The sequence below is a fragment of the Chryseobacterium herbae genome, assembly GCF_025154075.1.
GTDB classification, from domain to species: Bacteria; Bacteroidota; Bacteroidia; order Flavobacteriales; family Weeksellaceae; genus Chryseobacterium; species Chryseobacterium herbae.
In genome coordinates, this window is the sequence record NZ_JAOAMU010000002.1 from 686,446 (window position 1) to 744,116 (window position 57,671).

At 38.9% G+C, this 57,671-nt stretch carries 42 protein-coding genes (2 of these 42 only partly in view); 13 read left to right on the plus strand and 29 right to left on the minus strand.

Annotated features, from left to right (window positions below):
• Positions 1-585, plus strand: the 3' portion of a protein-coding gene (locus tag N0B48_RS09155) for a patatin-like phospholipase family protein (RefSeq protein ID WP_259838424.1). 216 nt of this gene lie to the left of the window's left edge; the window shows 585 of its 801 coding nt (coding positions 217-801); the start codon falls outside the window, past its left edge; it ends in the stop codon at positions 583-585.
• Between the two features lie 220 nt (positions 586-805).
• On the opposite strand, the gene N0B48_RS09160 is transcribed toward N0B48_RS09155, so the two are convergent.
• From N0B48_RS09160 to N0B48_RS09220, 13 genes are all read right to left on the minus strand, one after another.
• Positions 806-1,555, minus strand: coding sequence for a hypothetical protein (locus N0B48_RS09160; RefSeq protein WP_259838426.1), 750 nt, complete (start codon positions 1,553-1,555; stop codon positions 806-808).
• Between the two features lie 22 nt (positions 1,556-1,577).
• Positions 1,578-2,528, minus strand: coding sequence for a hypothetical protein (locus N0B48_RS09165; RefSeq protein ID WP_259838427.1), 951 nt, complete (start codon positions 2,526-2,528; stop codon positions 1,578-1,580).
• Between the two features lies 1 nt (position 2,529).
• Entirely contained in the window at positions 2,530-5,382 is a 2,853-nt protein-coding gene (locus tag N0B48_RS09170; protein WP_259838428.1) for a hypothetical protein, read from the minus strand.
• A 10-nt stretch (positions 5,383-5,392) separates the two neighbouring features.
• On the minus strand, positions 5,393-5,860 hold the full coding sequence (locus tag N0B48_RS09175; RefSeq protein WP_047442429.1) for a DUF4280 domain-containing protein: 468 nt from the start codon (positions 5,858-5,860) through the stop codon (positions 5,393-5,395).
• A 21-nt stretch (positions 5,861-5,881) separates the two neighbouring features.
• Positions 5,882-6,874 carry a hypothetical protein gene (locus N0B48_RS09180; RefSeq protein WP_259838430.1) on the minus strand — a complete coding sequence of 331 codons (993 nt, stop codon included), beginning with the start codon at positions 6,872-6,874 and terminating at the stop codon, positions 5,882-5,884.
• A 30-nt stretch (positions 6,875-6,904) separates the two neighbouring features.
• Positions 6,905-7,576 carry a hypothetical protein gene (locus N0B48_RS09185; protein ID WP_259838431.1) on the minus strand — a complete coding sequence of 224 codons (672 nt, stop codon included), beginning with the start codon at positions 7,574-7,576 and terminating at the stop codon, positions 6,905-6,907.
• 20 nt (positions 7,577-7,596) lie between these two features.
• Positions 7,597-8,403 carry a DUF7738 domain-containing protein gene (locus tag N0B48_RS09190; protein WP_259838432.1) on the minus strand — a complete coding sequence of 269 codons (807 nt, stop codon included), beginning with the start codon at positions 8,401-8,403 and terminating at the stop codon, positions 7,597-7,599.
• 87 nt (positions 8,404-8,490) lie between these two features.
• Entirely contained in the window at positions 8,491-10,944 is a 2,454-nt protein-coding gene (locus N0B48_RS09195; protein WP_259838433.1) for an HET-C-related protein, read from the minus strand.
• 11 nt (positions 10,945-10,955) lie between these two features.
• Positions 10,956-12,887, minus strand: coding sequence for a type VI secretion system Vgr family protein (locus N0B48_RS09200; RefSeq protein WP_259838434.1), 1,932 nt, complete (start codon positions 12,885-12,887; stop codon positions 10,956-10,958).
• A 123-nt stretch (positions 12,888-13,010) separates the two neighbouring features.
• Positions 13,011-13,457 (minus strand): hypothetical protein, encoded by a 447-nt coding sequence (locus tag N0B48_RS09205; RefSeq protein ID WP_259838435.1) that lies wholly within the window; start codon positions 13,455-13,457, stop codon positions 13,011-13,013.
• 121 nt (positions 13,458-13,578) lie between these two features.
• Positions 13,579-14,616 (minus strand): ParB N-terminal domain-containing protein, encoded by a 1,038-nt coding sequence (locus N0B48_RS09210; RefSeq protein WP_259838436.1) that lies wholly within the window; start codon positions 14,614-14,616, stop codon positions 13,579-13,581.
• An 8-nt stretch (positions 14,617-14,624) separates the two neighbouring features.
• Positions 14,625-15,326 (minus strand): ABC transporter ATP-binding protein, encoded by a 702-nt coding sequence (locus N0B48_RS09215; protein ID WP_259838438.1) that lies wholly within the window; start codon positions 15,324-15,326, stop codon positions 14,625-14,627.
• A gap of 82 nt (positions 15,327-15,408) precedes the next feature.
• Positions 15,409-15,978, minus strand: coding sequence for a hypothetical protein (locus tag N0B48_RS09220; protein ID WP_259838440.1), 570 nt, complete (start codon positions 15,976-15,978; stop codon positions 15,409-15,411).
• Between the two features lie 469 nt (positions 15,979-16,447).
• Here N0B48_RS09220 and N0B48_RS09225 point away from each other — a divergent pair, with 469 nt between their 5' ends.
• The gene (locus tag N0B48_RS09225; protein WP_259838442.1) at positions 16,448-17,011 is read left to right on the plus strand and encodes a hypothetical protein; all 564 of its coding nucleotides are present in this window, start codon (positions 16,448-16,450) and stop codon (positions 17,009-17,011) included.
• A 9-nt stretch (positions 17,012-17,020) separates the two neighbouring features.
• Here the strand turns inward: N0B48_RS09225 and N0B48_RS09230 are convergent, their stop codons facing one another.
• Positions 17,021-17,503: a nuclear transport factor 2 family protein gene (locus tag N0B48_RS09230; RefSeq protein WP_259838444.1), complete on the minus strand. Its 483-nt coding sequence runs from the start codon at positions 17,501-17,503 to the stop codon at positions 17,021-17,023.
• Positions 17,504-17,700: 197 nt separating this feature from the next.
• Here N0B48_RS09230 and N0B48_RS09235 point away from each other — a divergent pair, with 197 nt between their 5' ends.
• Positions 17,701-18,201 (plus strand): GNAT family N-acetyltransferase, encoded by a 501-nt coding sequence (locus N0B48_RS09235; protein WP_259838446.1) that lies wholly within the window; start codon positions 17,701-17,703, stop codon positions 18,199-18,201.
• A gap of 134 nt (positions 18,202-18,335) precedes the next feature.
• On the opposite strand, the gene N0B48_RS09240 is transcribed toward N0B48_RS09235, so the two are convergent.
• Positions 18,336-19,034: a LytR/AlgR family response regulator transcription factor gene (locus tag N0B48_RS09240; protein WP_259838447.1), complete on the minus strand. Its 699-nt coding sequence runs from the start codon at positions 19,032-19,034 to the stop codon at positions 18,336-18,338.
• Positions 19,031-20,089: a sensor histidine kinase gene (locus N0B48_RS09245; RefSeq protein ID WP_259838448.1), complete on the minus strand. Its 1,059-nt coding sequence runs from the start codon at positions 20,087-20,089 to the stop codon at positions 19,031-19,033. The genes N0B48_RS09240 and N0B48_RS09245 overlap by 4 nt, the downstream gene beginning before the upstream one ends.
• Before the next feature lie 186 nt (positions 20,090-20,275).
• Here N0B48_RS09245 and N0B48_RS09250 point away from each other — a divergent pair, with 186 nt between their 5' ends.
• Positions 20,276-21,403 carry an acyltransferase family protein gene (locus N0B48_RS09250; protein ID WP_259838449.1) on the plus strand — a complete coding sequence of 376 codons (1,128 nt, stop codon included), beginning with the start codon at positions 20,276-20,278 and terminating at the stop codon, positions 21,401-21,403.
• 149 nt (positions 21,404-21,552) lie between these two features.
• Here N0B48_RS09250 and N0B48_RS09255 read toward each other — a convergent pair whose 3' ends face one another.
• Positions 21,553-21,975 carry a hypothetical protein gene (locus tag N0B48_RS09255; protein ID WP_259838450.1) on the minus strand — a complete coding sequence of 141 codons (423 nt, stop codon included), beginning with the start codon at positions 21,973-21,975 and terminating at the stop codon, positions 21,553-21,555.
• Positions 21,976-22,310: 335 nt separating this feature from the next.
• On the opposite strand from N0B48_RS09255, the gene N0B48_RS09260 reads away from it, so the two are divergent.
• The 4 genes from N0B48_RS09260 (at position 22,311) to N0B48_RS09275 (ending at position 26,751) form a co-directional block, all read left to right on the plus strand.
• Positions 22,311-23,441 (plus strand): alpha/beta hydrolase-fold protein, encoded by a 1,131-nt coding sequence (locus tag N0B48_RS09260; RefSeq protein ID WP_259838452.1) that lies wholly within the window; start codon positions 22,311-22,313, stop codon positions 23,439-23,441.
• 150 nt (positions 23,442-23,591) lie between these two features.
• Complete coding sequence (locus N0B48_RS09265) at positions 23,592-25,100, plus strand: amidohydrolase family protein (RefSeq protein ID WP_259838453.1); 1,509 nt, start codon at positions 23,592-23,594, stop codon at positions 25,098-25,100.
• A 19-nt stretch (positions 25,101-25,119) separates the two neighbouring features.
• A complete protein-coding gene (locus tag N0B48_RS09270) occupies positions 25,120-25,968 on the plus strand; it encodes a helix-turn-helix domain-containing protein (protein WP_259838454.1) in 849 nt (282 codons plus the stop codon).
• Between the two features lie 276 nt (positions 25,969-26,244).
• Positions 26,245-26,751 carry a hypothetical protein gene (locus N0B48_RS09275; protein ID WP_259838455.1) on the plus strand — a complete coding sequence of 169 codons (507 nt, stop codon included), beginning with the start codon at positions 26,245-26,247 and terminating at the stop codon, positions 26,749-26,751.
• A gap of 163 nt (positions 26,752-26,914) precedes the next feature.
• Here the strand turns inward: N0B48_RS09275 and N0B48_RS09280 are convergent, their stop codons facing one another.
• Genes N0B48_RS09280 through N0B48_RS09290 form a run of 3 tightly spaced genes read right to left on the minus strand, consistent with a single transcriptional unit; the run spans position 26,915 to position 28,494 of the window.
• Positions 26,915-27,259 (minus strand): helix-turn-helix domain-containing protein, encoded by a 345-nt coding sequence (locus tag N0B48_RS09280; RefSeq protein WP_259838456.1) that lies wholly within the window; start codon positions 27,257-27,259, stop codon positions 26,915-26,917.
• Positions 27,225-27,680 (minus strand): transposase, encoded by a 456-nt coding sequence (locus N0B48_RS09285; RefSeq protein WP_259838457.1) that lies wholly within the window; start codon positions 27,678-27,680, stop codon positions 27,225-27,227. The genes N0B48_RS09280 and N0B48_RS09285 overlap by 35 nt, the downstream gene beginning before the upstream one ends.
• Positions 27,681-27,735: 55 nt before the next feature.
• Positions 27,736-28,494, minus strand: coding sequence for a hypothetical protein (locus N0B48_RS09290; RefSeq protein ID WP_259838460.1), 759 nt, complete (start codon positions 28,492-28,494; stop codon positions 27,736-27,738).
• A 662-nt stretch (positions 28,495-29,156) separates the two neighbouring features.
• Here N0B48_RS09290 and N0B48_RS09295 point away from each other — a divergent pair.
• Complete coding sequence (locus N0B48_RS09295; RefSeq protein WP_259838463.1) at positions 29,157-29,900, plus strand: hypothetical protein; 744 nt, start codon at positions 29,157-29,159, stop codon at positions 29,898-29,900.
• A 424-nt stretch (positions 29,901-30,324) separates the two neighbouring features.
• Complete coding sequence (locus tag N0B48_RS09300) at positions 30,325-31,875, plus strand: helix-turn-helix domain-containing protein (RefSeq protein ID WP_259838465.1); 1,551 nt, start codon at positions 30,325-30,327, stop codon at positions 31,873-31,875.
• Between the two features lie 161 nt (positions 31,876-32,036).
• Here N0B48_RS09300 and N0B48_RS09305 read toward each other — a convergent pair whose 3' ends face one another.
• From N0B48_RS09305 to N0B48_RS09315, 3 genes are all read right to left on the minus strand, one after another.
• Complete coding sequence (locus tag N0B48_RS09305; RefSeq protein WP_259838466.1) at positions 32,037-32,522, minus strand: hypothetical protein; 486 nt, start codon at positions 32,520-32,522, stop codon at positions 32,037-32,039.
• 115 nt (positions 32,523-32,637) lie between these two features.
• Positions 32,638-33,267 carry a response regulator transcription factor gene (locus N0B48_RS09310; RefSeq protein WP_259838467.1) on the minus strand — a complete coding sequence of 210 codons (630 nt, stop codon included), beginning with the start codon at positions 33,265-33,267 and terminating at the stop codon, positions 32,638-32,640.
• A 9-nt stretch (positions 33,268-33,276) separates the two neighbouring features.
• Positions 33,277-35,514: a sensor histidine kinase gene (locus N0B48_RS09315; protein WP_259838468.1), complete on the minus strand. Its 2,238-nt coding sequence runs from the start codon at positions 35,512-35,514 to the stop codon at positions 33,277-33,279.
• A 362-nt stretch (positions 35,515-35,876) separates the two neighbouring features.
• Here N0B48_RS09315 and N0B48_RS09320 point away from each other — a divergent pair, with 362 nt between their 5' ends.
• The 3 genes from N0B48_RS09320 (at position 35,877) to N0B48_RS09330 (ending at position 39,044) form a co-directional block, all read left to right on the plus strand.
• Complete coding sequence (locus tag N0B48_RS09320) at positions 35,877-36,683, plus strand: hypothetical protein (RefSeq protein WP_259838469.1); 807 nt, start codon at positions 35,877-35,879, stop codon at positions 36,681-36,683.
• Positions 36,684-36,898: 215 nt separating this feature from the next.
• On the plus strand, positions 36,899-38,461 hold the full coding sequence (locus N0B48_RS09325) for a toxin-antitoxin system YwqK family antitoxin (RefSeq protein WP_259838471.1): 1,563 nt from the start codon (positions 36,899-36,901) through the stop codon (positions 38,459-38,461).
• 40 nt (positions 38,462-38,501) lie between these two features.
• Positions 38,502-39,044, plus strand: coding sequence for a hypothetical protein (locus N0B48_RS09330; RefSeq protein ID WP_259838472.1), 543 nt, complete (start codon positions 38,502-38,504; stop codon positions 39,042-39,044).
• Positions 39,045-39,209: 165 nt separating this feature from the next.
• Here N0B48_RS09330 and N0B48_RS09335 read toward each other — a convergent pair whose 3' ends face one another.
• The 6 genes from N0B48_RS09335 to N0B48_RS09360 all read right to left on the minus strand — a co-directional run.
• Positions 39,210-39,656, minus strand: a complete 447-nt coding sequence (locus N0B48_RS09335) for a GNAT family N-acetyltransferase (protein WP_259838473.1) — start codon at positions 39,654-39,656, stop codon at positions 39,210-39,212.
• Positions 39,657-39,824: 168 nt separating this feature from the next.
• The gene (locus tag N0B48_RS09340) at positions 39,825-40,817 is read right to left on the minus strand and encodes a hypothetical protein (protein WP_259838476.1); all 993 of its coding nucleotides are present in this window, start codon (positions 40,815-40,817) and stop codon (positions 39,825-39,827) included.
• Between the two features lie 512 nt (positions 40,818-41,329).
• The gene (locus tag N0B48_RS09345; protein ID WP_259838477.1) at positions 41,330-41,800 is read right to left on the minus strand and encodes a hypothetical protein; all 471 of its coding nucleotides are present in this window, start codon (positions 41,798-41,800) and stop codon (positions 41,330-41,332) included.
• A gap of 1,205 nt (positions 41,801-43,005) precedes the next feature.
• A complete protein-coding gene (locus N0B48_RS09350; RefSeq protein ID WP_259838478.1) occupies positions 43,006-53,889 on the minus strand; it encodes a hypothetical protein in 10,884 nt (3,627 codons plus the stop codon).
• 17 nt (positions 53,890-53,906) lie between these two features.
• Positions 53,907-55,274, minus strand: a complete 1,368-nt coding sequence (locus N0B48_RS09355; protein ID WP_259838480.1) for a hypothetical protein — start codon at positions 55,272-55,274, stop codon at positions 53,907-53,909.
• 32 nt (positions 55,275-55,306) lie between these two features.
• Positions 55,307-57,671, minus strand: the 3' portion of a protein-coding gene (locus tag N0B48_RS09360; RefSeq protein ID WP_259838482.1) for a hypothetical protein. It continues 1,289 nt past the right edge of the window; only the last 2,365 of its 3,654 coding nucleotides appear in the window; its start codon lies beyond the right edge, outside the window; its stop codon occupies positions 55,307-55,309.

A 57,671-nucleotide genomic window follows, 5' to 3' on the forward strand; every position in this document is an offset into this window, starting at 1 on the left:
CATTTTGCTTTTAATCAGCCGGGACTGGTTTCTTCCATTATTTTCAGGAATTATCTTAAACCTATTTTCCATGATATGAAACTGGGAGATCTGAATAAGGAAGTGAAAATTGTAGCCACGGAACTGGTTTCCGGAACCCAGAAAATTTTTGATGAAAATTTCCAGGTGGTGGATGCTATTATCGCATCATGTTCCATTCCCGGAGTCACGACACCTTATATCATTGGGGATGAAATGTACTGTGATGGAGGCGTGCTGAACAATTTTCCAGCAGATATTATCAGAGAAGAATGTGATAAACTGATTGGTGTTTTTGTTTCTCCACCCCATAACATTGATATCAACGACTTAAAATCAATCAAAGCCATTGTTTCGCGTTCCTATGACCTACTTTCCTACAGAATAGAAAAAGGAAAATTCGATTACTGTGACTGGTTTATTACTTCTCAGAAATTATCGAGCTACGGAGCTTTTGAGCGTAGAAAGGACCGGATGGAAGAGATTTTTAATGTTGGTTATCAGGCTGCAGAAGAAAGCTACGAGACAAGCAGTTTTCGATCTGAATTGCGCCAATCGGGAAGTTGAGTTTAATACGGACTTCGGGTTACGGGTTACGGGTTACGGGTTTGAGCGTCTGAGAGTTTTTGGGTTTGAGAGTTGGGTAGATTTGCTAGTTGCTAGTTGCTAGTTGCTAGTTGCTAGTTGCTAGTTCGAAGTTGTTGGCTTAATTAATAGATTCACCGTCTGATGTCTGAAATCTAGCATCTTGATTCTTATTTCTTATTTCTTCCAAACCAAAACGCCCCTACTTTTTCCGTAATATATTGATATAACCCATCATAAACAGTAAGCAGCCTACCGTAATGCAGCTGTGAATCCAAAACCTTTTCGAAAATTGATCTCTCGTGAAATTGTCCCAGGCAGATTTTCCGAAGAAGTAAGCCGCTCCCACAACGAGAAGTGGAATTAAAACATAAAAACTCCCGAATATCACACTGCTCTGAACCTTTTCAAGTTTTGAAGTCAGCGCATATTCAGTAATTCCGGCTAAGATAATCAGTCCAAAGAAAATAACAATCAAAGTGCCGATACCCGTCATCAATTTCAAATCAGTGACAAGTCTGGCTTGATGGGTATTTTCGTGGACTACTATTTTTACTTTTTCATGAAGTTTTGGAACATCAGAACTGCCAAAACCGGTATCGACCATGATTTTCTGTTGAAGCCCGTTATGATCCTGATACTGTACAATAGGGTAAGCAAGGGTTCCCTTCGAAGCCCTGCTTTTTTGAATTTTAAAATCGATAATCTGTGCTTCCCTGATATCGCCAGAGAAGTGATCTTTGGCAGTAGATCCAAGAAATAATACCATCGTGGTGGTAAAAAATACGAGCTTATAAAAGATAAAACCTGCGGCTGCAATTAAGATGATTTTTGGTATGCTTTTTATCCGTTTTTCCTTTCTCCACCATTGATAAGAAAGGAACAAAATAACCAAAACAACAGCAACCGTTAAATAGATAGAATGATATTCCTGAATATTAACTCCGAACATAGTTTAATGGACAATAAATGCTTTATTTACGGATAATAACAAATTCGTTGCTGCCTTCCGGAAGGTATAATAATATGCGATAATCAGCGGCTCCGGATTTTTGACCTTTTCGGATTAATGCTCCCCAACCTTTTATATCTAATGGAGATTTATGGTTAAATTCCATCGTATGATTCTTTCTTTCCAACGTTGCCAGCTTACCGCCTGCATATAATTTCAATTCATAATCCTCAAGAGGAATCATCATGTTGGTGCAGTATTTTTCAACATTGGTTTTGTTTTCACTAACGGAAGTGGACTGCTGCTCAGGATTGCTGTAATAAAAGACCGCCGTTTCTGCAGCTCTTTTCTTTGTTAAATCTGCCCATTTGTTTCCACTGCCCTGATTCAATATTTCTCTCACCTTTTCATGGAAGCTGACTACTTTCTTTTCCAGTTCTTTTTTATCCATTTTTGATAAATCCTGGCCTTTGCTCCAACCTTCTAAATCATAAGGAAGATCTTTAATTTCAACTTCCCATTCCTGCTCAAAGTAAGGAACAGGGGCGTCGGGAGCTCTGAGAGAGAGTTGGGTATACGTTTTCGGATCTAAGATGTCTCCGGTTTCCCTGTTTCTGACATAGCTTCCGAAAGTGAACTGACAAGATTTTATGTCTTCCGGACTTACCGTTGTATCGCCACGTCTGAATACCGGAAAGATCTGTATTTTGATTTTATATTTTCCGTTCTTCAATGCATATCCGTTCACATCCACCGATGAATTAAGCGGCGTATTTTCTTCTGATATTTTTATGTCGTTGAAATAGATGGCAACCGGTATTGTTGCATTAGCGTTGATAGTATATGTGATTTGTTTTTCTTTTGCGGTCTGCTGTATCATTTCTTCACCTGTTTTATCTGTTGTTTTATTTTTCGGGTCATTACAGTTCATATTCATTAGGAAAACAATGAATAGAAATACTAAGTTTTTCATTTTAATCAAGTTTAAATTCATACGAAAATCCATCATGTAAAAGATACTTTTTTTCCGAAGGATCAGCATCATTATCTTCTGTATTATTATTTAAATTATCACTGTCTGTTTTAACGCTTGCCTTTATGGTGGCATACAATCCCTGGTATTTGCATTCCAGTACTTTGGTCTCAGCATTTTTAGCGATATTCAGCACGGCATAGGCACTTCCCTGGAATTCAGCTTCCAGAGAGTAGATATTTCCAAATTTTGCAGTTAGGCTTCCACCACATTCCACGCCAAATTTTATTTCTACAGATGGGGTGATGTCATTCTCCATAAATCCGTCTACGGTATGATACTTCGTCGCTGTAGCTTCTATTTTAAATGCTCCGGAAACAAACAGATCCAGATAATAATCTATATCAAGCTGGATTTTATATTCATCTCCGCCGCCAAAATAGTCAACTATTTTATTCCAAAAATCATCTGAAGATCCCACGGTATCCGCCACTGCTGTAATTCCCTGTATAGCCTGTCCTACATAAGGAATTTTGGTGGCAACAAAAAGAAGATCCAGGCTTCCCTTTATTTCTATAAGAGGATCTGCCTTAAATTTTACTTCATATAACGTGCCGATTTCACCACCTTCTTTTTCGCTTGCCACATAGCTCCATTTCACTGCTCCGGCAAAAGCAGGCTGACTTATTTCTACTTTGAACGGAATCTTGCTTAATTTCTTATTTTTACCGCCAAGATACGTATTACGCTGTTTATTTCTTTTTTTTACCTGATCGGGGCGTTTGTTTTTGTTTTCAGCGATAGCTTCATCCGCTTCTTTGTTAAAGGTTAATAAGCTTATGGTATTAACGACCCACATCGCACTGTCGATAATATTGAAAACGGGATGTTCACCGGAAAATGTAATGGCTTCCTGTTTAATGTCATTATATCCCCATTCCAGAGCGACTTCAAACTGGCTGTAGCTCAGACGTCCTTCACTTACTTCCTGTTTTTTGTTTTTATAATTTTCATCCCGTGCATCCTGTTGTGCTTTACGGATTTTTTTATTGTTTTTCTTATTAAAAAAGCCTCCCTTGCCCAAATACTTTCTCTGGGTGTAAGATTTAGTCTGCCCTGTGAAAAAAGGGTTTTCTGCAGCCAGTTTAAAACCTACCTCATAATAGACCGCAGGATATACTTCCACGTTCAATGGTTTGCTGATGGCGCAGGAATTGAACTGGACCGGATATGACAGTTTTTTGACTTTTTCCAGGCTCATCATATCAATAACTTGTTCACGGGAAGGTTTGGGATAAGCAACGGAAAAACTGATATCATTTCTTCCAATGGTCAAGCTTTTGTATCGGCTCGGATCTGTTACGGTGACTGCTTTTTTCTCATGCCATTGTTCCGGTTTATCTTCAAATATACAGTCATCTGTTTTCAGATCGGTAATGGTGATCTTAACAGGTTTTTCTTTTTCATCAGAAACAATTCTGTAATGAAGTTCGTTTTTATATTTGTCTTTGAGGCGCTGAAACAGCGTGGATTTCTTAGTGTTGTATTCCCCGGTGATTTCAGTGTACTGGCACGGATGAAAGAAAGCGATATCGGTTTCCACCTGGCTCAGAATAACGACCTGATTGGAATTGGAATCATTGACCTTTACTTCCTCCACTGCATCTTTATCAATTTTTAAAATGCATTCCTGCAGAATTTTTTTCTTTCCGGGAATACGGTCATGATAAACGACAGGATAGATTTCCAGACTATCTCCACCCATGGTCTGCCATAAAGGATCTATAAATACGGCAAATTTTGACTTTTGCACATTAGGCTTTCCTGTGGCATCGCCGTCGTATTTATTGCCGTCTTCTTCTACAAGATACCCTCTTTTAGCCGTAGAAGGAACTGTTTTTTCCTGATGTACGGAAACAGGTCTTTCAAAAAATTCTTTCTGTTTTGAGATGTCTTCTTTTGTTCTTTCTTCCGTCTCGTTATTAAGATATTCTGTCGCAAAAAGTTTATCATCAGAATCAGTTATTCCCAGAGTGATCAGCCTGATTACTTTATCTTTGTCCTTGAGCTGAACTTTTATATTGTTTCCATATAAAGCGTCCGTATAAATATTCAGATAAACGGACGAACCGAATTTTAATGGATTTAAAATTTTGATATTCTCTGCATTGGTCCATTCTGCTGTAATAACAGCAGGACTTTCACCTTTAGCATTAATAAGAATACCATGTGGATATTTTCCCTGAGGCGTTGTCCCTTCCCAAAAAGGTTCAAGATATACCGCACCGCCGCCTTCCAGAAATTCACCGAAGGAAAATTTAAAGCTGGACTTACCGGTTGACATGGCTTCGTTAAAGCTTTCTGCAGTAAGTTCCGGGCGCCTGTCACCTACAAGCTGATGGACCCAGCGAACCGATTTATAATCATCTTTAATAGCTTTCAGATCATCTTCATACTGCTTGTTGATCGCTTCAACGTTTTTATTGTGGGCACTACCGAGCTCGGAATATTTCTTTTTCCTGGCTGCTATTCCTTCTTCGCGCTTATCAAAGTTGGCATCATAGGTTTCTTTTTTTATCTTACCGGCTTTATAATCTTCATGATTCCGAACAAGGAAATCATAGCTTTGCTGTTCCTCTTTTCCTAGGGCATCACTCTTTTTGGTATAGTCTTTATTCGCTTTTTCCAGATCTTTTTTTTGCTTCTGGTCTAATACGTCTTTCCGGTCTTTAAATTCTTTGATGAAAATATTGAAACTTTCAGCTTTTTTTAATTCCAGCCAGCCAATATCTTTGTGAAATGTCTGTCCTGGTTTGGATTCAACATATATATGTAATGGGCTCTTGTTATCCATAGGACTTTATTTATTGATTGATAGGAATGTATTTTTTTGCGCCTCCTTTTATATTCACAAAAGGAAGGAGCTCTGCTAAAACTTCATCATCAGCATTCTTCACATTCTGTGCGGAAGCTTCAGCGGTCTGTCCATGATTGACGATTTTGATACAGTCAGGTCCTCCGATGGGACAGGTTGCTTTGCTGTCTTCGAGTAAAGCTTTTCCACTGTTATCCTGCAGCGTTATTTTGTCATAGAAACCGCTCCATTGGGTTACCACAACCTGGCAGGGACTATTATTCATTTTCGCACAGCTTCCGAAAGTGTTTTTCTCGAAAGTTTTGCCGATATCCATATGGGTAGCCATCAGTTTTTTGCTGCCGGCATTATCATTGATGTAGCGTTTACTTTGTGTCTTTACCTGAAGTTTATCCGGAGCTGTTCCGAAGTTACACATACAGGTAGCACCTTGACAGACTAAATGTTTACCGCTCATTTTGTGTTCTTTTAGTGTTTTTTAAATTGACTGAGAATTTTTCTGCTCATAGGCTTGAAATTCAATGATGAATTCTTGCCCTTTTTCAAAAGTTGAGAGAGAGCCGTTGATTGAAAATATTTCTCTGGTTTCCCGTTCAAATTTATACAGGAGATCGATTCTGCCTTTAGATGAGTTTTTATTGAATCCATCTTCTTCTTCAGTTCCTGTTATTGTGAGTGCTATTTTATTTCCTCTTGTATATTCTTTGTTTAACGAATATTCTATGGTATATCCGGCATTCCGGGACAGACTTGAAAAGTAGATCTGCAAAAAGTCTTTCCTGAAAAAATTGGGATATCCCTTATAAACAGGCAAAAAGAATAACTTATAAAATATATTCCTGCTAAACAGGTCTTTCTTTAAATCAATATCAGTATATGCCTGATCTAATTGTCCCAGTATGCGGTCTGTAGTTTCCGACTGGTAGTATTCTTTCAGTTCCGGAAAGCATTCCGTTTTCCAGCGTTGGGCGATATCTTCTTTATTCAGGAGCTTTTGAATGGAGCCATTGCTATGGGTCGCAATTTGAAGCGGATATAAAACCTGTTCTGCCTTTTCAAACAGCTGCTCTATTATTTTATCAATTCCCTGATTGTTGACGTAGGTTTTTTCCTTGTTCAGTTCAATATAGAAAGGAGTTCTCTTGATATTCATTTTATAATGGATCTGCAGATTTTTAGGAAGGAATTTGATGATCACACCGTAGACTTTCTTACCGGATCCTGTTGGTATTTCCAGTACCGTATTTTTCAACAGTCTGCTGTCCCTGATCTTGAATTTGTCTGCCGGGATATAAAGATATTCCACATACTTGGGCAGTGAAATATTCAATAGTTCCGAAATACTGCAATGGGTGTTATGAAAACTCACCAGTTCTGCTGCTGTCATGCCATATTCATCACAGAGAGCTTCCAGATTAAGGATCCCTTCTGTTTTTAATTTGATGTATTCTTTTGTGGCAGAATCTTTCATGTTTATTACGCTTCCCAAATTAAATTAGTCTTATACTTTCAAAAAGTACATCAATCCCAAACTCAGCCACTGCAAACCGATATAGATATAAAAAATCATAGCAGAAGGTTCGGCCAGTTCGTGAAGTTTTTCAATCAGTTTGGTTTTAATGATATCATAAAAATTGGCATTTCCATTTTTCAAATCCAATTCGTCAAAGCTCAGCTTTTTCAAACCATAACTTAAAATCCTTTTTAAAATCTTATTCTCCGAACTGTTCTTAAATTCATTCATCAGCTTGATTTTCATCAGAGCATAATCTGCACTCGTTCTGACAACAGCCGGTTGTCCGCTTCTGAATTTACTCAGAATTTTATCAATAGCAGGAATCAAAAGTGTTTCCGAATGATCCTTTACCAACCTGCTGATGATATTGGCCATGGCATATTTCGTAGAAAAAACACCAATCACAAACGGAGCTGCGATCATCAGTAAAAGAAAAATAGAACCCGAAACCGGTTTCACGGTCACTGCAGCAACAATGAACAAATAAGCACCACTATGCCCTAAGGAACTTCCCAAACTGTTGGACAAAATATAAAATCCCAGTATAAGCGTAATTATTGTTGAAAGAATTCCTATTCCATAAATCTTTAATAAACTGAGGATGAATACCGCAGACAGTTTTGAAAAGTATTTTATTTGATTGGTGATTTTGTTCATTCTTATGTTTTAAAAACTATTTATTTTCCGTTCTTTTTTCTTTCCTCAAATGAAGCTTCTGTTACTTTTCGGCTATCAAAATCTGATTTGGATTCATAGCCTATCTTAAGATATTCCAGTTTCTTTGTCGCCGTGTAGGTTAGCTCATAATATTGTAGTCTTCCATCCTTACATTCTGCTCCCGGTGCACGATAATCGCCACCGAAAGTTTCAGTTGTTGTTCCTGAATCATTTACCCCATCTATATCATCATCCACATATCCAAATTTACCGGAATAGGGAAGATCTGCACGATAGGAATTGATTTCTTCCACCTTCATTCCTGCCTGTACCGGAAAGCCATTAAGGTCTACTGCACCTTGATAGACTTTGAAAGGGTAGATGTAGCTTTCCTTTAGCAGTTTTTGAAATGCTTCTTTAATTGTTTTTTGAGAAAGATCATCAGAATATACAGGTGACTTAAGCATATCTTCCGTAGTTTTTTTTTCTTTTTCAATATATTCTTTTGGATGAGAAACCCATCCTCTTGCATGATTTAGCATCTGCTCTTTTGCTTCAGGGCTGTCCAGGTTCAGAAAGAAGATGTAAACCCAGGCTACAGTACCATCTCCATTCTCAAAATTGTCCACTGCAATGCCGAGTTTATCCCATACATAAGTTCCCTTATCCTTTTCCATATAAGCCATAAACGTTCGGTCCGGCTTCCCTAATACCTTTATCCAATCCTCAATAGGAGTTCCTAATTGTAATTCACTTCCTTTATAAGACATACCACAAGAATCTACTTTTACAAGAGCTTGGGATATATCAACAGATTCTTTTTTCATATTTTGACATTGAAAATTTAATATTGTAAATAACAATAGTGAAAAGACGATCTTTATTTTATTTTTCATTTCTATTTATTACTCTTATTATTTAGTTTTCTTCTCGAAAAACTCCATAATTTCTTTTATTTTCTTAACGCTTTTATCACTTATTTCCTGGGCTTCATGTTCAGCATGCTCGTATATAGTGGCATATTTTAGCTTGTCAATATCATCTTTTTTCTGGCCTTTAACCCAGTTATTGATTGTAATATCACTCCATCTGGCGTTTGGAGAAGAGGGATGTACAAAATATTTACTGGCTACATAATCTGCTAAAGCAGTTCCACTTACGCCATTTTTATATTGTGTTCCCACATCCTGTACTGCTATTTTTGCCAATTCGGCACTGATCTTATTCAGAGGATGGCTATAGCTGTCTTTTGCCAATTGGGAGTGGGACGGACAGTCTCCATAATTGGTATTCAGATGAGATTGGGCTTCCGGAATAATTTCATCAAAAGAACCCAGTACCAGATTAAAAACAAGTTTTGGAAAAAAGGCCATAATTTGACCCGTATATCCCATGCCTTTCTGAAGAGTTTCAGCTGTTTTTGAGCCTAGTTTTTCAAAAAAATCTTTGGACATCCATTCCTGCTTATCTGTTTTCTGATACTCCTGTGCCAGAAAATCCTGAAAAGTAAGAAATTGATTGAACCATGATAACCACGTTGCATATTCTATTCCTAAATAATTGGAACTTTTTTCCGCCTTATCAGATTTTTGTGCTTTTGAAAGATCTTCAAGTACGCTAAGGATAAATTTTTCAGCCAGAGATCTCTGCCCTGGAATCCGTCTTTTGTATTCTTTAATTTTAGGGTCAAATAATAAATCACCCATTTTCGGACCTACACTCGCCATGGTATCATCAGTCAGGAATCTGCCACTTACCACCGGAATCTGTGTCGGTTGTTTTCCTTTGTAATAAGAAACCCACGGATAGGCATCCACTCCAAGTCTTCTCAATGATACTTCTACAAAATTGGTATGGGAGAAGTAGTCTTCCAAAACATGCAGAGCAGCTCCCAAATGTCTCAATCCTTGTGAAGATCCTCTTTTGGATACGGCAAGAACAAGCTGTTGTTTCATGTAAGTAACCGAAGAAGGACGATCTCCGGAAAAATCTTTCCAAAAGAAATAAGACATATTTTTTTCAGGATCTATTTTCCACGATTGACGGTTATCTCCCGAATAAAGCTTTTTTACACTGTTTGTTCCTTCGTAGGTATAGGAGATAATATTTCCTTTATCATCTTTGGCATCGGATTCATCCGGCAGTCCATAAGGATTGTCAATATGTTCTTCCGGGCGGTAGAGCCCAAGAATATCTTTGTTAAGTGCACCATACTCAGTATTAAATTTTGCTTCCAGTGTTGCATAGTCATCCGCCGGATTCTTTCCACCTTCTTTCAAGGGGTCAAAAGTAAATTCTTTAATCGCCAGAATCTTAATTAACTGCACCCAGCCCTCATGGGATAGCTGCATGGGAGTCAATTCTTTAATAACTTTGTTTTTTTGTGCTTTGATGGCTGCATTGGTTCCTCTCACCGTAATTTTTACAATAACCTGTGAGAAATCCCTGAGCCAGTTTCCATAATAAATTTTACGAACATCTTGCTCGGAATAGATTCTGGATTGTGGATTGGCTAAAGCTTCAAACTCAATATCACCATGAGCGAAAGCTGCATTTTTATTATGTTTACGGTTTCTTCCTGCTCCGTAATTTGAAATATCGTCTGTAGGATCTTCATCATACTGCCGGTCTTCTCCCACATACTCTGTTACTTTGGAATGCAGGGTAGAAAAATCAATGATAAGATCACCTTTAAAAGTTGGAAGTTCTGCTTTGGCAAAATTCAGCTGAGATTCATTGAAAATATCAAACCGGAAAAGGTAATAGGCAAATTTGGCGCCTTCATCGATTACGTCTGTATCAGGAGTTCCATTGGACGCTAATTCGGTTCGGAGAAGGTTGTCGATATGATGGCCATATTCTTCAACCAGGGCTGCCATCAGCTCTGCTCTCTTGTCGTTGTCTTTCGCCGCTTCTTCAACAAACTTTTGATTAACAATGATTTTTTTTCTTTTGTTGCTGTAGCCGGCAGGACCGCCTCTTCTTCCTACCAAACCTTTGGAAACAATAATTTCCGGAGCTTTGATCTTATTATCACTTAAATCTCTGTAAAGCTTGCTTAATGCTTCCGCTTCAATTTCGTAGCCAAAGATCTGGGTCATAAAAAGCATGAAAGTGATCTCCCCAAGTTCCTTGGCAAGACTCATCAGCTGATCATGGGCATAGGTACTTTCAAGTTTATATTCACTTTCCTGAACATCCATGGGAGGCGGTACAAACTTTTCCGGATCTCCGTAAATAACGCCGCCTTCTTTTCCTATCTGTATAACTTTGCTGCCTGAGTTTTCAATCTCATCCTTGGAATATCTTTTATAATTTCCTCCAACAACTTTGGTGATATTCCCTTTTACAATCCTTGTTCTGCTCATAGCGTAATGATTTAATAATTATTACTTTTCTCTGAGCTGTTATTCTTCACTATTTTATCGGAATGCTGTTCATTGGTTCCGGCACTTTGCGTTACAATTTTCCCCTCACTTACTTCATTTCTTTCCTTCTTCGTTTCACTGTGCACATCACCATCTATAATCTCCGTCAGTTTTCCACTGATCATCATGCTTGCATCACCAATTACAGAGGTTATTTTCATAGCTCCGACGCTTTGTGTGTCATTCATGGTCACGGATTCTGATTTGTTCATGCCGACTATATTGCTTTGATCGGCACCTACGGTCGTACTCATATTCTGACCTACACTGATCATCAGATTTTCTCCGGCTATGAAGGTCATATTTTTCGGTGCAGTCACGGTAATATTGCCCTTGCCATCCATAAGATAGGAATTGCCGCTTGGATCCTCAATAAAGATGCTGCCTTCAGTATCATTGAAGATTACTTTATTTCCACTTCGGGTCTGAATAGATTTCACATGATTGTCTATCCCGCCGCCTAAACCTACTTTACCATGAAACATTCCTCCCATAGCGAAAGGAAAATCGGGATGGTGGTATTCGAAACCTACCATCACCTGGTCACCAACTTCGGGAACAGCCACAAATCCTCTGTTCTGAGTGATCTGATCTGTACCTCCTGCATCGGGACTCATCATCCTGATAAAGTGTGTGGTGTTGTTCTGCTGCCAGTCAAACTGCACCTGTATACGCCCCTGATTCAGCGGGTCTGTATTGGAAATGACGGTCGCAATCTGAGGTTCGGCATTCGGTATTTTAAATTCATGTCTGGGCATAAAACCGGTTCCTTCGGCAATGGCTTCAAATGACCCTGTATAATAGCCCCTTGCATCCACCTCATGAATGGTCTCTGTGATCATTAATTTGGTAAAGTGTGACGTCTCATTCGTATCCGGCTTTCTCATTTGAATATCTGCAGTACATCCCGGATATAAAAAGGGAACCGTAGTATCACCGGAAACGGTAAATACTTCCACAGCAGCATTGCCGGCCGCACTTTTCTGAGACTGGTCCACATCGATGGAAATATTGGCATTGATAGGAGCGGGGGTTAAAGACTGACTGGTAAAGATACCGTCGTTTAACTGATAAGCTTTCGAAGCAAGTTCGCCCAGATGTTTGACACTTGTCGAAGTACTTACCATTTTAGCGTGGCTGCTGCTGTCATATCCAAAAAACTGAGGCTTGGTATGTACCGCATTCATTTCAACCTGTACGTTCGTTACATTGCTCCCGTAAACTAGAGGTATAGGTTTCTCCGCTGCAGGAAGACTTCCAAAATGCAAAACATATCCATCGTAATAGAACTGTTCTCCATAGGATTCAGCTATTCGTGCCAGATAATTATAATGGGTTTCATTATACTGGGCACTGTAGTTAATATAGCTTTTATTCTGGCTGCTTACCTTAAAATCAAATTTGCCGGATCCCAGTGTTTCTTTGATGACGCGTTCAGCAATAATTCCCGTATTAACAGACTGACTTCCCCCAAAACTCTGTGTATGGGATGCAGAGTCCATTAAGATAGTAGGACTTTTACCTTTTAAAATAATATTTCCAAGACTCATTTTGTCCTGACTAAAAGCTACGGTTGTAATAAGACCTACAAAACTTCGCTCCGGACTTTCATTTTCAGAATCTTTATACCTGAAGGTTACGGTTAAACGCTGACCCAAGAATTTTTGACTATCTAAAAGGTTGTGATTCTGAGCTTTTCCCAAAGAATCATGAGCCAGAGTCAGTTCAAATTCATGGTGTTTTTTTGCACTCTGCTGTAACCGAAAGTGTTTAAAATGCTTGATGATCTGGCCTTCTATCACAATATCCAAACGCACGACACGATTAATGCCTGAAATATCGTTCTCCGAAATTTTTTCAGAGTTTGAAGTACTTTTTTTCATTGGTGTTATTTCAATAAATATAGAAATATTAAAGCCTTTGAAAAAATATTAGGGGTAAAACTTGAAAAATTGTAGTAAAACTACGATACTTCATGTAAAATATAATATTTGAAGGCCAGCCAATTACTGTTTAACTACAAATGCATCCTGACGTACGACTTCACGTTCATTTTCGTCACTTACAGTCAGGGTGTATGGTGCTTTGGAGGCTGAATCCGTAAGATAATTTCTCCAAACCTGATAGCTATAGCCTTCATTGACAAAGCTGAAATAGTAATTTCCTCCCGAACCGTCAGGAATCAATTCCCCGTCACTGATAATCATGCTTGGTTTTGAAGTGATTTTGGCATTGGCTGCCCACGACTGGTAAAGGTATTTTCCGTTGGGCTGTTTGTCGATTCTGATCTTAAATTTTTTCGTTTTGATGATCACTGTTTTGGGTACTTTCTGGAAAGGCTGTACCTCATTGGAGATATGGATAGGTTGATTTGTTATAGTTGGTTTTTCTGCTGCATTAGCTAAAGAAAACTGTGTGATGCAGAAGGCTCCTAATAAAATCTTATTGATCATTGTATATGGGGTTATTGGTTAAGTTTAAACCCAATCAAATATGAAGCCATGTGAATTTTAGCAACTCATAATGTTTCGGGAGGCGGGTTTCGTGGTTCCACAACCAGCAATTCAATTTTAGTTATTTTAAGATGGTTTCATTGATCCATGTATTCAGTTCAACGGTATTTCTGAGGGTTTTCAGAAACCAGGCATTGGCTTTATAGTCTTCGATATACTGAGGAAAATAGACGTTGAGACCTTTTCTGAAATTAAAAAAGCTGAGGTGTATATTTTCTGCTAAAGACTCAAGACGTTTGTTAAGCCATATCTTATCCTCCGACAGACCGGATGCATGATGCCTGATCAGAACTTCAATGACGGGGATATCAATTCTTTCCGATTCTCTCAGTATTTTATCCAAAGCATTCGTCAGTACTTCATCGTTAAGGAAATTGATATGAGGCAGATTATCCTCATTATTCTGAAAAAGATGCTCAAACTCAAGATCATGAAGCAGATGATGAGCTCCATGCATAATTTCCGAAGCAGAACTGTAGTCACTATTATCTTTTACAATAAAAACAGCCGGGATGTCCATTTTCAGACGGGTATAAGCTTCAATTTTATGATGGCCGTCCAGTACAAAAGCAGAGCTCAACATCGGATCCAAATGGAAGAGGCTGTAAAATATAATAGGTTTCGGGCGGCCTCCTTTTTTGATCAGATCGATGTAGTATTCCGTTCTTTCAGGATTAATGCTTTTACTTTCCAGCGTATACAGATAATTAAAATCATCAAAAGGGTAGAACCAGCCTGAAAATTTCTGCTCATTGGTATTTTCATCAGCAGGTAAAGATCTGCTCATGTAAAAATTGGAATTATCGTACGGAATTTTACCCAGATTGACCTGATAAGTGCCATTTTCAAAAAGCTTAAGAAAATCCTCAATGCTTGTCATGAGTTCAGCTTCTGTTCCATCAGTAAGCGCTTGATTAAGACCATCAGAAAACGTGATCTTTTCCTTGTCAGAAAGTTCAGACACGGCATAGTATTCACCCACACTTCCACGGGAGTCCGGCCAATTGATGGCCACAGGACGTCTGATGATTAAGCAGCTGGCAAAACCATCGTACAGAGCTTTGATAATGCCCTGTCCGTGAGTGATGTGTATTTCCATGGAATGAATTAAGAAACGGCGGTGTAGCTTGCAAAAGCTTCTTCCAGACTGTTGAATCGGCCTTTAAATTCGTCGATAGGGCAGTCCTGAAGAATGTTTCCTTTATGAATAAGAATAACACGGGAGCACAGTGCTTCCACCTCCTGCATGATGTGGGTAGACAGAAGAACCGTTTTCTGCTGACCAATCTCTTTCACAACATTTCTGATCTCAATGATCTGGTTCGGATCCAGTCCGTTGGTAGGTTCGTCCAGAATCAATAGATCCGGCCGGTGAATGATGGCCTGTGCAAGTCCGACTCTCTGTTTGTATCCTTTTGACAACTGACCGATTTTTTTCGATTTTTCAGGAGTGATTCCCACCAGTTCTATTACTTCATCTACTCTGGCTGCCGATATTTTGTGGATATTGGCGACAAACTGAAGATATTCTCTGACGTACATTTCCAGATACAGCGGATTGTTTTCGGGAAGGAAACCTATTTTTTTCTTGCTTTCGATCTCGTTTTCGGAAATATTCATTCCGTTAAAGATGATTTTGCCCTGATCAATTTTCAGCGCTCCGACGATAGATTTCATCAGCGTGGATTTCCCAGCTCCGTTGGGACCGAGAAGGCCGATGATTTCATTTTTATCAATAGAAATATTGATGTTGTCCAGGGCAGTCTGTTCTCCAAACTTTTTGGTTAAATTGATGATCTGAAGCGGCATAATTCTTAATGTCTTTTTGCAAAAGTAAAAATAAAAAACTCATTCGGATGAATGAGTTCAGTAATATTGAAAAATAATATGATTATTTCTTTGATTTTTTGTTTTTGCTGTTACCATTTGAAGACGGTGCAGCAGTAGATGCCTGACTGGAACCAGCCTTTGTACCATTGATATGATTCATGGTAGCCGGTTTTTCGTACATCGCAGATTTTCCATTGACTCTTCCGAATACTTTCTCCATTTGTTTTTTATTTAAAAACTGGGATTTTCCAACGTATTTACGGTTTTTATTGATGTACTGAATAAACTGAACGGTCGGTTGGCCGTAGTTTTTTTCATAATGCAGTTCAATAATGTCATTGGGAAGTTCCAGGATGATGTTTTCGTCCGGAGTTGTGAGGAAACCATCCATAATCAGTTTGTAAAGACCGGAGACATCGCCATCCATATTCTGGAATGAAAAAGATCTGATCGTGTTCAGGTTACTGGTATTGAGATCCTGATAGTTGATGGTAAATTTATCCTCTTTTTTATATAAACCTACGGAATTATCTTTGCCAATTTCCACCAGACTTTCGTTTTTCAACACTTTGATCTGTGAGAAAACTGAAACGCCGAACATACATGTAATGAGTAGAATTATTTTTCTCATGTGGAGGGATTTTAATGTTTTATAAATTGGTGGATTAAAACTAATAATAAAAATGCGAAAAACATTTATTTCTTAAGCAAAAGTAACACTTTTTTTTAATATTAGTATGTGATCTCTTTTCCATATTATGCATGCCATAAGGATGTTTTGAACCATTTACTGATTTCATTTCTAATGATTTAAAGGCTTTTTTACAGGATAAATTTAACATTAAACAGATAAAAGATGTAGAATTTGTTTTCGGTATAAATGGCTGGAAAACAACTGGTCATTGTTTTTTTTATCATACAAAACATAATATTCTATAGATTAAAGTTAATCATAAACAACTTGATGATGTTTAAACAGGTTCTCCACGACTTGGAAATCACCTTTTAAATACTTGATGAAAGCAAAAATATTTTTTGAATGGACATAAGATGGAATGAAATAACTCTTATTTTTGTCTCATTATACATGCTCATTCACCATGATCAATATCACAGAATTTAAAGAAAACCTGGGTTTAAAAGAGATTCCGGTCGAACTGGAAAAACTGATTTATTTTCAAGACAATATCTCCTCCGGAGAAAATTACAGCCAGGGTTTTGGCATTTTGATCGATGATAAATCCGGATTGAAGAGCTGGAGTGAGGATGAAAACTTTTTAGCGTGTTTATTTCCTATTGCTCAGGCGAACGGTTCAGGCTCATTTTATGCAATTTGGAATGACGGAACAGATAAAACTTTAAATCAAATGCCTGTCGTGGTGTTTGGAGATGAAGGCGGCGTTCATATTGTTGCCGAAAATATCCTGCAGCTGCTTCATTTGCTCACTTATGATACTGAAATTTCCGTAGATTTTGATACTGCTTATTTTTACAGGGATGAAGATGATTATGAGGAAAGCGAAGATCTTGATGAATACCTGAAGTGGATGGCAGGGGATTACAACTTCACCCAGATTGAAGAACCTGATGAATTGATCAAAGCTGCTCAGGACAAGTACAAAGAACATTTTGAACAATGGTTCGGACAATATGTTGAATACTAATGGAATGATCTAATGTCCATAGCTGACCACTCTTGAAATTTTCCAGCCATCAGATGTTTTTTTCCAGACATGGACAAATTTGAATGTTCCACAGTTGATCAGGGAACCATTTTCCAGACGGCAAAACTGATGGACGCCGGTTTGTACAGCTCCGTAATCTTTAATAGGATAGACTTCAACGGATCCCGGAACCAAAACCCTTCGGGTATAGCTGTAATTTTTAGCCACTCTGCTGAAATTATCAACGGTTTCCTGATAATTGGCCAGCCCTCCCACGTCATGAAAAAATTCAAGATCTTCCGTGAAAAATGTCTTCAGTTGATCGATATTTCCGGAATTTGCGGCACCAAAAACAAGGCTGTCTTTTTTCATAATGGTATCATAGAGTTCCTTTGAAACGGGAGTGTAGGCTTTTGATTGAGAGAAGAATACTGTCCAGACTGAACAGCAAAGGAATATTGAAAAGAGTTTAACCATCAGTATTTTCTTCATAGGATAAGATTTTATGGTGTGATCGAATTTTGGAAAGTCGGCCGTATGGATACCTCAATCTGATCAAAGGTAACCAATTAAGAATCAATGGCTGGAAAAAAAGATAAGATTGCAGAATCTTCACCGAAAAGCTTTGCGGCTTCATTGGTATTGATGGGTTATAATTTGTACTTTTATCTTGATTATAATTTTTGAATATGACTATTTTACACCAGGATCAGAATTTTACGATCCGTAGATTTTTACCTGAAGAACAGAGCCTGTTTTGTAACCTTTTTGAAGATGATGAGGTTACCCGATATCTTCCTTACCGTTCATCTGAGCAGTACGCGGAAATGTTTGAAATAGCCTTGGAAGATTATAGCAAAGGACTGTTTGGCCGTTTTGGAATCTTCGGTTTTGAACACAATGATTTTATCGGAATGTGCCTGGTCCGAAATTTTGCAGATGTACCCGGACAGATTGAAATTGGCTATACATTAGGAAAGAAATACTGGGGAAAAGGTATTGCAACGGAAGTTAGCCGTGCTTTGGTCAATTATTCTTTATTAAATACAGAAGGAGGCGATATCGTAGCCGTGACCGATCTGGACAATATAGGATCGCAAAAAGTATTGGAAAAAGCGGGTTTCAGCCGAACAGATAATCTGAAAAGACCGGACAGTGAGATGGCTTACTACATCATTCAGCGCAATTAAACTTAAACTGAGTGCGAGATTAAAGCTATTTATTTTAATGACATTAAGGAAGCCTGAACCTACTTAGGTCCTGACAGTCCTGCTAACCATGTCAAGGTTCAAAATATTGACATGGTTAATTAAATTCATGAAATTTACTGATTAACGGAACCCTTAGAAACCGCGGTTACAAAAGCATCATATTCACTTTTATAGCTTCTGCCAACGGGAATATGGTAAGTGCCGAGGACTATTTCATTAGTGTTAAAAGCAGTAACGAATTGAGTATTAATCATAAACGAACGGTGAATCCTTACCAATCCTTTTCCCGATAAAATAGACTCCAGATCTGTCATTGTAGCCTTTGAAATGATACTTTCATTGTTCATCAGAACTGTTTTAATATCATTGCCCTGACTTTCAAAATAGACAATCTCCCGGATGAGAACTTTTCGGGTCATGCCTTCGGTTTTAAGCATAATGAAATCTTCGTGTGCGTCGGTTTTGTGCCTTAAAACCCGTTCCACCGATTTAAAGAAACGTTCAAACATAATAGGTTTCAAAAGATAGTCCACGGCTTCGAGTTCGAAACCTTCAATGGCAAAATCCCGGTAAGCCGTTGTAAAAATGGTAGGCGGTTTCTGCGACAGCGATCTCAAAAAATCAATTCCGGTTAAATGGGGCATCTGGATATCCAGAAACATCAGGCCTACAGATTTTGTCTGCAGAAGTTGATAAGCATCCATTGCATTTTCAGCTGTTCCCACCAGTTTTAAATGGCCGATTCTGGAAATGTGTTTCTCCAGCAATGTAGCTGCCAAAGGTTCGTCGTCTACAATAATACAGTTGATCATAAAGCTGCCGGCGTTTTTATTTCTACTTTAAAAATATGGTTTTCTCTCGAAACATTGAATACAAAATGGTCATTATAATGAAGTCTGAGCTGTTTTTCAATATTTTTGAGTCCGATTCCTTTTGGATCATTGGTTTCATCGTCACTACAGGTGTTTTCAATCTTAAAAATTAAATACGATTCATCTGAGGAAACATCAATTTTAATCTCTGTCTGATCCTTACTTTTTCCTGCCCCATGTTTAAAAGCATTTTCAACCAATGTCAGATACAAAAGCGGGGGAATGGTGGCTCCGGAATTGAAGTGGATTTCTTTACTGATCTTCAGTCTTTCTTTGCTATATCTGAGGCTTTCCAGTGCGATATAATGATCAATCACAGCGAGCTCTTCTGATACCGGAATTTCATTTTTAGGTCCTTTGTACAGGATATAATCCAGGATATCCGAAAGCCGGCTAATCGACTCCGAAGTCTTCTCCGAATTGCTGAGCGACAGAGCATAAATATTGTTCAGGGTGTTGAACAAAAAATGCGGATTCAGCTGGGATTTCAGAGATTTTAATTCCAGTTCTGCTTTTTCCTTCAGCAGCCGTGTGGTGTTCTCCTTTTCATCTCTGTAACGGATCACAAACATCACCGAAATAAAAATAAAGCCTGCACTAATCAGCGAAAAAGTATAATGCGTCAGAAGATACCTGATATCTGTAAAAATGCTGTAGAAACTGTCCTGAGGCTCATCAATGAAAAATGGTTCTGCACAATAGACAATAAAGATCCTGTTCATCACCGAAATGACATATAAACTGAGAACGAGATACAGGAAAAAGGTGACATATTTTTTCCGGTCAAAGAAGTTTCGGATCAGAATGTAATAGATGAAATTGGCCCCGGCGATCTGAAATATCCAATGACAGAAATTATAAATCAGAGTAGTTGCAGACATACCGCCGTCATATTCTCCGTAATTTCTCACGGTTCCGAATAAGAACAAAGCCGTCCAAAAGAACAGCTGGAAATAAACATTTTGCTTTAGATGATGTTCCGGTCCGAATTTCATAACGTTCAAAAATATAAAATCCAACGCTACAAGTGCTGATTATTTGATAAAATGAATGGAATTGATGACGGAAAGGCCCCATTGCAGTTCAGACTGCGGATACTACTATTGACATCCGGATCAATGTTTTCTGTCATTATTGATCAAAATTGCTGGTGTGGTTGACAATATTTGCAGAAAAAAATAATGCCTGCAGACCTTCATTCTTCTGAAAGACTTTACGGATTGGATCATTTACGAGCTTTAGCCATTGTATTGGTTTTAATGTATCACTACCGCGCTTTTAAACATCCAGTCTGGATTGATACGATCGGCAGATTCGGATGGACCGGAGTGGACTTATTCTTTGTGCTGAGTGGATTTTTAATCTCAGGACAGTTGTTTAAAGAAATTGAAAAAAGTGGAGGGATCAGTTTAAAGACTTTCTTCACCAAACGGTTTTTCAGGATCATTCCGCCTTATGTTTTTACACTTTTCCTGTATTTTGCATTTCCTTTTTTCAGGGAACGGGAGTCGCTAAGTTCATGGTGGAAATTTATCACGTTTACCCAGAATTATGGGCTGGATGTCATTAATCGGGGAACCTTTTCGCATGCATGGTCCTTATGTATCGAAGAACAGTTTTACCTTTTTCTTCCTTTGCTGCTTCTGACAGCGATAAAGACAAAAGTTTTCCGGTATACAGCGATTTTTGCAGGTGCTCTCATTCTCTTTTCCTTAACGGCCAGATGGTTCATATGGGAAAATTCAATCGTTCCTGTGTTGGATACCGAAGGTTTTTGGAAGGAATGGTACATAAAAATATATTATCCCACTCACACGCGTCTGGACGGTCTTGCAGTCGGAGTCATTATCGGTTTTCTGATGCAGTATTCCGTCCGTTTTAAAAATTTGGTTCATCATAATGGGAACAGATTTTTTATTCTTGGAATTATTCTGCTCGGTTTTACATTCTGGATTTGTAATGATCAGGTTTCTCAGGAAGCTTCTGTCTTCGGATTTACATTGGTGGCGCTCAGTTATGGAATTATTTTAATGTCAGCCATTTCTAAATCTTCTTTTATGTTCAAAACGAAATCATCTATCACAGCACAACTGGCGGGGCTGTCTTATGCCATTTACCTTTCCCATAAAGGCATTATTCATATGATTCAGTGTGCACTTGAAAAATCAGGGCTGGAAACATCTGACAATATCAGTCTTTTCATTGGTCTGGCAGGATGCATTGCAGGAGGATTGTTGTATAGATTTGTCATTGAAAAGCCGTCTTCAAAGGCTAAATATATATTTCTGAAGAGGATAAATAAGAATTGAGAATCAAGATGCCAGACATCAGATTTCAGACATCAGACGGTGAATCTAGTAATTAACTCAGCAACCAGTAATGCTACCTAACTCTAAAACTCTAAAACTCTCCGACACTCAAACCCTCCAACGCTCAAACCCGAAACCCGCATCCCATATTATCTTGGCAAAGCATTTCTAATGTTCCCAATATCCTTTTGAAAAATATCAAGGTCTTTTTCAACAACGATCTCATGGGTGTTTTTTGCTTGTATAACCAGTTCATGATACTCTTTTTTGAGCAGGGAAGTAAGCGGTCTGTCCTTAAAGGCGAGTTCCTTTTCTCTAATACCAAAATCATAGTCAGAAAAAGGATAGTCAATTTTACCAATCTTTACACCATCTCTTGAAATCTCACATTTGTTTTTGATGTAGGTCACGATCAGGAGAAGTGGCATGATGACAAATCCAAATAAGCTGAAAAAACCAACGCGATAGGTTGGATTTTTATGTAAAATAACACCGTCAATCAGGTTGTAGAATGATCCGGTCATGATGAACGGAGCCAGAACTGCATAAAAGAGAAGGACCTTTTTTGCCAAACATATTTTTAAACTCATCTCTAATCGATTTAAATTATTCCTGTTAATTATATCTGCAGCGTCGGAATAAACAATAGTAAAGTTTGTAATTTATTCATCCTTAATGTAATGGGAAAATAAGATATATTTTTCACCTCCACAAGTAAGGAATTTGATGAACGATTCACAGCAGGAAACATGAGTATTTTCACAAAATATGCTGCAAAAAATAAATATTTTTCTTAAATTGAATAAGACAACAGAGATTACATCGACAATAAGAGAGATTCTTCTCAATCAAAGACCCTTTCCAGCCACCAAAGATGCCTGTTTTCTGATATCTTAAAACTAAAATAATGCAGTATCTACAAAAAATATCCTTAATCCTCATTTTATTTTCTTCCGTCGCTTTTTCCCAGAAGTATAAAACCTCTTCAACAGCTTTACCGGGAAAAGAATTCCCAAAAATAGATGCAAAGAGAAATGCGGAGTTTCAGGTGTATTTTCCGGATGCAACATCTGTGACTTTGGAGGGAGGAGACGGAATGCAAAGTATACAATCCTCAGTTTCCAAAGGGAAGAATGGTTTTTGGAATGTTTCTACTTCAGCCATGGAAATAGGATTTCATTATTACTGGTTTAATGTAGATGGCCAACGCAGAAATGACCAGAATACGCAGTTGTATTTTGGATACGGCCAGCCAACCAGCGGAATCGAAGTGCCTTCCGGAGAAGATTTTTTCTTGAAAAAAAATGTAAAGCACGGAAAAATCGTTAATGATAGTTTAAATTCAGAAATTACAAAAGGCCAACGGAATTTTAAAGTATATCTTCCTCCCAGTTACGGGTCTAAGAAACTACCCGTTTTATATCTGTACCACGGAACCGGCGAGGATATTACTGGGTGGGAAACGCAGGGCTATATCATCAATATTCTGGACAATCTTTTTGCGGAAAAAAAAGCGCAAGAAATGATCGTGGTGATGGATTATGGAGTGGCACTGAATCCGGAACAGGAAAAAATGCCGGATGATTATCCCAGAACAGTTCTTTCTTCCAAAAATTTGGACAAAATCGTTATTGGAGAACTGATTCCGTACGTCGAAAAAAAATATAAAACGAATACTCAAAAAGCAATCGCCGGGCTCTCCCGCGGAAGTTATCAGGCCATGCTGATCGGAGCCAGCCATCCGGAAATGTTTTCTGCGATTGGGGTTTTCAGTCCGGTTATTTATGAAGGAACTGAGAGTGATCCATTTAAAGAACTTCCTATCGGTAATGTATTGAAGTCCGGGAAAAAACCTTATTTCTTTATCGGAATCGGGGAAAAAGAAGATGAGCGGTTTTTTCAGTTTAATAAAGAACTGACTACTTTTTTAAACAAGAATAAATATCCCTATTTCCTTTACGAATCTCCCGAAACCTATCATGAATGGCTCACATGGAGAAGATCTCTGTATCAGTTTACACAAAGGATTTTCAGATAAAAAACAAAATACTTAAGATTAATTTGTATACGGCCGGATTGAACTTCTTGTACTCGAAAAATTTATTATATTTTTGAATATAGTTTTATCAGACCTCTATTTTTTTTAATTGTTAAGCACAATCAACGGTGCACAGCAAACCTCAATATTATGAAGAGAAGGTATCTCACTTATATTTTACTTTTTGGATTTCCTTTGTTTGGATGCCAGAATAAAGTGAACGGACAATCCACTTACCAGCAGGAATGGATGGCATTAAAACAGCAAAATGAAGCATTAGCCTTTGATGCCGATATACACCTGTCTGATGCTGAAACCGCATTGGATAAAAAATTATTTCAGCTGCGAAAACAGCTCCTTACCGACACAGACAAACAGAAAATATCTTTGTTTAACAGTTCTTTTAATGAGTTAAAACCATTGATAGAAAGCAGTACATTATTCGAAATTTTCCAGTCAATGCCGAAAGGAGGTCTGCTCCATACGCACAGCGGAGGGATCACAGATATGAAATGGGTGATTTCGACGGCCAGAAAGTATAAAGAAGGGTATGTTTATGATCAGGCAGATAATGATCAGTTTATTTTCGGTCAGCTGGCGTTTTTTGAAGATGGGAAAGTTCCGAAAGGATTTGTGAGTCTTAATAAAAAGCTGACTTCGGATCCTGATTTTGAAAAGAAACTGGCGGACCTTCTTATCCTGAAGCGGGATCAGTTATGTACTTATACCGATTACTGGATTGAATTTGAGAAACGTTTTAAACGCATCAGTCTCCTTTTGCCTTACCGTCCTTTTTTCAAGGAATATTATAAAAAAGGCTTTATGGATTTGGTACAAAACAATGTTCAGCACGTAGAAATCAGGTATATTTTTGATGAGCTTTACGATTTTCAGAAAGGAAAATATCCGCTGAAGACTTCGATTACTGATTTACAGGATGTTGTTAAAGGAATACAGAAAGTACATCCGGAGTTCAGTTTAAAATTAATTTATTCAAGTTTTAAATTTTTAGATCCGAAAAGCATTGAAAAGCAGCTTGAAACAGCCTTTGAACTTAAAAAGGAATTTCCAGATGTGATTTCAGGCTTTGATCTTGTGGCGGATGAAGCGGCCGGAAACAGTGTTTATTCTTTCAGGGAAAACTGGATGAAACTGGACGAACTGAGTAAAAAGTATGGCGTAAAAATGCCTCTTTTCCTTCATGCAGGTGAAAGTAATTCAGTCTTTAATAAAAATATTCTGGATATGTCAGTATTGAACAATCCGAGGATTGGACATGGTTTAAACCTGATCTATTTCCCAAAGACCATGGAATTGATCAAAAAGCAAAACAAACTGGTTGAGGTAAGCCCGATCAGTAATCAGGTTTTAGGATACGTAAGTGATATGAGAAATCATCCTGCAAGAGTTTTGTTGAGTAACGGAATTCAGTGCTCCATCAACAGTGATGATCCTAGTGTTTACGGATACGAAGGTTTGGGTTATGATTTCTGGGTCGCTTTTGTGTATTGGGAGCTTGATGTAAAAGCTTTGAAAAAACTCGTCTTTAATTCAATTAACTATTCTTCGCTGAATGAAAATGAAAAAAAGAAGGCACTGACGCACTTGACTCAACAATGGGATGATTTTGTTCAAAAAATGAATCAGAAACTCAACTAATGCATCAAAAGGTACACTTATGGTAAATGACTATAAAAAGTACGACCTTTTTGGGAAGACTTTCATGCAAAAGGTGGCATTGACTTCACCCTTCCATTTTGATTTTCCTGTGAACGAGCAGGCTTGTTTTCTCTATGTTTTACAGGGAGAATTCCAATACAAAGTTGATAGCGAGGAAATTAAATTCCCTGCCAATTATTCTTTGTTTTTGAACTGTATCACTTCAGGAAAACAGATCCATAACCCGGCCATTACAGAAAACTGTGAAATTGTCATTGTCACATTCTATCCTGACATCCTGAAGAAAATTTATGACAGAGAATTGCCGTTACTTTTGCAACCTCCGAAAAACAGGATTTCAAACCAATCGAATAAGAAAATAAATAATGATTTCCTGATCCAGAAGTATGTGGAAGGATTACTGTTTTATTTTGAAAATCCATCGCTGGTGAATGAAGATATCCTTGTTTTGAAACTAAAGGAGATTATTTTGCTGTTGTCGCAAACACAAAATGCAGAAGCCGTACAGCTTATACTGTCACAATTGTTTTCTCCCACCACGTATACTTTTAAGCAGATTATTGAAGCCAATCTGTTTTCGCAACTTACAATAGAAGAACTGGCAGAACAAAATAACCTGAGTGTATCTTCTTTCAAAAGAGAATTTGCGAAACTGTATAATGATACACCTGCCAGCTACATTAAAAATAAGAAACTGGAGAAAGCTGCCGAACTCCTGGTTGTTTCTGACCAGCGAATCACTGACGTTGCATTAGATTGCGGGTTCAATGATCTCGCGAATTTCACGAAAAGCTTTAGCGATAAATATAATACCAGTCCTTCCAATTACCGTCAGGAAAACAGATAAAAAGAATACAGTATAGCTCTTCGAAGCTTACATAAAAAGCAATCTTAAAGTGTATTTGAGATTGCTTTTTTTATGGACTAAAATGCCAAATAATTGAACGGAATCACAAAACCCTTTCCCTTTTTCTGTCGCAATTTTGCACTGTTCCCTTGACACTCAATCGAGAGTAGGAGGGAATAACAATTTTTTAACAGGGTTGGAAAACAAATTCAAACTGCCATTCAACCCAACAGATCATTTAAGAATAAAGGAATTAATATTTAAAAAATCATAAAAATGGGACTATCATGTTTAGGAATTTTTCATACGATTATTGGCATCGCTTCTATTGCAGGAGCGGTAGTGGGATTTGTCAGATACGGTAAAATCAGTTTAAAGGAATTATCGGGAAAGATTTATTTTTACGGAACGTTGATTACTTCAGTCACCGCATTGGGGATCTCGAAACACGGAGGCTTCAATGCGGGACATGCTTTTTCGGTATTCATCATTCTGTTAATAGCTGTTGCGTATTTTCTGTTTTCAAAAAAGGAGGGCAGTAGGAGAGCCCGTTATTTTGAGAATTTCCTCCTTTCTTTCAGCTTTTTCCTCTCTCTTGTGCCAACAGTGAATGAAACTTTCACCCGTGTACCGGTTGGACATCCGTTAGCAAAAGATATCACGGATCCGATCATTGGTAAAACGCTTTTGTTTCTATTCATTCTTTTTATGGCAGGCTCTGTTTATCAGTACTTCAAGCAAAAAAAGGTTAATAAAAGCACTTCACTTTATCTGGAGAGTTAATGAATGTAAAAACTCAAATAATGAGTGGTCTATGATTTTTTATGAGTTTCATTGAGCCGGTCCGGATTATAAAGACAAATAGCATTATTCAATTGAATGATGCTATTTGCTTTTGTGAGCCTAAGAGGACTCTTTTATAACTGACTTTGTGTTTTTCAAGATTTTAGATCTCCTTTTTGCTTTGCTGAACCAAAAACATATTTTTCCATTTTGCCACTGTATTTCGGCTTAATTTAAAGTTTTTCGCCACTTGGCTATTATTAAGTTTGTGTTTTTTTTGATAGTCTAAAATTTCCAAAATTGTGGGTAAATCATATGACTTATGTTTTTGGTTTTGAGCAAAGGTATTTTCATTTTTTTTAGAGAAAATGATCGCGTTGATTTTTACAACGTCCAGGGTGGATAGTTTTTCTTTCTTTAAAATTGATTGACAATAAGGTGTTTTTTCAGGAAATTTAAACTTTAAAACATCTTCATAAATTTTTCTGTAATTGGGCTGTTTTGTCATGTTTGTATTTTTTCAACCAATTGTGCACTGTAGTTTTTGGGATATCATATTCCTCAATGATCTGGTTTGGTGTTTTATTTCCATTACTGATTAATTCTAATATAAATTCTATGATTTCTTTCGTGTATATGTTTTTTCGGAATCTTGGAAGGTTTGTTGTTTTTGGTAAAGAAAAAGACTTAGAAGAAGGAGCGTACATGATCAGATGTTGAGAATAGAGTCTGAAAAAATCATATTCTAAGAGCTTGCTCAGTTTTAATAATACTTCTGAATTTAAATTTTCGGAATCATATATTTGTTTTACTTCTTCTGCAGAACATTTTAGAAAGTTACAGACTCTTGATAATTCCATTTCACATTCTTCAACACGTTGTTCTATATATAAACCAATATGAATTTTTTTTAAGCTAGGATCAGTCATTTAATTGTTTTTGTAATTTCTAAAGCAGCATTCACTGAAATGAGTATTTTAAATGCTAATTTATTTTCCGGGCAAGTAAAACATTCAGTAAAAATGCTCCTCCCCAATTATTGGTCAAATGATCAGAACGTACAATCGATACAGTAAGTCTTGTTTTTTCTGCAGTTCCGGTATTGGCAAGAGAGATAATATTGGCCACATACACGTCAGCAAATCCTGAATTATTACCTGCTGTAAGTTGGGGATATAAGTTGGCAACGTTAAAAGAAGTGCCCTGGAATTCATAAACAATAGTCATTCTGGATGGCTGATTATCAACACCACTTACTGATGTTTTAGAAATTACCCACCAGTTATCACGATCAAAATTTGCATTTGAATGGTTATTGAAATCTGAAACATATTGATGATGGGGAGGGATTATTAACTGAGCTGCATATAGTTCTACATTTGTAGGCCTTAATGCCTGCCATAAGCCGGGTGAGGGCAAAGCATTTGAGTCAAAATAATAGTATCCAGGAAGATTAATATTTATTGCCGATCCGGCTGTAGAACCGGTAGTTACATTATTGACATATATTAAAGTGGATTCCGGGACCGCTGGCGTCGTGTTGTTTCCCATTGCCTGTGCTCTCGCCCTGTCTATATTAGGTATTATTATACCATCTTTAATGGTCGGGTTTGCAGATCCCGAAGATATTTTTGCCGTAATGTCCAGTGTAGATCTGGGTACGCTATTATTTATTCCAATCTGGGCATCTGCTCTTGAGAAAATGGCAGACATACCAATAACAATAGCTATAAAATTTTTCATCTTTTGTGGTTCTTTTTAACTGCAAAAACATTTCAATACCTGATCCCGTATTAAGACAGATTTAGACTGTGTTTTTCAGTTTTTACTTATTTATTTGCCAAAAGTATCTCCATTGTGGTTAGAAAGCAATTTTTTATCTGTCACTATATCGGATAGTAGAAAATATTAGTCTTCTATGCTTCGAAAGATAAATTGTTGATCCCGGTTTGAAGACATTTTATTGTGCAAAATTCTTCTATATATAGGAATTGGCAACATCATTTCATGCCGGCAATGAAAGGTATATTTTGCCTTCAAGGTTTGAAAAGCCTCTGTACTCCCGAAATGTTCAGGCCATTTTATTTTGCATCTGCTCACTTCATTATTGAGCTCTAATATTTGACAAAAAATCAGAGAATCGATTTTCATTAAAATTCATTTTATCAAAATGAACGTTCCCAGTTGATTCTACATCACAGTAGAATGCTTTCCATAATATATTTATAAGGTGTTGATTTTTAAATTGTTTAAGATTAGTGTTTTCTACTATCCGATATAGTGATACATGAAAAATTGTTTTTAGATATCACTAAGGGTAGATTTGTAAAAAAATAAATGTCCCCCGATTTCTTAATAAAATAAGTAAGGGGGATGATATTAAACATTAATAAAAAATACAAACATTGAAAAAAATTATTATTATTGGAGCGCTTGTTTCTTCATTATTCGCTAGTTCGCAAGTAGGGATTCAGACTAGTACACCACAGAAAACATTACACATCAATGGTTCTTTACAAATTACTAGTGAATTAAATGTTGGTGGAAATGCTGCAACAGCTGGAAATGCTGGAAATGCTGGGCAGGTTCTTAAATCAAGTGGCGCCGGAATGCCTCCGGTATGGCAGAATCTGGCGGGGGTTCCTAACTCAATTGGTACTGTAATCGTGGTCAATGGAGAGTTTCTTGTAGCTCAGGAAATTGTAGCACAAATGACTGCGGATTTTACGCTGCCTGCTGCATCTCCGGGTGCTGGAAAAATTGGTAATTTGAACTTTGAAATCATTGATAATGAAAATTCCTATACAGCCAGTACTACGGACAATTCTTTTAAAGTTACTACAGATGGAACCTACCAGATCATGATGAACCTGCAATTGTCAGGAGAAAAGGGGAGTTGGCCGGTAATCGGAATATGGAGTGATACAGATGGAAATTGGGTGGCACGGGTAAATGATGAATACACAGCAAATACTGGAAATTCTTTACAGACTTATACTCTTATCACTTCAATACCCCTGTTTACTTCTAAAACATATTCTTTCAGAGTAGCGGGAACTGCTGCTAACCCGGTAATTATAAAAAAGCAGAGCTCAGGAAGCACTGGAGGAGGTCCGGTATCTCAGGTGTCTGTAAAACGTTTAAAATAGTAATATATACAGATACTAAACCAAAGTGGGTCATATTTGTTATCATAACATGATTATTACGGTGAAAAATTGCAAGGAGACTGACAAGGTCTCCTTTTTTTTATGTTAAATTCCTACGTTTAATCTTTAATTCTAATTTTCTTAACCCAAGCCCGGTAGCTTATACTTGGAAAAATCTTACACTACTTTTATTCTGGTGAATTTAAAAAGAGTGAGATGTAGTTGAAGATATTTTTATATTAAGATGTTTTAACATTCTATTTAGTCATATTGAAACAAAATATCATTAATTTTAATATAAAATAAGCTCATTGCTGTTGTAAATCAAAAAAAATATATTGTTTTTTCGTAAAGTTTATAAGAATTTTTTATTTCTTTTCTTTTGAAGTTACATATTAGTCAGGGCCAAAAATTATGACTTGTGATGAAAATATTTATTTCTTTAATCCTATTACTCTACCAGTTATTTTATGGTCAGGAAGTACCACAGAATTCGCTACGTAAAGAAATAGAAACACTTTATTATACAAGAACGTCAAATGCTGATGATACTTATTCACTCGGGGAAAAGATCGTTCAGCTCTCTAAGAATGAAACAGAATTTTCAAAAGGATATATTTTAATCGCGGATGCTCTAAACAAAAAAGGAAACTACAGCAAAGCTGTTTATTATTACAAAAAAGTAGATTCTCTTTCTGATATTTCAAATAACTACAGTGATAAAATAACCGCCAATTTCTTTTTATCAGCCATTTATAAGAGGCTTTCTTTAAAAAAGCAATCCCAAGCCTATTTTATAAAAGTAAAAACAATTGCCAATACAATAAAGACCCCTGAAATTTTAGCAATGTCTAATGAGTTGGAAGCGATCTTATTGATGGAAGACCTGAAATATTGTGAAGCAATTCAGGTAAAAAACGCACAAATAAATTTTGATAAAAAATCTTTAGAAAAAAATAATAGTATAGAAAATGTAATTTACTATGGAATAGACAATATTACATTATCCTTTTGTTACTTGAAATGTGGAAATGACACCAAAGCTCAATTTTATTTAACAGAATACGAGAAAATTTTAAAAATAGTCCCCCAAAGTGATATAAAGTACTTAAGACTTTCTTTGTACTTTTTAAATAAAGCAATTATCTATGCCGAAGCCAACCAGAGAGATGCTGCAAAGTATTGGTTTAATAAGGCCTATGCAGATGCTGTAAAAAATAAAAATACTTTATATATTATGCGGGTCATAGAAGAAGAAATGCATTATGCTATTTTAGATCCGAAACTGCAAAAAGCTCACTTTGACCAATATATAAGACAAAAACAAATTCTCAGGTCTCATGCAGAAAAAATAATTGCTCAGGAAGAATCACAACAGGGATCCGGAATAGCATCTGTAAGAATCGTAATATTGATAGGTTCTTTACTTATAATCGCTCTCTTCATTTTATTTAATAAAAAAATAAGATTACTATTTGGAAAAAAAACAAGTCTTCCCTATAATAAAGTTAAATCTATTCAGGCTATTGAATACGAGTTGTCTACAGAAATTTTAGAAAAAGATGATGTTTCTTCAGGCTCTGAAAAGAAAGAAAGTATAATAATGATGTCCAAAGAACGGGAGGAGGAACTTTTGGACAAAATCAAAAAATTTGAAGAAGGTATACTGTATACGGAAAAAAATTTTTCAATGGCACAGATGGCTTTGGTCTTGGACTCAAATGCTAAATATATCAACTATATTCTGCAAAAATACAGAGGAAAAACTTTCAGTGATTACGTGAACGAATTGCGGATAAAATTCATTGTTAAAAATCTTGAACAAAAGTCTGAATATTTAAATTATAAAATTAATTATCTTTCAGAAATCTCCGGATTTTCTTCGCATAGCAGATTCACTTATATTTTCAAAAAAGAGCTCAATATTTCGCCATCCGAATTTATTTCTAATCTTCGTGAAAAGAAAAATAATTAATAATCTATAAAAATAATGGGTTCCGTTTATAAGTTAAGCATACAGGCTACTTTTGAATAATGATGATAAGCGATGCAACCGATTTGCAATTTCGTTTACTTGAAAATTCAAAAGTAGTAGTATGCTTTGATGTTTTTCCGGATTAGGAAATGGCTAGTGACTTATTTCTTAGGCTTCAAAGAAAAATTATCGATATAAACCGCCTGATGCACTCCATTAAGCAAAACTTTTACGCCTAAATGGGTATCTTTTTTTAAAGTAATAGTAAATACTTTTTTATCTCCTGTTATCTTGGATGGTTTGGCTATGGAAACATACGATTTTGGATCGGATGCATTGCTGATGGTGAACAGTTCAATAGTAGTTTCTCCTCCGTTATCTGAAGCATCCATGGTCAATGTATAGCTTCCTCCTTTAATTTTTGGAGTCACTAAATACATATTTTCTCCAGGGTTTGTCATCGAATAAAATATGATTTTTTTGTCACCGGCGTAAAGCATTGCCTTTCCCTGTTGAGCCGTCCAGCACTTGTTCATCTCTTTCCACGTGTCAAAATTTTCTGTAATGGTGGATACCGTAGAACACTGTGCGTTTGCTGTTAAAAATCCTCCTAAAGTCATTATTCCTGCGAGTACGATCTTTCTCATATATTATTTACATATTATCACGTAAAAATAGTTAAAAACCGCCATATCGGAAAGTTATTTTTAATTAATCCAGATTAAAATAAAGAACCGATAAGAAGTTGAGCTGGAAGCTTCATTATGCACGGACCAATCCGTATTCCATTGCTAATTTTATGGCCGTACTTAAGTTGGTGGTTTTGAATTTGACAATCAGGTTTTTACGGTGACTTTCTACAGTGTGTGGGCTTATGCATAACTTATCTGCTATCTGAATAGTAGTAAGACCTAAAGATGCTTCCAGTAAAATTTCCTTTTCTCTGCGGGTTAATTTAGGGACTGCATTCAATCCCGAATTCGTTTTCATCTCTACAATTTTTTGGGTCTGATTGCACAGGAATTTCTCACCCTTAAGGATCGTCTGTATACCTAAAATGATTTCCGTGACCAGAGCATTCTTCTGGATGTAGCCCATAGCGCCTTCTTCCAAAGTACTGTTGATGACGGCAAACTCATTGTGCACACTCAACATCATGATCTGGGTAGCCGGATATTTTTTCAATATAGGTTTAATCAAATCTATACTGTTGCCATCGGCAAGGTTAATGTCCAGTAATAAAACATCTAAAACCTGGTTTTCCAATCCTGCAAAAAGTTCACTTGCTGAAGAGTAGCAGCCAACGACTGTAAAATTCTCTTGCTGGGAAAGAATATTTTTTAAGCCTTCCAGCAATAATGGGTGATCATCGGTTATAGCAATTTTAATCATGGTTTGTTTTTATTTTGGAAATTTTATTTCAATATTGGTTCCTATATGGATCTGGGATTCTATCTGCAGAGTGCCTTTCAGGAACTCAACGCGTGAACGGATATTGTGAAACCCTGCAGAATGAGAATGATTCAGGATCTTGGTTTCAAAACCTTGTCCATCATCCTCCACGATAATAACATACTCGGATTCATTTTCGATAAACTGAATAATGATCTGCTCTGCAGCAGCATGTTTTACGGCATTATTGACCAATTCCTGAACAATCCTGTACACCAGCAACTGACTTTCCAGCGGTAGCTGATTTGAATAATATAAAAACTGAACATCCACATCCAGCGTTGGAGTCGCCATTCGGGAAACATACTCCATCAACGTTTCCTGAAGACCATACTTCAGCAGCAGATCGGGCATCAGATTATGGGCAACACGGCGAAGTTCATCCACTGCGATGTCGATCTGCGCCATGGATCGCTCTATTTGCGGCTGATGGTGATCGCTGGATTTATCCTTTAATAAAAACAGATTCATTTTGGTTCCGGAAAGCAAACTTCCAAGGCCATCGTGCAGATCCCGGGCTATTCTTCCCCGTTCCTGTTCCTGGCCTTCCAGCATCAGCGTAAGGTTGGATATTTTTGAGTTCTGGATCACCGTTTCCATTTCAAGAAGATGTAATTTTTCTTTTTGCTTAATGCCTTTTGTTCTCTGAAAATAAGCATAAAGCAGCAGGATGAGCAGTAAAGAAACCGAGGCCGTCAAACCGATATAGAATGTATTGATTTTCTCGTTATAATCAACTTTGGCTTTATAGAGATCTACTTCCCGTTTTCTGTTAGAGGATTCCAGCTGCGACAAACGAAGTTCCTGGGCTTTTTTACTGTTTTCTATTTCAGTGAATTCTAATTTTCTAAACTGATTCTCTTTCGTTAATTCCAGGTTTTCCAATTGCTGAGCCTGCTGCAGACTTTGCCAACTCATTTCTTTAAGACGCTGTTCCTGTTTTTCAGAGGCTAGCTGTAACCGGAGCAATTGCTGCTTTTGCTTCTCTCTTTCATACTGAATCTCTAATTTTTTACCTAAGGCAGCGTTTTTCTGATCATAAATCTGTTTGAAGGTTTCTATATATTTCTTTTGGTAAAATATGGCTTCTTTAAAATTATTTTCGTCTTGAAAAAGCTTGGAGAGGTTTTCAAAAATGGAAAGCTTGACCTGCGGATCTTCAATATTATTATACTCTGATTCTGCCAATGCGGTCATCAGATAGTTTTTTGCTTCTTCATGATGACCATTCTGCAAAGCTAATTCTGCCAGAATACCGTTTGCGGACGCTGCATGATCATGATTTCCTGTAGCAGTACCTTGGGTTTTAGCTAAATTGGCATAATATAGCACCTTGTCTCTGTAGGATTCCGGGAAATAATTTAAATACAGATTCGCCAGATTGATCGCTACAAAAGAAAGCGTGGAAGGAATTGGCATACGCGCCTTATTGGCTTTATAGGTATCAATTGCTTTCAGATAATAAGACTCTGCCAGGTTAATAAAAGCTTTATTATCAGTAGATTCATAACGTTTTTCATACATATAGCCCATCGCCATATATGAATCAAACAAATTCATGGGATCTTTCTGCTGTAACGCAATTTCCAGGGATAACTTACTGTATTTCTCCTGCAGCTGATATTCATTCCAGTCGGCATAAATGCTGTTTAATTCCCGGTATACTGATGCTTTTCTATTATTTAAACTTTCAGAATTGGGCGCTTTTTCATACAGTGACAGCGCTTTTAAAAAATAGCGGACTGCCTCAGCTTCTTTATTATTACGGGTATGGATCCAGCCCAATCCATAGGCTACATATCCTTTTGTTTCCTGATCTTTTGTTTTTGCTTCATAAAATTGGGCAAGTCTGGATGCATTTTCATAGGCTTTAACATTGTCCAGCAGTCTGTAACTGATCGCAGCAATAATATATAAATAGGCCGCATATTTTCCGTCCGGTTCCTTTTTAGCATAAGCAATATTTTCATTTAAAACGGCAATAGCTTTATCTTCCTGTTTATTGAAAAAAAGGGCCTGTGCATACTTTCCGGTCATCATCATTCGCTGGGTACTTCCCGGTTTGTATTTTTTGTACAGCTGTTCAGGGCTGTCGGAAAGTTCCTGAGCTGATGCAGTATGACCCGCTAAGACAAGGCATAGAAAGATAAGGGGATAACGTAAAAAAGGGAAAAAATTGATCAGCATTTTTCAGTTTGTAAAGAAGGCAAAGTTATTACTTTGCAGTTTCTCTCGGGTTATGTTTCATAGTTAAATTAAATAATATGACGGTCTTTACTATCAAAGGTGAGTCATTTCATAGATGAAGCCAAAACTCGTTATTCTTATGCGTTTTTTCAATCCCTGTTTTCAGCTAATTTCGGGAATATACTGAACTGAACAAATTGGCTGAAAACAGGGATGTTTTATCATGGTTTTTTTTTACAAATTTGCCTTTAGCATTTGTCGAAACAAAATAGATAATCAAAAAGGAGATGAAAATAAGATGTAATTTTGATTCAGAAGGTATGTTGATTGTCGTGAGCATATCATAAATAAAGAGCAAAGCAATGAAGAAAACAATTTTGATTTTTTTACCCTTACTGATGACGATTTCCTGTAAAGATAAAAAACAGGAAACAAAAAATAAAGTAGCACATCCTCAGGAGCAGGTTCAATCCAATAAGAAATCAGCAGATCTGAAACAGGATCCGGTTGAAGAACCAAAGGAGGCTATCAGTATTCTTCTCCCTAAAGAATACAGGGACTTTGGAAAAGAAAATGAGGTCAATGGACTCGCAAAGGATTGGCTGGATTTATATCAAAAGAACGGAAAGTTTTATTTGGGTAAAGCTGACTATACCGTTACAAGAGAATATTCTGAATGTTCAGGAGATTCTACGAAAGTCATTAATTCTAAAAATAACAGTCTTTTACTAATAGGCCATTCACGATTGACATCTGGTGAAATAAAGACAGTGAAAATTGTGAAGAATAAAATATGGCCAAAGGAAAAATTAAAATTCCATTTTGGAAATGAAGAGTACACATTGCGTGCAGAAGGGAAAGTGCTTTCATCAGAAAAAGTACAGACTGATGAAGGAGAGGAGCTCTATCAGAATGTAAAAGATTATAAGCTCTATCTGTCAGCAAATAATGCTCAGGAAACTCTGTTTTTAGAGGAAGAATCATTCAATTATACTTTTGTGGAATTACTTTTTATAGGAGATATTGATAAGGATGGAAAGCCTGACTTTATTTTTGGAGCCAACAGAGATTATGAAGAGGAACGGGTGATTCTCTATCTTTCTTCCCAGGCGAAAAAAGGAAAACTCATTAAAAAAGCAGCAGAAGTTGCCATTCAATTTGATTGCTAAGACAAACAAAACACAAACAATTTTTATTTAGAAACAGGTAAGAACACAAATTAGCTGAAAGCAGGGATTTTCTGCGGTGATGATTTTACAGATCTTTGTCTGTATTATTTCGGACACAAAAACACAATGATGAAATTTTTTCTAGGTGTCCGAAAAAGACAATGCAGAGCTATAATGAGAGGAAGTGAAATTGCCTATCTAAACCTTTAAAAAACATGAAAAAATTATTTACATCAGCGGTTCTCGCCCTGATCATAAGCATTCACGTCAGTGCACAGGAAAAAATCTATTTTGATGAAAACTGGGAGAAAACCACGCAGAGCAAAATGGAATTTTACCGGGAAACAGAGCGTAAAGGGAAACTCACTTTAATCAGAGACTTTTATAAGAACGGAACCCTTCAGATGGAAGGTCTTGTTTCGGATGCTACGCCGGGAAATGAAGTCTATGAAGGTAAAATCACCTGGTACAATGCGGAAGGCAAAGTAGTGAGTACAGGGACCTTCTCAAGAGGTAACAAGATAGGACCGGCTAAGACTTTTGATCAGCAGGGAAGAGTTCAGGAGGATTTGGTTTATAAAGCAGACGGTACTTTTACAGGTAGCATCTACAACTATAAAAACCCGGAAGAAATGTCTTATAACAACACGATTACCACGTATGATACTCCCGATAGTTTCAAATCCGTTGTCTATGATGAAGATATTAAGGGAATCCGCTATGAGACCATGAGTAACAGCAAAGAAGAACTTTTTGAAACTAAATTTTACGGCGAAAAAGGAAAATATATCGGCTCAAACACCTCCGGAAATTCCAGCGATAAGGTGATGGTAGAGTATTATCAGGATCCGATGAAGGTTTCCAAAATTGAAAAGCAGAACAAAGACGGAATCGTAACGGAAACGACCATCTACTCCAAAAATGGGGTGATTCTTCAGGAAGACAAGAAAAACAAAAAAGGTGGCTATCAGAAAACCTATGATGAAACGGGTAAGCAGATCGGTAACCTTACTTACATTTATGATAAGGAAATTGAGTATTACAAGCCACAGGACGGCGAGGATTATCAGTACAATTACGAGTTTTCCGGCTTCTCGGCTATCAATATTTATAAAGACGGGGCTTTAGTCCTGAATAAATATTTTGATGAAAATGGAAAATTATCTTCTGAACAGGTTGTAAAAGATGAGATACCCCAGGAGATCAGATATTATCATCCGGACGGAAAGCTAAAAGGGACAGTGACCTATAAAGACGGTATGCCTTATGATGGAACTTTGTATGAGGAACTTGTCGAACAGCAGTATAAGGATGGTTTTTTAATACACTCCAGATCTTTTAGAGAGGAGGGGAAATTAAAACTGGAAACAAAAATGAATGCAGATCAGACCGTATACAATTCTACTATTTATGATGAAAACGGAGCTGTTGCATACACCTACAGCCAGCTGGTCGAACAGGAGAGTGGTTTCACAGCGCAGATTGTGCAATATGCCAAAGGAAAGGCGGCCAATAAATCGGTGGTAAAAGATGGCATTCTTCAAAGTGGAAAAATTAAATATAAATCCGAATATGGTTCAAAGGAGCTTGAACGCAGTGGAAAATGGGTTCTGATCAAACTTTTTGACCTTGAAGGAAAATTAACTCAAGAAGGTAAAATTCTTGCAGAAACGATAGAGGACAATTCTTACAGTTCATTAAATACTTTTCTCACAGAAGCGGATCTTCAGTACGAATTTTCCGGACCTTTATCAGCAGCTGAACCGGCATTACCATGATCAATAATAAATTTTTAATCTTATATCTCTTTGTACAGCATTGACCATTCTAAGCTGTCAGAACGAGAAAAAAGACCAACCCAAAAACGAAATAACCGGAAAACAATCCCATCATAAACCATCCAGCCAACCGCAGGAAAGCCATTCACCAAAATCAAATCTCAATACAACGGACAATATTGTTTTATCAAAAAAACACAGTCCAAATTCAATTTCCTGCGATTTGGACGGAGACCATGTACCGGACACGATCAATATTGTTCAAAATACAGACAATAAAAAATACGATCTGGAAATTATTTTCGGTAACAAAAAAGTGGAATATCTGGGCATGGGAAAAGAGATTTTAGGTCAGGGATTTGATGATATAGACTGGGTCGGAGTGTTTGAAAAAGCGCCCAAAGGCCAAATCTATTGGAATAACGTCAATGAAGATGGAGAGATCATGAGCGACGACGAAGTAAATGAATCCGATAAAATCAAACTCCCCAATGACGGAATTTTCATTCATCAGGAAGAAGCCTGTGGTGGTGGCATCATCTATTTGAAGGACGGAAAATTTGAATGGATACAGCAAGAGTAGGATACCTGGATGTATAATTTTACTTTCTGAATCTGAAGTAAAAGATTTAGTAATTGATCATATTTTAGAATCCCTCGATGAGTTGAGGGATTTTTGTTTGGTAGAGTAAAAATATTAATTATCGTATTTACCTGGACTTTGTAGAGTGGTTGGAATACGGTAAGGCTAATTGATTTCCATGATCATGGTGTATTTATCAATCCCTTTACTAAATCCATCCGGGACAATCTCTACCGTTTTAAACCCATTCTTTTCATAAAACTCAGCAGTATGCTGTGAGGTTTCAATTTTGTAGGGTATGGAAGGATACGTTTTTTTTAACAAATCGATTCTGTATTGGGTAAAGGCTTTTCCAATTCCTTTTCCATGGTAATCGGCGTGAACCATTCCCCAGGATAATCCTCCAAGATGATCCCTTGTATCCAGGAAAAATCCACCACATCCTACTACATGACCATCGATTTTTACCACGAAGTAGTTCTCTTCGGTATCATCATCCAGAAAGTTTTCAAAGAGCGGCAATTCTTCGACAGCAAAAAATTTAGGTTGATTACTCTTAAAGATTTGGATACAATCTTCTCTGAAAATTCTTGTATAATTGATGATTTTCATAAATAGGTGTTGGGTAGTACCAAGATACAGGAAATTTTGTAATTACGGTTTTGGCGTGCTAGAGAATATTGGAAGTAGTTTTTTTCACATATTATTTTTTACGGCTTGATTGAAATAGAATCTCAAAAGTCAAGAGAGTTCGGAGAATGAGGTAACTTTGTATTAAAATTAATATCTAGAAAAAAGGTCCAAAGCGACACTAATATTATCTCTATTAGTATCTTCAGTAAAAGAATTTTTACTCATATGATCTAAGACTAATTCAACATCTGTATGAGAGTGATTATTAAGATCAAAGTAGGTTATTTTATTTTCGGCATCAAAAAATTCGAGATAAGAATCACCATTAGCAAAATTTATAATTTTTGGTGTTGGTGAGCTTAGTCGATCCAGCTGGCTCTCATATCTCTTGATTTTACTATTTAAATTCACTTCTTTTCTACGATATTCAGAAAGTTCAAGGTTAGTTATCTCAATGTCTTTTTTTTGGTTTTCAGTAGTATTATGTAAACTGTCAAGTAATTGCTGCTTAATCCCTAAAGCATGATCATGCATATTCTGAAGTTGATGCATCTCTAATTTTAGAGTATTTATTTCCTGTTTTTTTTGACTCAATTCATTATCAAACTCATTTGCAAATGTTTCTAGCTCATTAATCTTTGTTGTTTGTTGAACTACTAGATGGCCTTGCATTTTATAATTTTCACTAATAGTGTCAAAGTCGCTTGATAGCTCTCTTACTTTCTGTCTTTGAATTTCATATCGTTCCGAATATTGATCTCTATCATCTTTGATATTGTCATATTCTTCTTTAAAAACAACTTTATCACTAATAACTTTTTGTGTTATCCAAGGCATAATTTTAAATTCAATAAATGTGGAAAGTGTTCTCACACTAATAACAAGTAAATAACCTATTAATATAATCGATAATGTAATGCCTATATTTATCAAAGCTTCAATGATAATATTTTGACCGGATAAGTATTCTGTTATGAATTTTATCTTATTATTGAGAGTTGTTTTTTCATCGAAATTGAAAACGCTATAAACTAAAAGCCAATTTCTAGCGATTGATACTAAAATTAATGTACCAAAGAAAGGGTTTGAAACCTTTTCTTTTATATTAGTAAAGAAGTCTGTAATAGGGGTGAAATCCATTCGAATAAATTTTAGCCAAGCCTACAATGTTTGAATGATAGTAAAATGGCTTATAATTAATTAATATTAGAATAATAATTTGTCATTTTGTATTTATTCTAAACATCGCAAAGTTTAAAGAAATTAATGTTCAGAATATAAAATCAAACTATATTTAAAATTGCAAATATCCAATTCTTTTGGGGATTTTATTAATGCTTTATAATTGTTCATTGAAGAGTATCCATTACTTGATGAAGACTATTTCTATAATATTCAGAATATACTGTAAAACCTTTTTCCATATAAATAGATTTTTAATTTCTCGAATATACAAATAAACTGAAATCTACATTTACGGTTTTTCGTAATATTATGACTACAATTATACTAGTAAATTTATTCATTGTTGGCGCAAGTGTACGCTTTTATCCAATGACTATAATCGGGTGTGAACCAGAGCTTTGTGCAAATGTGAGGTAACAGATAATCCCAACTCACGTCAGGATTATTATTTATATTGTTTTTGAAATCTATTTAAGAAGCGACCAAATTGCAACCCCAATTCCCACATAAGCAGTCACCGTAATAATATCAGCGATAGGTTGTGAAAAGCGTTTTTCCGCAATTTTCTCACCATTGATTTGGTTCTTATGGAATTTCAGAATTTTCTTAGGATTGCTAATTGGGTGGGCCACCAGACTGTCGCTTTCCCACTTGTCAACGATGATTTTATAACTCTTGCCATCAACGTCAATTTTAAATTTTTTATTAGGGGCAAGTTTCTCCTGAACATTGATGGGAACAGGTGTTGGCTGTGAACTCTGGCCTTGGGATTCAGCTATTGAACTTTTCATTTGCTCAGAAGCATTATTAGCAAGAGCTGTATTCTTTTTAGAGTTCTGCTTATTGTCGGCCACTGGATCCACTGGCTTTTTAACCTGGTACGTATAGCAGCTGCTAAGACAAAATGATATGATGATGAGATAAAAATTCTTTCGCATGGACCAAATTTAAGAATTAAACGGAATATTTAGTATTTTCTTTTGTAAGATCCTGTTAAAAAACTCTATCCGCTGGCGCAAGTGTCCCGCTTATGTCTCAAAAGTTTATTTAAACACTACTTTATAGTTCAGTAAACGAAGAAATCATCAATTCTTAATTAATTCAATGAAGCGAATGTTTATCCGTCCGCTTAATCAGCGATGAAATCGCCCCCTTTGCTCCCCTTAAAATCATAAGAGTTATAATAAGACCTTTGCGTCTAAAAAAACTTTGCATACTGTCCAATTTCCCTCTAGTTCCAAAGTGATAAAATGTAGCTAAACCATATAGAATTTTTATTCACGCAAAGGTTTATTTCAATAACGTATAGTTTAGGAGGCAAAGGGAGAATCAATCAAAGATTGATTCGATTAAGCGTATGTTTTATCCGTCCGCTTAATCCGTGATGAAATCGCCTCCTTTGCTCCTCTTAAAATCATAAGATTTATTATAGGTCTTTGCGTGGTAAAAAAATATAATTATTCTTTTAATAAGCATATGTAATCTGAAAAATTATTGAAGAAATTATAAGAAAGAATGTTCTAAAGCTTTTGTTTAATTTTTTTTCACGCAAAGAAAAACAAAGAGGTGATTAAATTTCCTTCAGTAAGATAAACAAAGGCGTTTCACTTATTTCCGAAATACAAAGATTCTATTCTGAACGTTTGCTTCACTCTGTTTTAAAAGGAATGAATGGGTTGAAGTATGGTATTGTTTTACTTTTTTAAATGAAATGCCTTTGTTTATCTTTATTAAAATAGCTTCATTTCAAAAAACCTTTGTTTTTCTTTGCGATTATTAAAATGTTTAAACCTAAGCAGGTGTTGTAATCTTAACTTAATCACTGGCCTAGCCGCCATCTTTGCTTTGCTTAAAAGCATCAAGAACCTTCAAAAGAACTTTGCATCAAAATCTCCCAAAGATCCCGCAGATTACACAAATTTCTTTGAATAGCATAAGTAGTGTTATTGGTGAACTTATTCGTGAAATTTGTGTTTAAAAGCGTTTCATCTTTGAAATCTTTACCTCGAATAAAATAATATAGCTACAAACAAAATAAGCACTCAACACTCTTTTACTCAATACTAAATCAGCAAATAAAAACCAAAACCCTCACAATAGCAAGGGTTTTTGGTATACTTCATATGATGAAATTAAAGCTTTGTTAAGCATTCATATCTGTAATATTCTTATAATAGAGTATGACATCTTTAAGTTCTATCAGCGGCAACTTGCTTTCGCTGAGGGATGAGAAAACGGCTATATCGATCTGCAACCAAGCCCCGTTGTTGACAGGCTGATGCTGACTATACCATGTTTTAAGCGTATTGGTCAGACGACAGACAAACGGGTCGGAGTCGCTGAAGGACGGCTGACATCCTCCGGCAGGAATCTCATAATCCGTTGGGATCTCGAAATTGAACGGTGCTGCCAGCAATACAGGCAGTTCTATCGCAGGGAGCAGATCTCCTGATGAGGCCAGTAGAGGATAATTCCATGAAACGCTGAGTTTCACCAATTGCTCTGCCAGTTCATCGTACGTAAAGAAAGTACTGAAGAAGTTGGCCAGTTGCTGTGCAAGCGGAAGGTTCAGTCCCGTATCATTATTAATCCTTGCGATATCAAAGGTATCATCGCTGCTGAGCAGTGGGATCAGCTTATTGGAGAATCTTACTAAAGGTGTGCGATAAATAAAATCATTCACTGTCGGGTTATAAGGAACGAGGTCTTCGTTACGTATAATAGAAAGGCCTGCCCATGCATACTGGAACTGTAAGACATTCAGTGCATCTACATTGACATTGCGCGATGGAATATTGAAGGACTCTTCCCATGACAGATAGGTTTTATCTGCAGCCTGATACCAATACGAATTAGGAATAGGTACACCTTTTTTATCGGTGGCATTCACTGTCGTATAATTATCAATCGTCACGTAAGGGGTTTGCGGCAGTTCTGCTTCCAGTACAGCTTTAGTGCCCCGGTACAGCAACAGATCACTGGTAGACATATCTACAGAAGGTACAATGGTGATCAGCAGGCGGTTGCCGAAATCAGTATCATCTGTCTGACGGATGATGAAATCGTAGGCACGCGCAGTACCATTGCTGTTAGGATTGCCGAAAAGCAGACTGTTGAATTCGCTCCAGGCAATAGCAAGGTTATTGGATAAAGTGACCATCGTTTGTAATGCATAATAAGCATTGGCCAGGTTAGTATCGCTGTTATCTGATTGAGCATTAATCAGTTTCAGATAACGGTTGAAATCGTCCAGTACCTGTGGCCATACGGTGACGAATTGTGCCAGATCACTGAAGAGGTCGCGGGAAGGTGCTCCAAACAATTTTGCGGAAGGATTCGGAATCATATTGAACTCAATATCAGAGAATATTTTGTCCTGCGCAGCCTGATCTTCGGTATACGAATACGAAAAGTCCCATTCAGATGCTTTGGCCAGACGTGTTTTGGTCGTGTCGCCTTCTACAGATACGCCTTTGCCTGTTTGTGTGGTCAATGTAGGTGGTGTAGGATAGTTTCGTAGCACTACAGGAATATCTACGTTGCCTAAGCTTTGCTGCAGAGATGAAGCAACAGACGCTGCTTTAAGCGTACTGCTATTACTGCTAACATCAGCAGGAATAATAAAAGTAAGCCAGTTAGAGCCCTGATAGCCGTTGATCGCTGCTACATCACTGATGTCGCATTCCACATGAGTGACCACATATGTCATATCCAGATCTACGCTGGTAAATTCCTTCGCATTTTTAGTGGTAAAGCTGAAAGTAAGGAAGGAATCCGTATCGGTGGCATCTTTTTCATTCAACTGTATCTTAGAGGTGGAGATGCTGTATTCTTTTGCTTCGCCATCTGTTTTGTTACCGATCACCGGTGTACCATACAGGCGTGGCGGTGTTTGATAGCTACCGGATGCCACAAAGTCTGATTCAGCTGTTACTTCAAATTGTACCAGAGCATTGACAGTGTAAGCATTCCCAAGCTGGTTGAGCAATTGCTGTTCGAATTTATCTTTTGCATTGCCGAGACTGGTATTGTCACCAGACGCAGATGAAATATAAGGCGCTGTGAGCACAGGCTCTACTTCCGAAGCAATGGCTCCGGCCAGCTTAGTTTTAGCATTGGTGATGGCCTGCAGATAAGTAGTGGCATCAATGCCCTGTGTTCCCAGCCATGTTTTTTCTTCATTTGATTTTAACTGATCTACAAGGAAAGCAGGGATGGCGTAGTCTGCGCTCAGGAACACGTCGATGGCATTGAGGGATTGTGCGCCCCAGTTATCCATATCTATGCCTGTAAACGTCTGCACTTCACCTTTGCTACAATCCAGACCCTGACCTGTCAGATAATCACAGATAGGGACGCCAGCTTTTGAAACAAGGCTTGTCGCCAATGGCTTAGGCGCATAGAATACGGCATTCAGCAAGCTGTACGTATAAATATTGATTCGGTACTGATTAAACTGTTCTGCTGTCAATTGTTGCTGAAGAGCGATGTCAAACAGATCTCTGTTGTCATAGAAGGTATCAACCAAAGTATGAATGGCAGTGGTAACATCGGCCGGTACGTCGTCTGCGGTCAGCTGTGCAATAGAATCCGCCGTTAGCTGATAAGTACCTGCTTGGTTGACCTGCCAGTAAATACCTTGACCGGATTTTAAGCCCATACGGACTACAAACACAGCCTGGTTATTGGCACCGCCGGCTGTTGCTGCATTGGTTCCTATGGCGATCTTCAGTTCGTAATGATCAACACTTAAGAAAGCGGCTTCAAACAAGGCAGCAAACTCATTCAGACTGTACTGCGGATCACTGCCGTCCTGTGCTGTTGTGGACATCGTTTTTGGCTTCACCTGTGTAAGAGCACGAGTGACCAAAGTACTGTCTTTAAAGTCCGTGTTCACATAGTCCAGGTCTCGGTAAAAATCAAGATTCACAGTGAGCTGCAAGATGGAATGGGTATCGATATCTGCTACATTAACCGGGCTGGTGAGCGGGTTCATAACCGGAGCCGTACCCTGATTCCCCTGGCTGCGTGCCGATAAATAGGTATAAATATCTTTTACAAACTGCAGCAACTGGTTGAACTGGTCTCCGGACAGATCGGTGGCTTTACCGGGAGTAAGCGATGTACTGAGTGTAACGGTCAATGTATTCTTACCATCTACCGGATTTAACTGGGTCAGTTGATAATATACATTGGTGTAGGTCAGTAAATCATTGGCGGCATTCTGTTTCCAGTCCTGTTGTTGGTCTGCTGGCACATCCGGCAGCTCGTTATAACGTTGCGTATTGAAGTTGAATTCCAGCTTCAGTTCCGGTTGATTATCCGTACCAAGGTCAAATAAATAACTCAGTTCAACACTTGGCCATTTACCCAATCCTTTCAGTTCATCTACATAACCTGTCTGGATAGGAGGATTATTAATTGGTGTGGCAGGATCCAGCTGCGGATCACTGAATGGAGTAACCGTTACGTTGCCATAATAATCTACCCAGTCAAAATGAACCTGCACCGGATGACCGATACCACGGTAAGGATTACCATCTTCCTGCGGATAGTCGGCCGGATAACTCATAAATGGATTAGGTTTAGCGAACTTGGCAATAGGCACCACCTGATTGTAATACCATATCAGATCGTCGTCATCGTTGCTGTCGTCTGTTTTACCCAGCACATCGTCCTGTGTCTGTGGCTTGGCAGGTCCTGCAGGTAAACCTACAATACTTTCTGTAAACCAACTGTTCTCTACTACCTGGTAGCTGAGCAGATTGTACATATTGTTGAGGTATACTTCGGCATAATCAGGATCCGTTACTTTAGGTTGTTTGTTCGGATCAGGATTAGGATTCGTGCGGTTCAGATCGAATCCGGCTGTACCTTGCTGTACGGCAGTTACCTTATGCAGGATCTGATCGTTGATGCTAAGAGTGGTCGGATTCACAAAGATGTTCACTACATCTCTTGCAGCCCAGGCCATAGCAGCCATGTCTATAAAGTAATAGGCAGCAATGGTTTCGAAGGTAACACCTGCTTTACCACCGATGGTATAGTGTACCTGAGGTAAAACTATGAGTTGCCAAAGCGGAAGGTTGTTCCAATCGCTGATACCCGGATTGAGCTGTTGTATAGCCGCTGTATCCACTTCATAATACGCTGCAATAGAGTTCAATGAATTACCCGGACCGTTGGTTCCTACTTCGGATACCAATCCATTAAAGGTGATAACAGGTGCAGGATATTTTGAATCGGCTTTTGTATTAAGGACTACTTTTTTATTCAGCTCTACCAGTTCGGCAGGCAGTATATTGAAGCGGGCCGTAATGGTATCGATGGTATCATCGGGAGTGTTAACATGGTATGACAATCCATTCTGCATTTCACTTTGTGCGTAGACCACGCAGGAGTTCGCATCGATCTTATCGCCTGTTACGGCACAGGTCATATAATCGGTTGGCTTGTTGTTGTACTGGCTGCTGTAAGTTACCAGGAGACGTACATTCGCTGTATCCCCTTTACCGAATACACTGGAAGGGAAACCTGTATTGCCTTCAGTTTCGTTGTACATCAAATAATAACCCCCTGAACGGGTAATACTGCATTCCCACAGCAGGCGGATGAAATCATAAATACTGTTCAGTACACCTGTGGTAGGTGTTGCTTCTGCTTCCTCTCTTGATTCCATTTTCAGAGCAAAGGTATCCGGATTGGTTTCGGTAGAGAGGTTGGCCTGTACAATAAATGTTTTCATGTGCTCCATTCCAACGGATAATAGTCCATCCGAGCCTTCATACAGCCATTGTATATCAACAATTTTATCCGTGTTATTGTGGACTGATTTTGGGTCTAATGCCAGTAAAAATCTTTGCAGAATAGTTGCATCAGCCTCGCTTGCCCCCAGAAGTTCATAGCTGTAAGCATTTACAGGAGCCGTAGAATCAGTATCAAGAAGTTTAAGCTCTATATCTACCATCGTGCTCCATCCGTAGTAAGAAGATGGCCAGTAATCCATCACCCCTTTGGCAGCATCGTATTGTCCTATCTGAACGCTGAATGCTGAACCTTGTTCTTTAGGCAATGCCAGTTGGTTGAGCAGACCGGAAGGGAACTGCCAGATGAGCGGTGATCCATTAGTTTGGTCTCCCGATCCATAAGGGAGTTTTAGTGTTCCGGATGTCTGCCATTTCGTAGTAGTCTGGAAAGTATATTGTACCGCCTGAACATTGAAAGGCTGCATAGGAGCGAGTTCCAGTACATCCGGTTGTATACCCGTTTTCTTTGCATAGGTAAGCAGGGTGCTGATCTGGTTAAGATCTTCAGGTGTTAAGGCTATATCGAGTGTATTACCACCTTCTTCCTTCATTGTTTTTCCGTTGAACTGCAGCCAGCTTAATGAATTGTTGATCAGCTGTATCGAGAAGTCGGCAGGTATCGTAGCCGGCAGGGCAAATTCCTGACCAGTCAATGAATACAGGGCGCAATTGGAACCGGTACAAGGTGAACCTTCAGAAAGCGTAAGCCCCGGAAGGGTAGTAGGCAGACGCATACCGTGTAATTGGTAGCGTGATACCATACCAGACAGTTGTCCATAAGAATTATTATCAGTAAAGTATTCCAGAATACTGCCTACGGTAAGGTATTGCAGACCCGGAATATTGGCATTGGTATATCCTTCGCCGTCGTAGAAGAATTTATCTTGCTGCTGGTTGGCATAATTGGTGGCCAGCAAAGCTGCTGTCGTATTGTATTGTTGTGCCAGAGTATCCAGTGTGTCGGCCTCAGCTGCTTCGCCGAAGGTAACGGTAGTATGAATAAACGGTTGCACCAATACCTGACCCAGCGGTTGCACCGGCAGTGCCTGTACTTGTAGATCATTCGCGAGGTCCTGAGGCGTAACCGTAGCATCTGCTAATATTGAAATAGCAGCGGCCATGCTGGTCAGCGTATCACCCGGTACAACGGTATATGGGGTAGTGCCATATTGAAAGCCGTTACCTGCAATGAATAATCCCGGTGTTATCTGGTTTTGCATCAACAGGGCACTTACGTCAAGTTTTTTGTATACGTTAGTGCAGATGCCATTAAAGGTATCTTGGTTTTTGGCTGTATAGATAGCAGCTCCAATGATCAGCCATCTACCCGTCATGAGGACTGCCGTATCCTGGAAATTGGTATCAGCGGCAAGATCGTTTACCGTTGTTTTTAATCCGGCCGCTACTGCATTGATGGTATCGGTAGCCTGTACATTGTAGGAATTGCCCTTATAGGTAAGAGTTTGCGGCGCTAATAATCCCGGCACAGCTGCATTCTCCGTGATCAGCATGGTTGCTGTAATGGCGTAAATGGCAGCCACAGAAGTGAAGGTATCGCCATCTGCAATATCATACATAATCCCTGTTATGACTACCGGATTATTGGCGGTAAGCGGATGGGTCTGATTTGCCGTAGCGATGTCCTGTACATTGACCTTATTGCTTGTTCCGTCTACACTAATACCATTAGCCCAGTTCACCATTTCTGATAAGCTGTTACCGTTGCTGAGACGGTAGGTGAAATTATCCATCGCATCGGATGCATAACCAGCCAACTGCTTGCCTAAGAGTACAAAATAATCTTCAAAAACGAAAGTAGACATACTCCATTGCTGCGGATCGGATACTGCAAATCTCGCAGCAGTCGCTGTTTCTTCCTGTACTTTTACAGCCAGTTCATTGAACCATTCTTTCACAGCGGACAGGTATTCCTGCGTAGCCATATTATAATTATTGAACTGGATGTCCAATGAGATATCAGGCACCTTCAGTTCAAGATCAAAGAACATAGGGAAGATGGCTGCTGCGGTCAGATTATCCTGTAGCCGCTGAACATTGACTGCCTGGAAGCTGTTTTGCAGGAAGCTGAGGAGATCTTTGGTCGGTATAGGGAAAGGATTGCTTTCGCTGGATAGGAAGGCGATCAATGCATCCAGATCCGCTTTTGAAATACCTTCCGTATCTACTTCTGCACGGGCAGATTGTGAAGGCGTATGATCAATATAGTTTAATACCAGCCAGCGGAAGAAGTCAGCGCATAGATATTCAAACGAAGTCGTAGCACCACTACCATCACCCGATGGGTCGGGCGCATCGGTGAACAGGGTAGCTACATATTGTGCAGCCTGGTCTTTCAGATTGCTGTTTTCAGGTCCGGCTACAGTTAAATGAGGCACAAAATACAGATTCAATGTAGGCAGACTGTCCGCAGAAGTTGTTGCTAATACAGAACTGTAGTTAATTGGCATATGCGGTGAACGGCGTATCACCATTTGATCAGGCCAGATTTCCTCTGTTGCTTCAAATGCATCAATTGTTGCAAATTCAACAGGCAAAGCACCATCAAGTGGTGTTGCTATGCGGGCAGGTGCAATACGTACAGTAGCCGCAGGTGTAGATAATCGGGCAGCAGCATGTGGCGCTCCAAGATTGTTATTCCAAGGTGCTTTGGCGGTCTGGTCTGTACCAATGGTGAGGTCAAAGCGTATTTTGGCCGTAAACGTAAAGTGAATGGTAATGGAGAAAATACCCAGATTCAGTTTAGCAGAAACCCTGACATCCACTGAAGCTACGATAGCCAATGGTATTTTGTTATAGGCTTCAAAAATAGCCTGTGCATATACCATGACAGTTATATTAACACTGGCAGATATGATACCGAAGTCAATGGAACCATATAGTTTACCGATGATACCAATGGTACCCTGCAGGTAATAATAATAAGAGGTTTCTACCTGTTCTTTATTGCTCTCCTGTAAAGCTCCGCTGTAAGGATAGTAAGCGGCTATCACTCCTTCAATGATACCAAACATAGTAATGCTGAAACCGGCGCTGAGCACACCATAGTTCACGCTATAGCCTACACCTACCTGCAAGCCGATACCGAATACGATCACCGGGTTAAAGTTTCCGTAATTGGTTTTTGGGACTTTATTGGTCGTAGCACTGCTTAACTTGCCGAAATAGAGACCTCCTGAACCCATAGCAGGGATTCCCGGCGGCACAATGGCCTGCAGGGTAAACGAACGGGAGAAGTCCATATTATAAGGGAATCCAATATCCACCATGAAATCACCATTGGTATAAATTTCAATACCAATGGAAGGCAGCGTGATATTGACTGCTCCAAACTGCAGATAGCGCAGGGCATTAGGAAGCGTAAGATCTATTTGATAGACCCCGATCGAGTCGGAGATCTTTTTATACATGATCTCAAAATCGAGCCCTTCGAATATTTTGGCTTTTCCACCAGCCATGGCGATACGTAAGCCGTACAGGTTAGGGTCATTAAACACGACCTGCATATCTAGCGTCCATACCGGTTTATCCTTGGTTCCGGCATTCAGTATCCCAAAATTGGTCGCGATCAGCCAGTTGCTGTCTTCGTTGAACTGCAGCAGGGTATTGCCAGAACCCGGTCCTATAGGCACAGTGCCCGGCTTAGGTTCGGTAAAGGCTTCCTGCATAGCCTTGGTTACATCTTTAATGGAATTGTATTGGGCTGGGTTGACCAACTCTACGTGCTGACCCATGGCCAGCAGACGCAGGTCGAAATACTGGTTGCCCTGTCCCGGTACTTCCGGCATTTTCTGAATATCCTGTCCTCCGGTGGAAGGTTTGAACAGGTTACTGTCGTTAATAGAAGGCACAACGGAATTACCATCGAAGGTGATAAATACCCCTTTTTCGGTTTTGGTAAGGTTGATGCCGTTAATATTGATGAATATAAGGTTAAGCGTTTTAGGCAGTTTGTAGGTAACTTTAATGTCTTTGGTGTCGAGGTTGTAAGTCACCGAGAAGCCATCCAGACTTATTTTGTTGAGTATATCCCATGGAGCATCGAGCTCAAAGGTTGGGTTGAACAGCATCTTCATGAAAGAAGTGATCAATCCGCCCAAGGTCCAGTTCTTAATAGAGAAAACAATGGTACGGCTTTGTCCGCTTACATCATACATGGCGGTAAATCCTTCCCAGGTAATCGCGAGCTGCTGATTGTTTTCGGAGAAATTATAGCTGATGCCGACAGTAGCATTGAAATCGTCCAGCGTTACACTGCCCAATACACCGCCGGAGTATTTGCCTGTGGCAGAATCATTGCTGGCAGCTTCATATTTCAGCCAGAGATTAGCAATAATATCGATCTTCTGATCGATAATCGGGAATTTAAATTTCCATTGCAGGCCTCCTTTTACTTCATAACTGCTTTTTCCTGTTCCGCTTGGAATCGTGGCATTTAGTGAAAATTGAGTAATATTTAAGCTATCAGGAAGGAAGCTGGTAGGCAGGCTGATGGTTTGGAATAATTGCTTAATAAGTTCGCCCAGATTTAAATTACTGCCTTCAGGCATAGCAAGACTTAAGTCCCAACCGTTAGATGAATTGTAATTAACATCCGTATTGAGCTGCAGGCTGCCAATGGCAAATAATCCTGATACCTGGGCTGTAAATATACTTGGACCGGAACCGCTTGCGGGTGAGGAAGAAGTCAGACGCAGAGTACCATCAGTTACCGAAACATTGGTGATGAAATTGATGTCAATATTGGCATTGGCATAAAACTCATAATATTTGCTGTTGATATCCATATTGATACCGAAAGCGGTAAACTCAACCAGCAATAAATTTTCAGGAATGTTAATAGTTCCTCCCGTAATGGCTGATAATAAATTGTTAAATGTAACCGATCCGGTAAAGGCTGCGGAAAGCGTTAGATCTGAAGTGACTTCTACATCGAAACCTCCTACAAATATAGTAGGGAAGAAGTTGACTCTGGCGCTGAAATATAAACTTTGCGCATTAGTGGTGCCCGGACCGATGATGACCCAGTTCACATCGAATTGTTCAATAACAAAATTATCGAAAAGCGTCCATGCGCCGTTTGATCCTATATATGCTGATACGCTGGTTATGCTCAGTCCATTGCTGAAATCCAGAGAGGTATTAAATCCTTTGAATGCAATACTGTTGAGGTATTGCTGTAAAGTAGGCGGTATAGTCTGAAACCAGTTCTGCCCGGCCATCAGTCCAAATAAACTGAGCGGGGTAAGTGGTTTGTCCGGTTCGGAAGCTACATTTAGCAGGAAGGAAGAAGAACCCGATTCAACAGCCGCGCTGAAATTCAATACAATTGCATCGCCAGCCGCCAGTAACAAGCGGAAGTAGAGTATGGGCGTTTGTACTTTTTGGGTCTCACCTGCTGTTGCCATCAGCCCATCATCCGTTTCGTACTCAAGGCGCAGTGCATCTCCTTCATCTTCCGGTTCTGTGGGAACGGTTTCTTCTTCTGTTTTGATCTGAAATCCTACACCGGGGTTGCTGACTTTCAGAAATCCCAATGATATCAGGGTGGCATCTACATTGACAAAAAGATCAAGATCAGGATAAATGATATCTTCGTTGTTGACCTGCGAAGGATCTATACTTCCTACAAGAGCCAGTTGTGTAGATGAGGTCCAGGAAGTAAAGAAATTTACAACAGGTTGCAGCCATTTGGTCAGTGTAATAAGGGCTGCAAAGTTCTGACCTTCCATTAATGAAATATTTTGTTGCTGCCATTTAAAAGCAGCCACTTCATCCGTACTGAAAATAAAGGAAGGAGAGGTATAAGGAAGATTATCAAATACGCCGCCTGTCATATACTGCCAGCTTGTGGCAAATACCCAGTTGGAGAGATTGATTTGTATGGTAAACTGAACTTCATCCGCATCATTCGCTGTAACGATCAGGGTGACGGAGGTATTAGTCTTTTCTACATTGAGTATGGCCGCTGTTGTATTAGTAATCGTTAGTGTGTTTCCCACAGGCTCAGGTATAGAAGTACCAGAGATGTCGATCAACAGAAACGAATCAACAGGCAGCTTGTAGCTTTTGGACAAAAGATCGTCCAGCCCAGCCTGAGGGATCAGGTCCGAATCGGTAAAAGATGCTGCATCAATAGTAATGTTGTTATTATTGGCAGCGGCCTGGCTCCTGAAGGTAGCAGCTAATTTGGATAAGCTCATAATAAAATGTTATTCGGTTAAACGTCTACAATTAATCCCATATGGTCACTTGTACTTCTGACCCTTCGGTAATTGTTCCAGCCAACAAAAGTGGTCATAGCACCTATATTGCCTCTAACATAACCGCCATGTCCTCCGGGACCTGCCGGTGGAAGTGCTAAAGCAGAAGGTAAGCCTGCCGCAGGCATTCCTGCATTCAAAGCCATAGCAGAGTTGTATACCAGACTTCCAGGTGGTGCACCAACTATCGGCGGTGCATCCCGGTTATACGTCGTGCCGGTTACCCTGTTCACGATGGTAATATTCGCAGCAGGTCCAATAGCTGTTCCTCCACCATAACGGGTCAGTACATTATCCACACTCGAGAAAGTATCCTGGATCACATACTCGTAACCGGGATATCCATTGGTTTGCCATGGCCTTGCACTGTTGTGAGATCTGATCATGGTGCATACATAGCCTTTGTCCGGCCATACATTGGGTGTGGGGTTTATCTGTCGTGTATAGCCAACACCTCCGGGAAAATTACCCAGCAACCGATCATAAGCAATGGGTTGGAAATGGGTGTTAAAAATATCAACGTTAAAGTCCCCGACGATCACGCCCACTTCATTGACGGCAAGGTTTGTTGTCATTTCCTGAATATAGGAAAGCTGGTTGGTGCCATCTGCCGACTGTTGTTTTTTCGGAGACGCATGAAAAGACAGTAATTTGATGGTCCTTCCTCCGTTTGCCGGTTCCCAGAATGTTGTTAAAAAAGGAGTTCTGTTAAAGGCATTGGGGAAATCCAGTACTGGTGCTACACCTGCCACAACAGGTCCGCGGAACTGCCATTGACCCGCCAGGTGGCGATAGGGTATTCCAGGATTAATCAGGTTTCCTCCGCCGGGTGCATTACCCAAAGGAAGAGCACCTGCCCAGTTGATTCCATAATTAACCAGATTAACGGCTCCGATATTGGCCACTGAATCAGAGGGATTAGCTCCACCCTGCCAGCCCCAGGGACCTGTAAACTGTACATTGGCATGGTTATAAAATACGGAAATACCTTCCTGCACATTACCTTGTCCCAGCCTGAGGGGAGGAACAAGCCGCCAGTCATTCGGCGCAGGAAACCAGATCCTTAACTGTTGCAGCAAAAACAGGCTGCCTGTCTCTCCGCCTGCTGTGATCAGCGTGCCGGGAGTTCCTGTGCCCGTAGATGTTTCTACTACCACAAAAATATCCGGGGTATTCTGGATAAGCGTAGTACGGATCACTTCTCTTCTGTAACCGGCTTGTGGCGGAGGGATCGTAAGCGTTCCATCCCGTTTCCGCTTGGCTCTGGGTTCATTTATTTTGTTGATTCCGAACTTTTCAATGTTCCAATATAAGATACGGGCCATAAGACATCGATTTTAGGTTTATAGCAACAGGTTTATACATTTTTGTTATAGGCAGCATACCAGCCGAGACTTTTGGCTGTAGCTCCGGGATTGGGATTACCGAACAAAAGGAAGTTGGTATTACCACCCGGTGGCAGTTTCAGGATACCCAGCAATTTCAAAGCAATATTGGACAGGGTGAGCAGGTAAGACTGCTGGTCCACCACATATTGCAGGCTCAGCTTATCAATAGCGAGCTTCAATACGCCTTGGATACTCAACAGTTTGGCATTGCTGGCAGTACCGGGCAGCTTGATTCCCACAAAAGCATTGTAGCCGGGCGCTGCAATTTTAGAGCCTGGACTCCATGCGATAAGCAGACTGGCATTAAAACCCATGCTGCTGGCTAATTCGCCGGGTGAGCCCATATTAAGGGTCATCTGCAAGCCATACCAATCGCCTGTAATTCCTGTGGCATTGATGCCGGGTAAGGAGAGCTTTAAATACCCCTGACCCGATGGTGCCGAATTGTCGTTACCGCTCAGCAGCTTATTGATCTGTAAAGCAAAATTGGGATAAAGACTGTTAGCCCTGGCATTACTTTGTGATGAGTTGAAAGCGATCTGTGAGGCATCGAAAGCATAAGTGGTCACCGTTGGCGTATTGAGGTTAAAGGCCATGTTTACGTACAGATTACTGTAATTGAGTCCGCGTTGCAGAGTGCCATCATTCGATGCGATACCAAAGGAAAAAGCATCCAACGGATAGTCTGAACCGTCTTTGGTGGTTGCCGGAGTTATCATCGTATCGAAGTTGAGGTAGCCCCACATCGTAAACCTCGATTGTATGTCGAGTGCTGCAGGATCTGTAGTGAGGGTGTTGAACTGTATTTTGGTGATCTCTACATTGGTCAGCAGATTACTGTCAAAATAGAACAAATTATCGTCTTTATTGTCGAAAACATAGACCGGTGTGCCGTTATGATCCTGATAAGTACCGTTCAGTACTACCGTATTCAAGCTATTTGAGCCATACGGATTGTTGGTGCCGGTCACTTTATCGGAGAACAAATTGTTCATAGTCAATTGCAACTTGCTAGCAAAGTCTTTTATGGCGGTATTTTCAAACAATACCTGCAGAAACAGTACTTTAAAATCGTAAGTGGCTCCTGCTGCAGGCTGCACCGGCTTATTGGGATTCAGTCCCTGTGATATCTGCTGGGCATAGGCGGGGTCAACATAATTGATCAGTCCAAACAGCGAACTGACGGGATCCATAGTGATCACGCCACTGGCATCCACTCTGTTCACCTCTATTCCGAAATGATGTGCATAGAAGTTCTTGAGATTGATACCGCTGATCAATCCTTTTAATTGCTGCGGGAATTCCTGTAAATCGATCGTAGCTTTTAAAGCCAGAATACCATTCCAATTGGGATCATTGATGATGGCGTGAAACTTCTGATAATATTCCAGCTGACCGGAAGCAGGATCGGCCAGTGCGGCATTGTAGGCATCTTCGGCTGCTTCAAGATAGGTCTGCAGCCAGGATGACACCGCAACCAGCTGATTGTAAGCAGCAGCAGAATCGGTGTTGTTTTTGTCTATGTTAAATGCATTGGCCTGGGTCCATTCTTTGGGATTTTTTACCCGGTCGATGATGGAGCCTTTGCAGAATTTAAAGATCAATACATTATTGTAATCGGCGTAGGTATTGCTGGTGCCTACGTTCAGATCAAACGGCCAGTCTTCAATGGACATTTTATTGTTGAACACAGGTTGACTGCTTGAACCACCACCGGGTGTACTCATGGTTGAAAACAAATCGCCCAAATACTGATTGTTGGTCACTACCAGGAATTGCTGGTTGGTAAGGAAGGCGCTCTGCATTTCAGGCATCAGGTTAATGAGGCTGAGCTGGTATTGCGGCGGTGTTGCCGGAGTTTGTCCCTCCGGGTTAAGGTATTCAGGTGAACCACTGTTGACAGTATTCTGTGCAAGATTCAGTAAACTCCAGTTACCGTTGTTGTTCACATTAGCCACCAAACCTTGTGGAGTGGTCGAGGCTGTATAGTCTGTAGCTGCAGTTTTGGCCATATTTCTTTTGGCCTTGCTTTTACTGCTGTGTGGTGTAGTGAAAGCAGCCGATATCAAAGTTTTTCTTTCGGCGCTGAGTACTTTGGATTCAAATGTGCCGATACCATCAGCACTGGGTGGAGGTACAGGATTGATACCAAGATAAGGTGCCATCGGTACCGAAAAACCATTGGTTTGAGGCATATCTACTGACGGCTCATAAAAGCCGAGGAATCCTGTGATATTGTTACCGGGCGATGCCACCCCATGATCTTTAGCGTATAAAGAAGCACCCTGAGGCTGTGAGGCATACTGCACATTGCCGGGTGTGGCGGCTACGATA

Bases quoted from the DNA above. Each gene is read 5' to 3' on its own strand.
- N0B48_RS09310 (WP_259838467.1), bottom strand. From the start codon at position 33,267: ATGATTAAAATTGCTATAACCGATGATCACCCATTATTGCTGGAAGGC.
- N0B48_RS09270 (WP_259838454.1), top strand. From the start codon at position 25,120: ATGGTAAATGACTATAAAAAGTACGACCTTTTTGGGAAGACTTTCATG.
- N0B48_RS09290 (WP_259838460.1), bottom strand. From the start codon at position 28,494: ATGAAAAATTTTATAGCTATTGTTATTGGTATGTCTGCCATTTTCTCA.
- N0B48_RS09345 (WP_259838477.1), bottom strand. From the start codon at position 41,800: ATGCGAAAGAATTTTTATCTCATCATCATATCATTTTGTCTTAGCAGC.
- N0B48_RS09305 (WP_259838466.1), bottom strand. From the start codon at position 32,522: ATGAGAAAGATCGTACTCGCAGGAATAATGACTTTAGGAGGATTTTTA.
- N0B48_RS09250 (WP_259838449.1), top strand. From the start codon at position 20,276: ATGCCTGCAGACCTTCATTCTTCTGAAAGACTTTACGGATTGGATCAT.
- N0B48_RS09265 (WP_259838453.1), top strand. From the start codon at position 23,592: ATGAAGAGAAGGTATCTCACTTATATTTTACTTTTTGGATTTCCTTTG.
- N0B48_RS09355 (WP_259838480.1), bottom strand. From the start codon at position 55,274: ATGGCCCGTATCTTATATTGGAACATTGAAAAGTTCGGAATCAACAAA.
- N0B48_RS09320 (WP_259838469.1), top strand. From the start codon at position 35,877: ATGAAGAAAACAATTTTGATTTTTTTACCCTTACTGATGACGATTTCC.
- N0B48_RS09350 (WP_259838478.1), bottom strand. From the start codon at position 53,889: ATGAGCTTATCCAAATTAGCTGCTACCTTCAGGAGCCAGGCCGCTGCC.
- N0B48_RS09180 (WP_259838430.1), bottom strand. From the start codon at position 6,874: ATGAAAGATTCTGCCACAAAAGAATACATCAAATTAAAAACAGAAGGG.
- N0B48_RS09185 (WP_259838431.1), bottom strand. From the start codon at position 7,576: ATGAACAAAATCACCAATCAAATAAAATACTTTTCAAAACTGTCTGCG.
- N0B48_RS09210 (WP_259838436.1), bottom strand. From the start codon at position 14,616: ATGGAAATACACATCACTCACGGACAGGGCATTATCAAAGCTCTGTAC.
- N0B48_RS09230 (WP_259838444.1), bottom strand. From the start codon at position 17,503: ATGAAGAAAATACTGATGGTTAAACTCTTTTCAATATTCCTTTGCTGT.
- N0B48_RS09315 (WP_259838468.1), bottom strand. From the start codon at position 35,514: ATGCTGATCAATTTTTTCCCTTTTTTACGTTATCCCCTTATCTTTCTA.
- N0B48_RS09175 (WP_047442429.1), bottom strand. From the start codon at position 5,860: ATGAGCGGTAAACATTTAGTCTGTCAAGGTGCTACCTGTATGTGTAAC.
- N0B48_RS09260 (WP_259838452.1), top strand. From the start codon at position 22,311: ATGCAGTATCTACAAAAAATATCCTTAATCCTCATTTTATTTTCTTCC.
- N0B48_RS09165 (WP_259838427.1), bottom strand. From the start codon at position 2,528: ATGAAAAACTTAGTATTTCTATTCATTGTTTTCCTAATGAATATGAAC.
- N0B48_RS09215 (WP_259838438.1), bottom strand. From the start codon at position 15,326: ATGCCGCTTCAGATCATCAATTTAACCAAAAAGTTTGGAGAACAGACT.
- N0B48_RS09275 (WP_259838455.1), top strand. From the start codon at position 26,245: ATGGGACTATCATGTTTAGGAATTTTTCATACGATTATTGGCATCGCT.
- N0B48_RS09205 (WP_259838435.1), bottom strand. From the start codon at position 13,457: ATGATCAATAAGATTTTATTAGGAGCCTTCTGCATCACACAGTTTTCT.
- N0B48_RS09335 (WP_259838473.1), bottom strand. From the start codon at position 39,656: ATGAAAATCATCAATTATACAAGAATTTTCAGAGAAGATTGTATCCAA.
- N0B48_RS09245 (WP_259838448.1), bottom strand. From the start codon at position 20,089: ATGAAATTCGGACCGGAACATCATCTAAAGCAAAATGTTTATTTCCAG.
- N0B48_RS09325 (WP_259838471.1), top strand. From the start codon at position 36,899: ATGAAAAAATTATTTACATCAGCGGTTCTCGCCCTGATCATAAGCATT.
- N0B48_RS09340 (WP_259838476.1), bottom strand. From the start codon at position 40,817: ATGGATTTCACCCCTATTACAGACTTCTTTACTAATATAAAAGAAAAG.
- N0B48_RS09220 (WP_259838440.1), bottom strand. From the start codon at position 15,978: ATGAGAAAAATAATTCTACTCATTACATGTATGTTCGGCGTTTCAGTT.
- N0B48_RS09160 (WP_259838426.1), bottom strand. From the start codon at position 1,555: ATGTTCGGAGTTAATATTCAGGAATATCATTCTATCTATTTAACGGTT.
- N0B48_RS09190 (WP_259838432.1), bottom strand. From the start codon at position 8,403: ATGAAAAAAGAATCTGTTGATATATCCCAAGCTCTTGTAAAAGTAGAT.
- N0B48_RS09240 (WP_259838447.1), bottom strand. From the start codon at position 19,034: ATGATCAACTGTATTATTGTAGACGACGAACCTTTGGCAGCTACATTG.
- N0B48_RS09280 (WP_259838456.1), bottom strand. From the start codon at position 27,259: ATGACAAAACAGCCCAATTACAGAAAAATTTATGAAGATGTTTTAAAG.
- N0B48_RS09170 (WP_259838428.1), bottom strand. From the start codon at position 5,382: ATGGATAACAAGAGCCCATTACATATATATGTTGAATCCAAACCAGGA.
- N0B48_RS09195 (WP_259838433.1), bottom strand. From the start codon at position 10,944: ATGAGCAGAACAAGGATTGTAAAAGGGAATATCACCAAAGTTGTTGGA.
- N0B48_RS09285 (WP_259838457.1), bottom strand. From the start codon at position 27,680: ATGACTGATCCTAGCTTAAAAAAAATTCATATTGGTTTATATATAGAA.
- N0B48_RS09300 (WP_259838465.1), top strand. From the start codon at position 30,325: ATGAAAATATTTATTTCTTTAATCCTATTACTCTACCAGTTATTTTAT.
- N0B48_RS09200 (WP_259838434.1), bottom strand. From the start codon at position 12,887: ATGAAAAAAAGTACTTCAAACTCTGAAAAAATTTCGGAGAACGATATT.
- N0B48_RS09225 (WP_259838442.1), top strand. From the start codon at position 16,448: ATGATCAATATCACAGAATTTAAAGAAAACCTGGGTTTAAAAGAGATT.
- N0B48_RS09235 (WP_259838446.1), top strand. From the start codon at position 17,701: ATGACTATTTTACACCAGGATCAGAATTTTACGATCCGTAGATTTTTA.